The organism is uncultured Algimonas sp. (genome assembly GCF_947498175.1).
Lineage (GTDB): Bacteria > Pseudomonadota > Alphaproteobacteria > Caulobacterales > Maricaulaceae > Litorimonas.
Genome location: NZ_CANMJB010000013.1, coordinates 1 through 46,746, shown reverse-complemented (window position 1 = coordinate 46,746; position 46,746 = coordinate 1). Strand labels below are relative to the sequence as shown.

The following is a 46,746-nucleotide window of genomic DNA, read 5'->3' as shown; positions in this document are numbered from 1 at the left end:
ACCCTGGCGTCGGCTCTCCCGGAAAGGACCCGCGGACTGCTCTTCACAGTCCTTGTGCGGCGGAAGGATCCCCGCTCACACCACCGAGCCCTCGCTCCTGTTCCCTGCACCGAGGGTTACGCCCCTCCTCGTGTCTTGCAGCGAACGAGAGCAACATACACCAGGTTTGGAAAGCGAGGATCTAATTGTCGATTCTTTCGGATGGGCGGGAGAGGACACCACGCAGAACAAGGGGTTGGCGCGGGCGAAGACGCGGAAGGGTTGCGCGATAAACGAGGATGGGCGTCGGGAACGCGGCTTATTCCCTTTCGTTATCGGCATTCATTGCCAAGGACGGCGTCTCCCATACACCTCACCCCGGACTTGATCCGGGGTCCATCACGGGACGGCTAGGCCAGCCGGAACGGTGGGGAGATGGATCCCGGGTCGAGCCCGGGATGAGGGGGTAGGGAAATGGCTGGGCAAGACGCCGTCCGGGCTTGCGGGGCGGCGTTCCCTTCGCGTCCTTTGGGACGCGTGTTCCTGCGGAACGAGGTTTGCGACGATTGCCGTTGGCAATCTTAGACCCGCACGCGGGACGCAAACCTGAGGGGGCCAGGGTCGAGGTGGCACGCAAACCTGCGTTGAACCTCAGTCCAGTCCCGCGTCCTCTTTCGCTCCTTCATATGCCCCCAGCGCGTCCAGCCAGCGTTCCTCCAGGCGTTCGATGCGTTCGGCGCAGCGGGCGCGGTCCTGGCCCAGGGCGACGGCGTGGTCGGGGTCGTCTTCGAACAGGCCGGGCTCCGAGAGCTCGGCGTCGATGTCGGCCAGCATGCGGGTGGCGCGGTCCAGATCCTTTTCCAGCCGTTCGGCGGCGCGCTTGAGCGGGGCGACGGCCTTGCGGGCCTCGGCGCGGGCCTTGCGCTCGTCGGCCTTGGACGGGCCGGTGTCGATCTTGGCCTTCTTGTCCGGACGCGCGCGTTCGGCCTGTTCCTCGCGGTAATCGTCCAGCGTGCCGGGATAGACCGTGACCGCACCTCCATCGACCAGCCAGAGCCGTTCCGTCGTGGCTTCCAGCAAGGCGCGGTCGTGGCTGATGAGCAGCACGGCACCGGAGTAGCTGTTGAGCGAGCGGACCAGCTCTTCACGGCTGTCGATGTCGAGATGGTTGGTCGGCTCGTCCAGGACCAGCAGATGCGGCTTGTGGAAACCGATCAGGGAAAACAGCAGCCGCGCCTTCTCGCCGCCCGAAAGATCGCCTGCGGGCGTCTCGGCGTTCTTCGCGCCCAGCCCGAATTGCGCGAGGCGCGCGCGCCGCTCGGCCTCGGTCGCGTCGGGCATGAGGTCGACCACATGGTCGTAGGCGGAATGAGCCGTGTTGAGCGCGTCCACCTCGTGCTGGGCGAAATAGCCGACGCGCATCTTCTTGTGGGCGCGGATATGGCCGGTCTGCGCGGACAGGATGCCGAGCAAGCCCTTGGCAAACGTCGTCTTGCCTTCGCCGTTGCGGCCCAGAAGCCCGATCCGGTCGTCCGGATCGACGCTCAGATTGATGTTTCGCAGGATGGTCGTGTCGCCATATCCGAGCGCGGCATCGTCGAACCGCACCATGGGCGGGCTGAGCAGCCGTTCTGGACCATGCAGCTCGATCGGCGCGATGGGATCGCTGACCATGGTCGCGATCGGCTCCATCTTCTCCAGCCGCTTGACGCGGGACTGCGCCTGCTTGGCCTTGGACGCCTTGGCCTTGAAGCGGTCGACGAAGGCCTGCAGCTTGCGGCGTTCGTCCTCCTGTTTGGCGACGAGCGCCATGTCGAGCCGGTTGCGCTCGGCCAGGCGGCGCTGGAACTGGTCGTAATTGCCCGAATACATCGTCATCTTGCCCGCCTGCAGATGGGCGATGTGGGTGACGGCGTTGGTGAGGAAGTCGCGGTCGTGAGAGATCACGAAAATCGTCCCGCGATATTTGCGGATGTGGTTTTCCAGCCACAGCGCGCCTTCGATGTCGAGATAGTTGGTCGGTTCGTCCAGCAGCAGGATGTCCGGCTGGGCGAACAGCATGGCGGCCAGGGCGACGCGCATCCGCCAGCCGCCGGAGAAGTCGGCGCAGGCGCGCTGCTGGTCGTCGCCGTCGAACCCCAGGCCCGACAGGATCGACCCGGCGCGGGCTTCGGCCGTGTAGGCGTCGATGTCGCCCAGACGCGTGTGGATCTGCGCGATGCGCATCGGGTCCGTTGCGGTCTCGGCTTCTCGCAGCAGGGCCAGCCGTTCCGTGTCGGCGGCCAGCACGGTGTCCATCAGGCTTTCCGGGCCGGAGGGCACTTCCTGGTCGACCGCCCCCATGCGCATGCCCTTGCGCAAGGTGATCTCGCCGTCATCGGGAGCTGTTTCCCCCTTGATCAGCCGGAAGAGCGTGGACTTGCCGGTGCCGTTGCGGCCGACTAGCCCGACCTTCTGCCCCGCATCGATGGCGAGCGTGGCTTTCTCGAACAGGGGTCGCCCTTCGATGCGGTATGTCAGATCGTTGATGTGGAGCATGGCGCGTTCTTAATTCGCGCGCCCGCTAACACGGCTTGCGAAACGCGTCATCCCGGATTAGGGGCCGCGCAAATTCTTAATACAGCCTCGAAGGATCAGTCCATGGCCGTGCAACGCACCTTTTCCATCATCAAGCCCGATGCCACCAAGCGCAATCTCACCGGCAAAGTGAACGCCATGATCGAGGATGCGGGCCTGCGCATCGTCGGCCAGCGCCGCGTGCATCTGTCCGAGGATCAGGCGAAGCGCTTCTACGAGGTTCACGCCGAACGTCCGTTCTACGGCGATCTGGTCAAGTTCATGACGTCCGGTCCGGTCGTGGTCCAGGTGCTGGAAGGCGAAGACGCCATCGCGAAATATCGCGACGTGATGGGCGCGACCAACCCGTCCGAAGCCAAGCCCGGCACGATCCGCGCGGCGTTCGCCGAATCCATCGACGCCAACACGGTCCATGGCTCCGACGCACCGGAAACGGCCGCCGAAGAGATCGCGCAGTTCTTCACCGACGAAGACATCGTCGGCTAGGCGCACCGATCTTGACGGATGAGGAAGAGGAAGCGGAAGAGGCCGGGGCGACCCGGCCTTTTTCGGGCCCGCTCAGCGCTTGATGCGGATCGTGTCGGACAGGATGTCCTCGCCGATCGTGTTGAACGCCGCGGTCAGCTCGTCGGCATTGGCGGCCTTGATGAACGTGTCCGCATTGCTCGCACAGGCGGCGAGGAAGTTGAAGGCCTGAGACTTGATGGAGGCGTCGAGGGTTCTCGTATTCTCGACATAGCGGCCCGCATTGTAGTCCCAGTAGAAATCGTTCATGCCGTAGGTTCCGGGCTCGAGCGCGAAACCGATCGTATAGACGGTCACGCCGTCATCCTTCATGCGCTTGCAGGAGGCGAGGGCGGTTTCGTTCTGGGGGTAGCTGTCCCGGCCTTCGGACCAGTTGCCCCGCCTCTGCCTGCCGCCATTCCATTGTCTGGCATTGCCGGACGGTCTGGCCGACGAGGTTCTGTACGAGTACCAGCAACTCCAACGCGACCAGCGGTCGGGGCGGCTGCACCGTTGACGCCGCCATTTCCCGGTTCCGGTCTGGTCGATCCAGACGGGGTCGTTGCCGTCATTGACGCCGTCCGTCATGAAAACGGCGTAGCGCAGGGGCGTCTTGCCGCTGGCCGCCTTGTGGACGGCCGGTTCGGAGACCAGCCAGTCCGCCGCCGTGGCCAGGGCGTTGGCGGGCCGGGTCGATCCCTGCGCCGTCATGGCGTCGATCGTGCCGTCCGACAGCAGGCGCCAGCCCATGGGCTTCGTGCGGCTGTTGATCGTGTTGCCGTTATAGGCCAGCATGCCGGAGCGGAAGACCTTGGGGTCGGTCCCGGTCTGCGTGCCGACCAGCGGTTCGAGATAGGTCATGAAACCCTTGACGCTGTCCTCCAGCGCCGTGATCCGTGCGACCGCCCCGGTCGGCGGGACGAGCCAGCCGAAGCCGTTGGCTTTGTAGGGCCTGTCGTCCCAGGCCATCGACCCGGAATTGTCCAGGATCAGGGCCAGCGAGGCGACGTCGTTGAGCTCCAGATCCTCCATGCCGACCACGCTGCGGCTCGAATAGCCGACCGTGTCGATCCCCATGACGGCTGAAAAGGACGCGTTGGTCTCGCCGCTGACCGTCACGATGGCTTCCTTGGCGGTCATGTCGTAGGCGACGTTGACGATGACATCCTCGGCGCCGCCCGCGACCCAGCCCTTGACGTCGTAGCCGAGTTCGGCCGCCGTATAGTCTCCGGTTGGCAAGCCGTTCTTGCGGTCCGTCGGCATCTTGCCCTTGTTGGCCCGCACGAAGGCGGCCGCGTTCAGCGCGACCGCGTCGGCGATGTTCTGCGACCGGGATTTGGACGAGGACGCGGTGGTATAGTCGATCGCGGCGCCGACCATGGCGAGCAGGCCGACCATGGCGACCGCGGTCATCATGGCGACGTTGCCGTCCTCATCCTCCCGGTAATTTCTGAAACTCCGCCAGCCCACGATTTGCCCACCCGATACTCGAAATTCGGGGCCATGTTAGGGCGGCAAGGCTTGCCGCCGACTTAGGAGACAGGGTTAACGCGGCGTTGACGGACCGCCGCCGCCAGGGCGCGCGGATAGAGGACCAATTCGCGCTCCAGCACGCGTGCGGCCAGGGCTTCCGGCGTATCGCCGGGACGGATCGCTACGGTTTCGCGGTCGATCACGTCGCCGCCATCCACTTCGGTCACGACCCAATGGACCGACGCACCGGCATGGGTGTCTCCGGCCTCGATGGCGCGGCGATGGGTGTGAAGGCCTTTATAATTCGGCAACAGGGACGGGTGGATGTTGACCAGCCGTCCTTCCCAGCGCGACCCGAACCATTCGGTCAGCACGCGCATGAACCCGGCGCAGGCGACGAATTCGATATGGTGGTCGCGCAAGGCGGCGTCCAGAGCGCGCTCGAAGGCTTCGCGGCTGCCATAGCCGGTATGGTCGATGGCAAGGGCCGTCACGCCCGCCGCCTTCGCCTTGTCCAGCCCCCCGGCGCCGGGACGGTTGGACACGACCAGGACGATATCGGCCGGATAGTCCGGGGCATTTGCGGCGTCCAGAAGCGCGGCCATGTTCGACCCGCGTCCCGAAATCAGGACCGCTGTGCGCACGCGCTTCATGCCGCGCGCAACTCTCCGATGACGTGCGCCGGGATGCCGGCCCCGGACCGGGAAGCCTCCAGCTTGGCCAGCACGTCCATGACGGCTTCCGGCTTGACGCACAGGACCAGCCCGATCCCGCAATTGAAGGCGCGCCGCATCTCGGCTTCCTCCACGCCGCCCGTTTCCTGCAGCCAACGGAACACGGCCGGACGCTCCCAGGCGTCGAAGTCGAAAGCGGCCTGGAGCCCACTTGGAAGCATGCGCGGTACATTGTCGGTCAACCCGCCGCCGGTGATGTGGGCGAGGCCCAGAATGTCGCCGAGCACGGGTTTGACGGCCTCGACATAGATCGTCGTCGGTGCGAGCAGGGTTTCGCCGAGCGTGCCGTCGCCGAAGGGAGAGGGCGCCTCGAAGCCGAGACCGGAGCGGTCCACGATCTTGCGGATCAGCGAATAGCCGTTGGAATGCGGACCGGAGCTTTCCAGCCCGATCAGCACGTCGCCCGCGCTCATCGCGTCGCGCTGCGGCAGGATCGCGTCGCGTTCCACCGCGCCGACGACGAAACCGGCCAGATCGAACTCGCCGTCCGCATACATGCCGGGCATTTCCGCCGTCTCGCCGCCGATCAGCGCGCATCCGGCCTGGCGGCACCCCTCGGCGATGCCGGACACGACGGCGGCCGCGCCGTCCACGTCCAGACGCCCGGTCGCGAAATAGTCAAGGAAGAAGAGCGGTTCGGCACCCTGAGCCAACACGTCGTTGACGCACATGGCGACCAGGTCGATCCCGACCGTGTCGAGTTTTCCCGTTTCGATCGCGACCTTCAGCTTGGTTCCGACCCCGTCCGTGCCGGACACCAGCACCGGATCGTCGAACCCGGCCGCTTTCAGGTCGAACGCACCGCCGAAGCCGCCGATCGTGCCGTCCGCCCCGGGGCGCCGGGTCGAGCGCACCATCGGCTTGATCCGGTCCACCAAGGCGTCGCCCGCATCGATGTCCACGCCGGCATCCTTGTAGGAGAGGGGTTTTTCATGATCTGTCATGGGGGCGGCCTGTGTGCCAAATCCGCCGCAATCGCAAGTCAGTGTGGCCGGATGTCGGGATCGGCGATCGACACAGGTGAGAGACCCGGCCTTTTCCATACGCCAAACCCTGCTATAGCCCGACCCATGAAACAGCTCCTCCTCGCCCTCGCCGCCACCCTGCTGGCCCTGCCAGCCCTTGCGGCCGATCCGTTCACCGTGGCGAAAGTCCCCGTGGACGCCACGGCCGATACGGCCATCCAGGCGCAGACCAATGCGGTCCAGTCCGGTTACATCAAGGCGGCGCGCGAATTGCTGAACCGGCTGACGCTGGAGTCCGAACGCGAGGCGCGCGGCCTGCCGCCATTGACGCTGGCCACGGTCGGCCCATTGATCCGCGGCCAGACCATCGACAATGAACGGCGCTCGGCGACGCGCTATCTCGGCGACGTGTCCATCGCCTTCAACCCGGCCGCCGTGCAGCGCCTGCTGCGCGACCAGGGTCTGACCATGGTCAGGAGCCAGGCACGCGAGCGCCTGTTCGTGCCGGTCGGTTTCGATCCCGACAGCGACACGGCGCGCGACCTGGTGTCGGGCCGCTACGCCCATGCGCTGACGCCGGTCAAATCGATCGACGCCGACGAGCTGCGGCGGCTGACGGACGAGCCCAGCGAAATCCAGCTGCAATCGTTGGCCGATCGTTACGGCGTGGAACGGCTGTTGATCGTGCGGCCCTCGTCGGGCGGCATCGATGTGACGGAGTTGGTCATGGAAACGGGCGAACGTCGCAGCCTGAGCGCGCGGAGCCCGGCCGCGCTCGTCGCGCGGCTGGAAGCGGACTGGAAGGCCAATTCCGCCGTGCCCAGCGGTAGCGCTCAGTCCGCGCCGGTCTCCGTTCTGTACGATTCCATTTCGGAATGGCAGCGGTTGCAGCGCGCCATCAACAATAGCGTGCAGATCAGCGATGCCCGGCTCGACGCCGTGTCCAAGGACGGCGCACTGATGACCCTCCGGTTCGGCAGCGTCGAACGGCTGGCCGACGAAATGGCGCAGAAGGGTTTGCGCGTCTATGAAGATCCGCAAATGGGTCTCGTCATCCGGCGCTAGGCGCAGGAGAGCCCGTGACAGCCCCCGTCCGTAGAAAGGGCCAGATCCCGCTCGACCTGACTCCGGCACCGGATTTCACCTATGAGAGCTTCATCGAAGCGCCCAGCAATGCGGGTGCGTTGAACGTCGTGCGCGCCTGGCCCGCCTGGCCCGCCCCGGCGATGCTGTTGCTGGGACCGGAAGGCACGGGCAAGACCCATTTGGGCGAAGCCTGGCTGAAGACCGCCCACGGCGTCTTCCTGGACGACGCGCATACGCGCGACGACGATGCGCTGTTCGGTTTCATCAACCGGGCCCTGCGGGGCGAGATCCCGGGTCTGCTGCTGGCGTCGCGCGTCGTCCCGGACGATTGGGGTGTCGCTCTGCCCGATCTGCGCTCGCGCCTGTCCGCCATGCCCAAGATCGAACTGCACGAGCCCGACGATGACAGCCTGCACCCGATCACGCGCGAATTGTTCCGCCGCCGGGGCAGGGACGTATCGCGCGACGTGGTGGACTATCTGCTCAAATACACAGACCGCAGCGTCCCGGCCTTGCGCGACACGATCCGGATGATCGACGAGGCGGCATCGAGCGCGAAGGCGGATGTGACGAAAGCGTTCGCAGGAAAGGTTGTGCGGGAGGATCTGTTCGAGTGAAGCCGGCTACAGCTCGCCCGTTAAGACGATATCCGCGCCCCGTCCCAGGCGAATAATCCGCCCGTATCCTCAGGGCCTACCCGGTCCACCACCTCCAGCAATTTTCTGGCCGAGAACGCGGGCGTGAACAGCTTGCCCTCCGGCACGTTGCCCTGGAACGGTTCCGACAGCTCCGTATCGACCGTGCCGGGATGCAGGCCGATCACCACTTGCTGTTTGCGGCGGCGCGCCGTCTCGATCGACAGGGTCTGGATCATCATGTTCAGCGCCGCTTTCGAGGCGCGGTAGCTGTACCAGCCACCGAGCCGGTTGTCGGAAATCGAGCCGACCCGGGCCGACAGGGCCGCGAACACGGCTTTGCGGTCGCGCGCGAGCAGCGGCAGGAAATGCTTGGCCGTCAGGGCCGGACCGAACGTGTTGATCTCGAAATTGCGTCGCATGGCGTCCAGATCCAGCGACCGCATCGTCTTTTCCGGCTGGACGTCCGAGCCGTGCAGAAAGCCGGTCGCCACCAGGATCAGGTCGAACGGACCGACTTCGCCCAGCGCCTGCGCAGCGGCGATGAGGCTGGGCTCGTCGAGGAAGTCGAACGTCAGATTGCGAACCTTGGGGAAGGGGTGCGACGCGCCGGTTCGCGACAAGGCGTGGACCGCCTCGACCCGGTCGCTGCCCGCCAGCGCCTCGACGAAAGCCGCGCCGATGCCGCCCGTGCTGCCGACGACGACGGCGCGGATCGGCGTCTCGAAACTATCCAGCATGCTTCTCTCTCCGGCAGCGCTCCGAACAATAGCGGACCTCGTCCCAGCAGCGGGCCCATTTCTTGCGCCAGCTGAAAGGCCGCCCGCAAGTCGCGCAGTCCTTGGACGGCAGATAGCTTTTGTTCGCCTTGCTCACGGACTCAATACGGACGCGGCTGCGAAACGGTTGGCAGCGACAGCGCGTATCACAATCATGACGACGCTCATCCCCCTCTTTGCCGACCAGCTCTCCCACGGTCTGTCCGCGCTTCAGTTCGCCGATCGCGATCATGCGCGCGTCTTGATGGTCGAGGTGAAGGAGGAGGCTCGATCCGTGCCGCACCACCGCACCAAGCTGATTTTCCTTTTCTCCGCCATGCGCCATTTCGCCGAAGAGCTGCGGGAAGATGGCTGGGCGGTGGACTATGTCGAACTGACGGACCCGGACAACACGCACAGCTTCACGACAGAGGTCGAGCGCGCCTTGGATCGCCATGACGTGGCGGAGATCGCCGTGACCTGGCCCGGCAATCACCGCGTGCTTGAGGCGGTTCGTCGCTGGGAAGACCGGTTCGGCAAGCGCGTGACGATCTCGCCCGACGACCGCTTCGTCTGCGGCATCGAGGAATTCGCCGACTGGGCCGAAGACCGCAAGCAGCTGCGCATGGAATATTTCTACCGCGAAATGCGGCGCAAGACCGGGCTGCTGATGACGGCGGACGAAAAGCCCGAAGGGGGCGAATGGAATTACGACAAGGAAAACCGCAAGCCTGCCAAGGAGGGCATGGTCTTCCCGGAGACGCAGCGCTTCCAGCCCGACGGCATCACGCGCGGCGTCATCGCCATGGTCAAGGCCGAGTTTCCGACGCGCTTCGGCCATGCGGACGGGTTTTTCTGGGGCGTGAGCCGGGCGGACGCGCTGGTCAGCCTGGACAACTTCCTGACCCACGGCCTGCCGCAATTCGGCGACTATCAGGACGCGATGGTCACGGGGCAGGACTTCCTGTTCCACTCGCTGATCTCGCCCTACCTCAATGCGGGGCTGCTCACCGCTCTGGAGGTCTGCCAGGCGGTCGAGGCGCGGTACAAGGACGACGACGTGCCGATCAATGCCGCCGAAGGCTACATCCGCCAGATCATTGGCTGGCGCGAATATGTGCGCGGCATCTACTGGATGGAAATGCCGGGTTACGAGGAGAAGAATTTCTTCGGCAACACGTTGGATCTGCCGGAATTCTACTGGACCGGCGAGACCGACATGGAATGCCTGCGCAGCACGATCGGCCAGACGATCGAGCACGCCTACGCCCATCACATACAGCGGCTGATGATTACGGGAAACTTCGCCTTGCTGATCGGCGCGGACCCGCATGCGGTTCACGAATGGTACCTGTCGGTCTATCTGGACGCCTTCGAATGGGTGGAACTGCCCAACACGCTCGGCATGAGCCAGTATGGCGATGGCGGTCTGCTGGGATCCAAGCCCTATGCGGCGTCCGGCGCCTACATCAACCGGATGAGCGATTATTGCGGCAATTGCCGGTACAAGGTGACCCAGCGCGTGGGCGAGGATGCCTGCCCGTTCAATTCGCTCTACTGGCACTTCGTCGCGCGCAACGAGGACAAGCTGCGCGGCAATCGCCGCATGAGCATGGTCTACCGCAACCTCGACCGGATGGACGGCGATAAGCGCGATGCGTTGCTGGAGCAGGCAGACGGGTTCATTGCGGGGCTGAAGACGGTCAAGGCGGAGGCGTATCTGTAGGGTTTGCCAGGTCGGGGCGGTGGTCAGGCTCACCGCGAAGACTTGCCCTGCCAGAAATTGCGGGTCACAACCGGAACATGACGAAACATATTAGATCCGCTCTGCTCGCCTGCGCCGCATTGGCGTCAACGGCTTGCGTCTCGACCTATTCCGTCGATGAGCCGAACGCGTCGGAGCTGGAGCGTATCACCGAACTCGCCATCGATACCTGCGGATCGGCTGACAACGTGCAGGAAGTGTCGCTCGACGGATTCGTGTGCGAGGATCGCCACTCACCGATCCCCTGATCGCGCCTCACGGCAGGCAATCTTCATGGGCGCCGTTTCCGCCGGTGTCGCCGGGAGCGGAGTGGGGGCGGGCGGGACGCCGACGCTCGAGCATCCGGAGGGGCGAAGGAAACCGCCATCGCCGCCGGTCGCACAGCTCCGGTGCGGGGCTTGGCTAGAACGGCACGACGCTCTCCACCGTGATCCGCTCGCCGCCGGTCGGCTTGAACAGGCTCAACCGGTGCGCATGGAGCATCAGACGCTCGCTCGCGGCCAACGCGGCGCCGTCAGCATAGAATTCGTCGCCCAGAATGACATGGCCGATGGCTTTCAGATGGACGCGAAGCTGGTGGCTGCGGCCCGTCAGCGGGGTCAGTTCGAGCCGTGTGCGGTCCGCGCCGCGTTCGATCACACGCCAATCGGTCGTGCTCGGTCGGCCCTGATCGTGGCAGACCATTTGCAGCGGCCGGTTCGGCCAGTCGGCGCGCAGGGGCAGGTCGATGCGGCCTTTGTCTGCGGCGACGATCCCGTCGACGACGGCGATGTAGGTCTTGGCCAGATGGCGGCGTTCGAACTGCAGGCCGAGGTGACGCTGCGCCGCCTTGCTGCGCGCGAACACCATGATGCCCGATGTCGCCATGTCGAGCCGGTGAACGGTGAGGGCTTCGGGATGCTGCGCGCGCAGACGCGCCTCGACGCAATCGGGTTCGGTCTTGCCGGGCACGGACAGAAGACCGGCGGGTTTGTCGATGAAAAGAAGGTCGGAGTCGGCGTAGAGAATGGAAACGTCCATCATCCGCTCAACCCGACGGAAATCGGGGCCCAGCCATGGGCAAGACCGGATCCAGTCCGCAAAGACGAGTTCGCTGTGCCCTCGCAGATGTGCTGGGTCCCGTGTCGGGGCACGGGATGAGCGGGGGACGGTTTCACCCCTGAAACCGCTCCGCCACCACATCGTCGCCATCCAGCCGCAGCCCGATCTCGCCCCGCAACAATGCCAGCGCGTCGTCGCCGAACAGCTCCCGCCGCCAGCCCTTCAGCGCCGACACGCCGGCCTCCTCGCCGAACGCGGCGATCTTCTCGATCTCGCGCGCCCCGGCGACCAGGCGCGGGGCGATGCCGACGACCTCGGTGCGCAGGCGCAGCAAGGTCTTGAGCATTTCCACGCGCGGACCGAGATTGGGCGGCATGGCCGTCGGCTTGGGCACGTCCGGGGCGTAATCCTCCGCATTGTCGAGCGCGTCGTTCATCCGCGCCATCAGGCTCTTGGCCGCGCCGGAGCGCTCGAACCCGCGCGGAATGCCGCGCAAGCGACCGAGTGCGTCCAGGTCGCGGGGCTTCTGCGTGGCCAGGTCGTAAAGCGCGTCGTCCTTCAGCACGCGGCGGCGCGGCACGTCGCGCTCGATCGCCTGCTCCTCGCGCCAGGCGGCGGCGGCACGCAATGCGGCCAGATAGGGCTTGCGCGGATTGCGCACTTTCAGGCGCTGCCAGGCATCTTCGGGGTCGAATGCGTAGAGGTCTTCTTCCATCTGCGGAGCCATCTCTTCCATGACCCAAGGCAGGCGGCCCGCATCTTCGAGCTCGTCCACAAGATCCGGAAACAGATCACGCAGATGCGTCACGTCGGCGAGGGCGTAGGAGAGCTGCTTGTCCGAGAGCGGGCGGCGCGACCAGTCGGTGAACCGCGCGCCCTTGTCCAGATTGATGCCGAGCCGGCCCTTGACCAGCCCGCCATACCCGACGCTGTCGCCGAACCCGGCCGCCATGGCCGCGACCTGCGTGTCGAAGATCGGGCCCGGCACGGTTTTGCCGCACAGCTCGTAGAAGATCTCCATATCCTGACGCGCGGCATGCATGACCTTCACCAGCTGGTCGTCCATCAGCAGATCGACGAAGGGCGCGAGGTCGAGACCCTCGGCCAGCGGGTCGACGATCACTTCGTCGTCGGGCGTCGCCATCTGGATCAGGCAGAGGATGGAGTAGAAGGTCGTCTCGCGCATGAACTCCGTGTCGAGACAGACGAAATCGTGCTCGCGCGCCGCGTCGCAGAATTCCGCCAGCGCCTCCGTGTCGCGGATGACGGTGATGCCGCTCGCGTCGCCGCTGACGCTGCCTGCGGGTTTACGCCGCATCGGTGCCGTGCATCCCGAAGTGCTTGCGCAGCAGGTCGAACGTCGCCGCCCAGCTCTGATCGGCGGCGGACTTGTTGTATTTCAGGCCCAGCTCCGCATCGTCGGCTTCGGGCACCATGAAAGCGTGCTTGGTGTTGCCGAAACTCATCACCGTCCAGTCGCAGCCCGATGTCGAAAGCTCGTCCTGCACGGCGCGCAGGCTGTCCGGATCGGCCATCGGGTCGTCATAGCCGTGACAGACCAGTACATCGGCCCGGATGTCGCTTCTGGGCAGATCGGGCGCATCGAGCAGGCCGTGATAGGAGATCGCCGCCTTGAGGTCCAAACCGGCCCGCGCCATGTCCAGCGTGCAGAGCCCGCCGAAGCAGAAGCCCATCGCCGCCATGGCGCCGGAGTCCACTTCGTCCAGGGCGGCGGCCGCGTCGTACCCGGCCTTGAGGCGCTGGCGCAGCGCGGCCCGGTCTTCCTTCAGCGGGCCCATCAAGGACATCTTGTCGTCCACGGTTTCAGGACGCGCCGCGCCGCCATAATTGTCCAGCGCCACGCCGACATAGCCGTTCGCGGCCATCTGCACCGCGACGCCTTCGGCAAAATCGTCCCGCCCGCCCCAGGCGTGATTGATCAGGATGCCGGGCCGGGCCCGCGCCACGCTTTCGTCATAGGCCAGGTAGCCGGTGCAGCGCGTGTCGCCGTCCCGATAGTCGAATGTGCGGGTGGAAATGGTCATCGATATCCTCGCGGCGGCGTTTCGGCCCGAAAAACGCGTCCGGCCCGGACGCGCTCGGCTTTCGCAACGCGGATAGCGCGTCGGAGCCGCGACCGGAACCCCCGGGTGCGCGGAAACACGCCTTTACCCAAAATTGACCTTTTCAACGCAGCCTGAGCGCCAAACCGCTTGGAGACCGCCATGTCCATCCGCCTCTTGTTCGTGGGTTCCGCACTCGCCCTTGCCGCCTGCTCGACGGTGCAAGAAAACCCGAACTACCAGTATTCCTCCAAATATGTTGAGCCCGATCTCGACACGGCGCCCGTTCTGGCAGCGGAGGCCCGGACGGTTGCAGGCGTGCAGTACAGCGCGATCCCGGCCGCCCATCCGGAATTGGCCGGTTCGGAAAGGGGTCCGGAAACGGCCGTGTCGCCGACTGAACACGCCTATGATACGGACCGCATGACCGGAACGCCCGGCTATGAAATGATGGTGGCGCAACAAAGCCCGCATCAGCCCGCCCCATTCAAGATCCAACCCACGCCGCAAGCGGTTGCGCCCCGAACGGCGCCCGTCCAGGCTCCGCGCCCGCTCGTCCCCGGCCAGCCGCGCGAGGTGAATTACGATTTCGCTCAGAACACGATCGGCGGCAATGTCATTGCCGCACCGGCTCCGGCCCCGCAGGGACCGGTCAGCGGTACGGCCGCCAGCATGCCGGCGGTCGGCCTGTCCTACACGGTGCAGCAAGGCGACACGGTCTATTCGCTGTCGCGCCGCCTCTGCGTGCCGGTCGGCGAGATCACGGCTGCCAACGCGATCGGTGGCGACTATGCCATCGCCATCGGTCAGACGCTGGCCCTGCCCGGATCACGCTGCGGCTGAGGCCGTCAGCGCCGAACGGCCCTTCCGATCGCGGCCGGATCGGCCAGCGCCTCGATGGCCGAGACATGGCCTTCCAGCGCGGACCGTCGCAGGCAGAAGCGCGCCAGTATGACCCCGTAGACCAGCTTGGTCGTGATATCGGCCGTGGTGAACAGGAATTGCTGCGCCACGACGATGGTTTCCGTCTGGCCCAGCTGCGGCATTGCGTAGGCCAAGGGATACAGGCCCCAGGTCGGCAACATGTACCACCAGATATTCTTGCGCCAGCCGTCGATCTCCGCCGGGGTGGTCGCCGCGCCCGCCCGGATCGTGCCCCAGACTTCCCAGAGCAGCCACGCGAAGAACAGCGTCGAAACGATGCCCCACAGGTTCAGCAGGCCCCAATCCGACACCTCGCCGAACTGACCGACCAAGCCGGTCCAGATCATCGCGATCCCGGCTATGCCCATGCGCAGGGCGCGTTTGTGCAGTTCGGGCCGTGGCAGTCCCATGGCGATGGGCAGCTGGCACAACAGCAAGGGCACGGTGATGGTCCAGTTGCCGTAGCGGTAGGCGTTGGAGAACGTATCGCCGTCCAGCATCGGCACGTGAAGCATGCGCGCGGCGTCCCAGACATAGGCGCGGTCCCACATCATGGCTTCGCGGAACAGCGACAGCCCAGCCGACACCATGACGACCGCGGATAGGACCGCGACCAAGCGGTAGCGCTGGGACAGTTGGAAACTGCTGAGCACGAAATAGATCGCGAAGGCGAAACATGCGCCGTAGGCGACGACGAGCGATAGCGATCCCAGCGTCCAGGCCGGATCCGACAGCTCCACGAAATTAGGCAGATTGAGATAGTTGTCCATAGCCGTGCCTCCCGCACGCGAAGAGCGTTTCAGCAGGCAGGGGTCGTGCCCGCATTCCATAAGGCCGCCCTTTCGGGCGACCTTATGTCTATACGCGCCATCACCCCCTAGCGATGGCTATGGACTGATTTGCCAGGTCTTAGAGCTTCGCGCTAACCGTGAAGCGGAGATTGCGTCCGGGCAGGGGCAGGTCGTCCTTCAGGAACGAGGTGTGCTGGCGGGCCTCCTCGTCGAAGACATTGTCCAGGCCGAGCGAGAAGGTCATCGCCTCGCCGAAATCATAGGCCGCGAACAGGTTGACCAACGTGTAGCCGTCGGTCGCGCGTTCGAAGGCCGCCGTGTCGTCCTGATCGGCCGCCCAGTCCAGCTCGGCGCGCAGGCGCAAGGCTTCGGCTTGCGCTTCGATGCCGGTCAGGATGGCGAGGGGCGGGATGCGGGGCAGATTGCCAGTGTCGGTCTCGGCCTCGACATATTCGGCCAGCGCATCGACGCTGACGTCCCAGCGGCCGGTACTGAACAGGTCGACCTCGCCGTAAGCCTCGACGCCGTAGAATTCGGCATCGTCGCCGACAAACTGGAACACGGGCAGATCGTCCTCTTCCGCCCCGGTCTGACGCTCGTAGATGTAATCGTCATAGGAGGTGTAGAACAGGTTGACCGTCACGGCGTGACCGAGCGCGCGGTGGCGCAGGGCGATTTCGCCGCCCGTCGCCACTTCCTTGCCCAAGCTCGGATCGCCGATTTCGAAGGCGTTCGTGGCGATGTGCGGTCCGTTGCTGAACAGCTCTTCGGATGTCGGCGCGCGCTCCGTGCGGAACAATGTGCCGCCCAGTTTGAGGGTCTCGGTGATGTGCCGGTCGGCCCCCGCACTGACGCTCAGCGCGGTGAAGTCGCGGGTCTGGTTCGTGACGCTGTTGTCGTGATCCGTGAATTCGATCCGGCCGGATCCTTCCAGATGCCAGTTCTCCGTGTCGTAGCGGTGGAAGGTGTAGCCCGCATATTGCATCGTCTTCGTCGGCGGCACGAAGGCTTCCTCGCCAATGGCGGAGAAGTCGCGGCTGCGGATCTGCACGCCGTGCGCGGCCGACCAAGCGCCGTCCTGGCGCTGGACCAGCTCCAGCCGGCCTTCATAGCCTTCATTGGCGAAAACCGTGCCGGTCTCGGTGCCTTCGAACTCGGTATGCTCGTAGTCCGCATAGCCGCCGAAGAATTGCAGCCGTTCGAAGAAACCGTCCAGATCCAGCCCTGCATTCACGTCGAAGCGGGTCTGTTCCAGATCGATGGTGACGTCCTCCTCGCCATGTTCCTCTTCGTCATGCTCTTCGCCTTCTTCCTCCTCGTGGCCGTGTTCATGGCCACCGGGGATGCCGTAGTCGGATTCGAACCGGTGCAGGGCCGCGCCGAAGAAGCCGCGGTCGCCGATCCAGCTCAAGCCCACCGTGCCGGAGCGGCTTTCGACGAAACTGTTGGGCAGGCGGTCGCGGACCTCCTCTTCCTCTTCCTCTTCATGGTCTTCGCCTTCCGCCGCATGTTCGGCTTCCTCTTCGGCGCGAAGGGCGGCGCTTTCGGCAAAGCCCGGAATGCGGAAGTCGCCCGAATCGCGGAACGTGCCGTCCAGATGCAGGACCAGATTGCTCCCGATCGCTTGGTCGATGGATCCGGCGGCCTCGATGCCGCTATCGACGCTGGTCGCGCTCATGCGCAGGTTCACCTCGCGCCCGTCTTCGGGCAGGGCGGTCGGAATGCGGCCGTCGATCACATTGACGACGCCGCCCGCGCCGGAACTGCCGTAGCGCAGGATGGACGCTCCGCGCAGCACTTCGATGCGCTCCGCCTGGGCGGGCTCGGCGGCGACGGCGTGGTCGGGCGACGACGCGGAGGCATCGATCGACCCGACGCCGTTGGTCAGCACGCGGACGCGGTCGCCGCCCTGGCCGCGGATGATGGGCCGGGACGCGCCCGCTCCGAAGAAGGTGGACGATACGCCCGGTTCGTATTTCAGCGTTTCGCCGATGGTCTTGGCGATGCGGCGTTCCAATTCGTCATCCGTCAGGACGGAGACGCCGACGAGCACTTCGTCGGCCGGCACCGCAATCGGCGAACCGGTAACGATGATCTCGTCTACATAAGGGGAGGGAATGTCGGCGGTTTGCGCTTGCGCGCTGGCCGCGATCAGGGACAGGCTCGCAACGGAGCCGAAAAGGGTTTTGGTCATGGTTTGAAACTTCAAAGAGCGATCGAGGGGTGCTTCGCTCCGGTCGCGTGTCGCGCCGGTCGCAAAGCAGGGCATTTTCGGAAGGGCCGGATCGGTCGAGCCGGTCAGCAAGGCTGGTGTCGGGATGCCGGGTTCGGCGGCGCGCGGGGCGGCGGAGCGCGGCAGGTCCGTGCATCGTGGAACGTCGCAAGTGGCGTCGGGCGCGGCGTGATGTCCGGGCCGTGATCGACGACCGGGGCGTCCAAGGACGGCGGAACCGTCAACTCCGCCTTGTCTTCACCCAGCACGGATACGGCGCAGGGCACGCCGTCATGACTGTGTCCGAGCCCGTGTTCGGCATCATGCGCCTGCGCCAGTCCCTGGCCTAGCAGGAACAGAGCGGCGAAAAGGATGGCGAGTCCCCGTATGAGCGGCAGGCGCGTCATGGCGACGTGACCTAATCACATTACCGGCATGTATCAACAGCGCCATGCCGCAATAACGCAAACGTTTACAGCATCACGCGCGGGTTCATCAGCCCGTCCGGGTCCATCGCCGTCTTGATGCGGTGCAGCAAGTCCATCTTCACCGGATCGGCGCGCGCTGCCAGCGTCTCGCGCTTCATGATGCCGATGCCGTGTTCGGCGCTGATCGACCCGCCAAGGCCGTCCACGACATCGAAGACGGCCTCGCTGATATCGTCCCAGCGATCGAGGAACGGCGCGCGGCCCGCCGCCATGTCGGCGCTTTCGGGCTGGGCGATATTGTAGTGGATGTTGCCATCGCCGAAATGGCCGAAGCCGACCGGGCGGCAGCCGGGCACGATTTGCTCGACCGCCGCATCGGCGCGGGTGAAAAACTCCGGAATGCGGTCGATCGGCACGGTGATGTCCTGCTTGATCGACCCCCCGAGATGTTTCTGGCCCGCGCTCATATGTTCGCGGATGGATCCCAGCGCGCGGAATTGCGTCTCGCTCTGGGCCAGAACCGCGTCTCGGATCAGGCCGTTCTCCATCGCGCCTTCCAACAAGGCCATGACCATCGCTTCGCCCGCGTCCTGGGTCTCCACCTCGAAATCGGCCAGGACGTACCAGGGATGGGTGTCAGGGAAGGGGTCGCGTTCATTCTCGAAATTGTCGGTTACCGCGGCAAACCCGATGCGGGGCATGACCTCGAACATGGCCAGGGCGGGGCCGCGCAAGCGCGTCAGCAGGCCGACCGCGTCCTCCACGGATGCGACGCCCATCAGGACACGGGCGACGTGACCGGGCTGCGGGAACAGTTTCAGCGTCGCCGCCGTGATGATGCCCAGCGTGCCTTCCGCGCCCAGGAACAGCCGCGAGATGTCGTAGCCCGTATTGTCCTTGCGCAAGGACGTCAGGCCGTTGAAGACCTGCCCGTCCGCCAGCACGGCTTCGACGCCGAAGACCAGGTCCTTGGTCGTCCCATATTTCAACACGTGGTTGCCCCCTGCATTGGTGGACAGCACCCCGCCGACCGTGCAGCTGCCTTCGGAAGACAGGGTGAGCGGGAATTTCCGATCGGCGGCGATGGCGGCCTCCTGCACGGCGTGCAATGTCGCGCCCGCTTCCACCGTGATCGCGTCGGACACCGGATTGACGTCGCGGATCCGCGTCATGCGTTTCAAGCTCATCAGCACTTCGCCCTGCGGCGTCTGGCCTCCGACCAGTCCCGTATTGCCGCCCTGAGGCACGATGGGCAGGCCGTGTTCGGCGCAGATTTGCACGGCGGCCGAGACCTCATCCGTCGACCCCGGCGTCAACAGGATCGGCGTCTTGCCGAAATATTTGTCGCGCCACTCGCTCAGATGCGGGGCGATGATGTCGGGATCGTCCGTCCATGCCTTCTCGGACAAGGCGGTCTTCAAAGCGTTTATGCCGGGGCTTTCCATGCCGGCATCCTAGCGACCGCGCGCGGCGCGTTGCAAGCGGTCGTTGATGGCCGCCCCGAGTCCGCCTCCGGGGATCGGTGCGACCGCGAGTTTCACGCCCGGTCCGTCCAATTCGCGCAACAGCCGGTAGAGATTGCGCGCGGCCTCGGCCAGATCGCCGGTTCCGGAGAGGCTGGGTCCGGCAAAGCCGGGCCCGAACCCGATCAGCGTCTCGCCATCCCGCGCAGCCTTGGCGTTGAGGCGCAAGCTCGCCTGCGGTGCATAATGGCGGTGCATCATGCCAGGCGATGCGAGAGGCGCGCCGGGCGCGGGCTCTCTCAACGGGCTCGTCACGGCTTCGATATCGGCTCGCGCGACGGCGCCGCTGCGCAAGAGTGCGGCCCCGTCATCGTCCACGCGGATCACAGTCGATTCCACGCCGCGCGCGCACGGTCCGCCGTCCACGATCAGGTCGATCCGGTCGCCGAGATCATGGAACACATGCGCGGCCGTCGTCGGGCTGACATGACCTGACAGGTTGGCACTGGGCATGACGAGCGGGGCGTCCCAGCCCGCCGCGACCAGCCCCGCGCGCCAGGGCGCATCGGGACAGCGCAGGGCGATCGTGCCCAACCCGGCGGACGCCCGCGCCGCCAGGTCGCTGTCGCGGCGCGGCAGCACCAGCGTCAGCGGCCCGGGCCAGAACCGGATCGTCAGCTTCGCCGCCAGATCGGGAATGCGGGCATAGCGGGCGGCCTCTTCGGCGCGAAGCAAGTGGGTGATGAGCGGATTGTCAGACGGCCGCCCCTTGGCAGTGTAGATGTCCCGAATGGCGGCGTCGGACCGGGCGTCCGCGGCCAAGCCGTAAACGGTTTCCGTCGGCAGGGCGACCAGCCCGCCGTCGCTCAGCAAGGCGGCGGCCCGCGCATAGGCGTCCGGTCCGGCTTTCAAGGTCAGGGCAGGCATGGCCGGGCCCCTAGCACGGCCCGGCCGCGGTTGGCAGCGCATATGAGCATTGACGGTTGAAAGGCTGCGCCTGCCTTGCCATTGCGGGCGGGATGACCTTGCACGGTTCCAATATCGCGCCAACGACGGCCATGCCTGCACAGAAGCCGGGCCTGCTGGCGCGCATCGGCGAGGAGCTGCGTTTCTTCGCCAAGCTGTCGGCCATCATGCTGGCGGTGCTGACGCTGGTCTGGGGTCATTACAAGATCCCGTCTGAATCGATGCAACCGACGCTGGAAGTGGGCGACCATATCTATGTGTCGAAGTTCGCCTATGGCTATTCGCGCCATTCCCTGCCGCTGGGCCTGCACAATCTGCCCTTGCCGGACGGGCGCATCCTCTCGCGCCTGCCGGAACGCGGCGACATCGTCGTCTTCCGCAATCCGAACAACGGCACGGTCATGATCAAGCGGACGGTCGGGCTGCCGGGCGACGAAGTGCGCGTGACGGGCGGCCGACTCTATCTGAACGACCGGCCCGTGCCGCGCGAAACGGTCGGCGAGCTGCTCTATCGCACGCGCGATCCATTCCGCACCGTGTCCGGCGCGACCGAATATGCGGAAAGCCTGCCTGGCGACGAGGGCGCCCATCCGATCTTCGAGCATCGCGACGACGGCCCGCTCGACGACACGTACATATTCGTCGTGCCGCAAGGGCACGTTTTCTTCATGGGCGACAATCGCGACCGTTCGACGGATTCGCGTGTGGACCGGACGGACCAGTTCGGTCGCGTCATGCCGGACAGCGAGATGGGGCCGGGCTTCGTGCCGGTCGACCATCTCATCGGCCGGGCGGACGCGCTCATGTTCACTTTCAACCGGTGCGACCGATCGGAGGGGCTTCGTTGTCCGCCCGAAGGCCGCGCCCCGTCATTCCTCTAGAATCATGGCAGACCGGAACGGCCTCGAAGCGCCCTCCATGGACACCATCATTCTGGTACGCCACGGCAAACCGGCCCTGTCGCGCAAGGTCCGCCTGACCTGGACCGGGTTCCGCGACTGGTGGCACCGCTACGACGAAGGCGGCATCGCGCCCGGCCAGACCCCGCCGGACAAGGTCGCGCATTGGGCGCACCGGGCGGATCTGGTCCTCTCTTCGCCCTTGCCGCGCGCCGTTCAGAGCGCCGAACTCGCCGCCGGGCGCATGCCGGACGACACGCTGCCGGGACTGGTCGAAGCCGCCTTGCCGTCGCCGCCCCTCGGCCCGTGGAAAATGCGGCCCAAAAGCTGGGGCACGGTCGCGCGCATCCTGTGGTGCGCCGGTTACAGCGACGGGATGGAGACGCTGGCCGAGGCCCGCGCCCGCGCCGAAATCGTCAGCGAGACATTGGGTCGCCGGGCGGCGGGCGGGAAAATCGTCTATGTCTCCGGCCATGGATGGTTTAACCGGATGCTCAAGGGCAGCCTGATCCGGCGTGGCTGGCGCTGCGTCAGCCAGAACGGCGACCTTCATTGGAGCCGCCGTCGGCTGGTCCGGCCCACGACAGGGCCGGCGAAAGAGCCGAGCAGAGAGAAGGACGCCGCGTGAGCGACACACCGATAAAGGATTTGAGTTTCGAGGACGCACTGTCCGAACTGGAAGGCATCGTGCGCCAGCTGGAAGGCGGCGACGCGCCATTAGAGGAAAGCATCGCGCTTTACCAGCGCGGCGCCAAGCTGAAGGCGCATTGCGAAGGCAAGCTCAAGAGCGCGCAGCTGAAGGTCGAGAAGATCGTGTTGGCGCCTGACGGCAGCGCCAGCACCGTACCCTTCGACGCGGACTGATCCGTTGGACGAGACCTTGGACAAACCTGTGGCCGCGTCAGGATTCCGGTCCGGCCTTGCTTCCGTCGCAGCCGACGTCGAAACCGCGCTGGACCGCCTCTTGCCGCGCCCGACCGGCCATCACGCGGTGCTGGCCGAAGCCATGCGCTATGCGGCGCTGGGCGGTGGCAAGCGCTTGCGGCCGTTCCTCGTCATCGAGACGGCGCGGATGCTGGGCGGGGATGCGGACAACGCCTTGACGGTCGGGTGCGCGCTGGAATGCCTGCATGTCTATTCGCTCGTACATGACGACCTTCCGTGCATGGACGATGACGATCTGCGCCGGGGCAAGCCGACCGTTCACAAGGTTTACGGCGACGCCATGGCCGTGCTGGCCGGCGACGGGTTGCTGACCCACGCTTTCGAATTGCTGGCGACTGATGCGGCCCATCCGGATCCGGCCGTGCGGGCGCGGTTGGTGCTGGAACTGGCTCGCGCGGGCGGGGCGAGCGGCATGATCGGCGGCCAAGTGGTCGATATCACGGTGGCCGAGGCCGCGCGCGACACCGCCTTGATCACGCAGCTCCAAGCCATGAAGACCGGGGCGTTGATCCGGTTTGCGATGAAAGCCGGCGCCCTGATCGCGGACGCGCAGCCGCAGGATATCGCCGCGCTGGACCGCTATGCCGACGCGCTCGGCTTGGCGTTCCAGATCCAGGACGACGTGCTGGATGTGGAAGGCGACATGGAAACGGTCGGCAAGGCCGTGGGCAAGGATGCGGACCTTGGAAAGGCCACATTCGTGTCGCTGCTCGGCCTCGATGGGGCGAAAGACAAGGCGCGGTCCCTGGGCGAGACGGCGCGGGCCGCCCTTGCGCCCTATGGCGAAAAGGCGCAAACGCTGCTGGGAACCGTGGACTTCGTTCTGGAGCGCCGCCACTAAGGGCGCCTTGGCAGATAGAACAGCCCGAACGGGCGCAAGTGGATAGAATTTCGATGGTCGATACACCGCTGCTGGATACGGTCGAGTACCCGGCCGACATCCGCGACTTCACCCGCGAGCAGATCAAGCAGCTGGCCGACGAGGTCCGCACGGAGGTGATCGATGCCGTCTCCGTCACGGGCGGGCATCTGGGCGCGGGGTTGGGCGTGGTCGAACTGACCGTTGCCATCCACCATGTCTTCGACACACCCGACGACAAGCTGATCTGGGATGTCGGCCATCAGTGCTACCCGCACAAGGTGCTGACCGGGCGGCGCGACCGCATGCGGACCATCCGCAAGGGCGGCGGCCTGTCGGGCTTCACCAAGCGCGCGGAAAGCGAATACGACCCGTTCGGGGCGGCGCATTCGTCCACATCGATCAGCGCGGGCATGGGCTTCGCGGTCGCGCGCGACCTGGCCGGACGGAACAATAATGTCGTGTCCGTCATCGGCGACGGCTCGATCACGGCGGGCATGGCCTATGAGGCGATGAACAATGCAGGCGCGAGCGATTCGCGCCAGATCGTGATCCTCAACGACAACGACATGTCGATCGCCCCCCCGGTCGGCGCGATGAGCCATCTATTGTCCCGCACCGTGTCGTCTGGCGGCTATCAGGCCTTGCGCGGCGCCGCCAAAGCCCTCGTCAAGGACGCCCCGCGCCCGATCCGCAGCACGGCCAAGAAGGCCGAGGAGTATGCGCGCGGCATGGTCATGGGCGGCACTTGGTTCGAAGAGTTGGGCTTCCAGTATGTCGGTCCCGTGGACGGTCACGATCTCGACGCGCTCATTCCGGTGCTGGAAAACGTCCGCGACATGAAGGAAGGCCCCGTTCTGGTCCATGTCGTGACGCAAAAGGGCAAGGGCTACGCCCCGGCGGAAAATTCGGCCGACAAATATCACGGCGTGTCCAAATTCAACGTGGTCACGGGCGAGCAGTCCAAATCCATTCCCAACGCGCCGTCCTACACCAAGGTCTTCGCCAACAGCCTCATCAAGGAAGCCGAAAAGGACGACCGTATCGTCGGCATCACGGCGGCCATGCCGGGTGGGACGGGCATGAAGGAATTCGGCCAGGCCTTCCCCGACCGCATGTTCGATGTCGGCATCGCCGAACAGCATGCGGTGACGTTTGCGGGCGGTCTCGCGGCGGATGGGTTCAAACCGTTCTGCGCCATCTATTCGACCTTCCTGCAGCGCGGGTACGACCAAGTCGTCCACGATATCTGCATCCAGAACCTCCCGGTGCGGTTCGCGATGGACCGGGCCGGTCTCGTCGGCGCCGATGGCCCCACCCATGCGGGCGCGTTCGACATCGCCTATCTCGGCTGCCTGCCCAACATGGTGCTGATGGCGGCGGCCGACGAAGCCGAGCTGGCACGCATGGTCGCGACGGCCGTGGCGCGCGACGACGGCCCGACCGGCTTCCGCTACGCGCGCGGTGAAGCGACCGGCATCGAGATTCCCGACGATCCGCAACCCCTGGAGATCGGCAAGGGCCGCGTCTTGCGCGAAGGCAGCCAGGTCGCGATCTTCTCTTACGGCACGCGATTGGGCGAATCCCTGCTGGCCGCTGAACGGTTGGAAAGCCACGGCCTGTCCACCACGGTCGCCGACGCCCGCTTCGCCAAGCCGCTCGACAGCGACCTGCTCCACCGACTTGCGCGAGACCACGAAGTGCTCGTCACGATCGAGGAAGGCTCCGTCGGCGGTTTCGGCGCCTTCTGTCTTCACGACCTGTCGGCCAGCGGCGCCCTCGACCGCGGCGTGAAGATCAGGACGATGACATTGCCCGACACCTTCATCGACCAGGACACGCCGGAAAAGATGTACGAACAGGCAGGTCTCGACGCGGATGCGATCGTGGCAAAGGTCTTTGCCGCGCTGGGGCGTCAGGGTGTTGAGAAGCGGGCCTAGACGGGAATCAGCATTGCATCGACACACTTCCGAAAATGTGCCCCAATTCCCGTAGGATCCGGGCGTCATTGAAAGCGACGCAAAAATCAGGCCCATGAACACGGCATATCCCCAGCCGACATAGGCGTTGAAGATCAACGTCGCGATCCAGTCCTGTCCGAACACGTACCAGCCCAGCATCACGGCCACGGATAAGAAAGCCAAAGCCCCCAGCTTGACAAGGGCCGGCATGAAACGCGGCCGCGTCAGCATCAGGACAATGATGAACAGGAATACGACCAGATTGCTGAGCGACACGATCGTCAGATCGCGGTGCAAGCTCCTGATCGTGGCGTCGTAGCGGTTCCGGGCGAAATCTTGCAATGTCGTCGCGCCTTGTCCGTAGCGGGCGAAACCTCTTTCCAGCACGCCTCTGGCAATGTCCTCGACCGCATTCCGATGTCCGCAATCCATGGTGCAGTGGCCAGCGAGAACATCCGCCACCCATTCATCGACTTTCGACTCCAAAGCGCGGGCATAGAGCTCGCTGCGCGCGCCGAGGCGCTCGGTCAGGGCGTCCTGCAAAGCCGATCCTTCGACCCCGTCGGGCAATCGCAATCCACGCTCTTGCGCGAAATCCGCAGCCTTGGCCTGCACCGTGGCTACGGCGAAGCCTTTCGCACGGGCTTCGAACCTGGCTGGGTCCGCTGAAAGCATGAAAAGGAAGGCTGCGAAAAAGAGCGCGCCGGCAGCGGAAGCAACAAGCAGGATCTTACGTGCGGCATTCATGGTTGCAGACTGCATGCCCACCGGGCGAAAGCAAGGTGCAACCGGATTGGAAATCAAGAATGCGCGCCGACCTCTATCTCGTCCAACACGGCCATTTCGACAGCCGCGCTCGCGCTCAGGCGGCGATCAAGGCCGGGCTGGTTCGGGTCGATGGTCGGGTGTTGAAGAAGCCATCCGCGATGATCGTCGACGGCGCCGCGGTCGAGGCAGGCGACTTGCACCCTTACGTGTCACGAGGCGGATTGAAGCTGGCCCATGCGCTGGACGTGTTCGGTGTCGATCCGAAAGGCTGCGTCTGCCTGGATGTGGGCAGCTCCACGGGCGGCTTCACGGATGTGCTGCTCCGGGCCGGGGCGGCGCATGTCCATGCGGTGGATGTCGGGCGCGACCAGATGCATGCCTCGCTGCGCGACCATTCCGATGTCACGCTGATGGAGGGGCAGGACGCGCGGGAGATCACGGCGGACCTGTTCGATCCTGCTCCGGATCTGCTCGTTTGCGACGCCTCCTTCATCTCCATCACGAAGCTGCTCGGTCCGGCTCTGTCGTTCAACCGGGAAGCGGTCTTGCTGTTCAAGCCGCAGTTCGAGGTCGGGCGCGAGAATGTGGGCCGCGGCGGGATCGTACGGGCGGGCGTGGAGGAGGCGATGGATGCCGTGCGGGACTGGCTGCGCGAACAGGGGTGGCGGATCGTCGCCATAGCGGACAGCCCGGTTCGCGGGGGCTCGGGGAACCGGGAATATCTGATCTACGCGCGGGCTAGAGCGAACCGTTCTGACGGAACTGCAGGATAAGCAGTGCGAGTGCGGCCCCGGCGAGGACGAGGCTGAACCAGTCCACGCCGCCGCCATTGATCCAGCGAAAGACGCTCACGGCGATCAGGGTCGCTGCAAGGGCGCCGAGAAGCAGAGGGCCGTAACGTTTCATCATGAGCACAGGCATGCCGCCTTTGCGCGCGAAGGTAAACCGCGCCTATGGCTTGAAGCGAACACAGACGGTGTTAAAGGGCGCGCGACCTTCTTTCCGGATGATTTTTCATGCACGAATTCCGCAGCCATACCTGCAACGAACTCCGCTCCGATGACGTGGGCGAGACGGCCCGCCTTTCGGGCTGGGTCCACCGCAAGCGCGAACATGCCAACGCGCTGTTCATCGATCTGCGCGATCATTACGGAATCACTCAGATCGTCGTCTATCCGAATGTCGAATTCTACGACGCGGCGAAACGCGTTCCGGCCGAGAGCGTCATCACCGTCACGGGCGAGGTTCTGGCCCGCGATGCAGACGCGAAGAACCCCGAAATCGCGACCGGCGACATCGAGGTCCGCGCGGCCGAGTTCGTCTTGGAAAGCCAGGCCGACCCGCTGCCGCTGCCGGTCTTCGGCGAGCCGGACTATCCGGAAGACATCCGCCTGAAGCACCGCTATCTCGATCTGCGCCGGGAAACCTTGCACAAGAATATCCTGTTGCGCGGCCAGGTCATCAACAGTCTGCGCCGCCGCATGATCGAGCAGGGATTCACCGAATTCCAGACGCCGATCCTGACGGCCAGCAGCCCCGAAGGCGCGCGCGACTTCCTGGTGCCGTCTCGCCTGAACCCCGGCAAGTTCTACGCGCTGCCTCAGGCGCCGCAGCAGTTCAAGCAGCTGATCATGGTGGCAGGCTTCGACCGCTATTTCCAGATCGCGCCGTGTTTTCGCGACGAAGACGCCCGCGCCGACCGCAGCCCCGGAGAGTTCTACCAGCTCGACGTGGAAATGAGCTTCGTCACCCAAGAAGACGTCTTCAACGCCATCGAGCCCGTCATGGCGGGGGTTTTCGAGGAGTTCGCGGATGGACGCACGGTCGAAACGCCGTTCCCGCGGATCCCCTACAAGGAGTCGATGGCCAAATACGGGACCGACAAACCGGATTTGCGCATTCCGTTCGAACTTTCCGATGTGTCCGACTTCTTCACCGACGAGAGCAAGACCGGCTTCGGCATCTTTGCGAAGATCACCAAGGGGGGCGGCAGGGTCATCGCCATTCCAGCGCCCGGCGCGACGGACAGCCAGTCGCGCAAATTCTTCGACAGCCTCGACAAATGGGCGAAGAAGGAAATGCAGGCGCCCGGCCTCGGCTATGCCCGTTTGAAGGAAGAAGACGGCCAGGTCCTGTCGCAAGACCCGGCGCTCAAGAATTTCGATCCGGACCACCTTGCCAAGCTGCTCGACCATATGGGTCTGAAGGCGGGCGACGGCGTGTTCTTCTCCGCCGGCAAGCCGATCGACGCGGCGAAGCTGGCCGGGCATGCGCGCAACAAGATCGCCGCCGATCTGGACCTGATCGAAGAGGGCGTGTTCAAGTTCTGCTGGATCGTCGATTTCCCCATGTATGAGTGGGACGAGGACGCCAAGAAGGTCGAGTTCTCCCACAACCCGTTCTCCATGCCGCAAGGCGGAATGGCGGCGCTGGATGCGGCCGATACGGTGGATAAACAGCTCGACCTGCTGGCCTATCAATACGATATCGTCTGCAACGGGGTGGAGCTGTCGTCCGGTGCGATCCGGAATCACAAGCCGGAGATCATGTACAAGGCGTTCGAGCTGGCGGGTTACAGCAAGGATGTGGTGGACGAGGAATTCGCCGGCATGATCAATGCGTTCAAGTACGGCGCCCCGCCGCACGGCGGCATCGCGCCGGGCGTGGACCGCATCGTGATGCTGCTGGCCGGAACGGACACGATCCGCGACGTCATCCTGTTCCCGATGAACGGCCAGGCGCAGGATCTGATGATGAACGCGCCTGCCGAAGTGTCGAAGGAACAGCTCAAGGAATTGCACCTGAAACTGGTTCCGGTGGAGAAGGACGCTTAGCGCCCGCAGGCGTCAACGCCGCATCGCTTCGCGCGATTGCGTCAGTTCGCGGTGGACGCGTTGCAGACGAGTGCGGGTCTGGCGGTCGCGCTCGACGGCTAGCAGCGATTCGATGTCCATGATGGCCCGGTCGAGACCGGACAGGGCGGCCTTCAGTTCGCGCGGATGGTCGGCGTGCGTGTGCAGGCTGGCATCCATCGCCCCGTCGCAATAGCCGAGGTTCAGCCCGTCGGGCAGGCGCGTGTTCATATTCCCGCAGGCACTATCGAGCTGGGTCTGGGTCAATCCGACGACATGGGCCAGATCGGCGTCCGAGAAGTCGGATCCGTCCAGCGTGGCCTCTTCCAAATTGGCGAAGCCGAAACGCACGCCCGTGAATTGCCCGCCATCCAGCGTTGCCCCAGCGAGGTTGGCGTTGTCGAGCCGCGCCCCCTTGAAATCCGACCGGCTGAAATCGACCGACGGCGCACTGGCCCCGATCAGGTTCGCGGATTGGAAATCATTGTCGCGAAACACGCCGCGCGTCAGATCCGCCCGGTGCAGATTGGCTTGCCGCATGGTGGAATGGGACAGTTCGGCTTCCGTCAGCGTGGCATCTTCCAGCATAGCGTCCTGCATGATGACCCCTTCGCCGGTGACGCCGTACAGCATCGCCTTGCGAAAATGCGCGCCGGTCAGATCCGAGCCATGCAGCTTGCCGCCCGACAGGTTGGAATTGTTGAAGACGGATCCCGCGAAGTTGGCGTTCTTCAGCGTCATGCCGTTCATGCGCTGCCCGGACAGGTCGCATCCCGCGCAGGAGCTGGACGAAGCGACGATGCGCGTATCCACGCGCAGCTGGGCGTTCGCCGCAGTTGGCAGAGCGAACAGGGCTGCCGCGGTTGGCAAGGCGAACAGGACCGCCGCAATGGCAGGGCGGGAGAGTCGGGATTGGGTGTCGTGGCGCACAATTCAGGTTATAGAGGGCAGTCCGCGCCGACCTCCAATTACGGAGTCGTAAGGAACCGGGCTTTTGGCAGTGCCAGTGTCAATGCTGGTGCCAGTGCCAGTGCCAGTGCCAGGGTGGTTGCCCGCCCGCCACAATGCGGTCACTTGCGCGCTTTACGGACGACGGACACAGGCATATGACGCACAGGCATATGTCACTTGGGCATGAGCCGCCCCCAACCGAAACGGATCCCGACCCGCATGCAATTCCTGTCCCGCATCTTCACCTGGTGGAACGGCGCCACGCCCGGCACTTTCCTGTCCGTGAAGCGCAACTTCACGCGGGTCGGCATGGACGGGTTCGGCAATGTCTATCACGAAGAAAAGAAACCCAGCCCCGAATTCGAGGGCCGAAAGCGCCGCTGGGTGATCTATAAGGGCTATGCCGATCCGTCTTCGGTCCCGGCGGAATGGCATGGCTGGTTGCATCATATCTATGACGAGACGCCGGACCAGCTGGATGTCCGTCGCCATGACTGGCAGTTGCCGCACAAGCCCAACATGACCGGCACCCCAGCGGCCTACCGGCCCAAGGGCTCGCTCGCCCGCGACGGCCGCCGTGATGAGGTTGCTGCGGATTACGAAGCTTGGACGCCCGGTGATTGATCTAGCCGCCATGATGGGCCGACTGGCCTTCGCAGCCGCGTTTCTGATGCCGATGGCCTCCGGAGCGCTCTCGCCTGAGTCCAATCTGGTCGGCGAAGCGGTGGAGCTGCGCGCGTTGGACAAGGTCACGGCGCGGACTTTCGATTACACGGTGCCGATCGGCGACACCCTCGATTTCGGCAGCCTGACCATCCATGCACGCCATTGCGAAAAGACTCCACCGACCGAATTGCCCGAAACCTATGCTTTCCTGCAGATCGACGACCGCCGCCTGATGGAGGACGGGTCCGAGGCGAAGGACGATGCGCGGCTGTTCTCCGGCTGGATGTTCGCGTCCCGTCCCGCCATCAGCGCGCTCGACCATGCGGTCTACGACGTCTGGGTGATCGGCTGCGTCGCACCGGAACGCCCCGACAGCATGGACGGGTTGCGGCGCTAGAAAGCTCCGGTCTCCCGAGACCGCGCCACCGCGGCGGCGCTTGCATATATGGCCGGACTATCGGTTCTCTATGCGGCCTTCGGTTCTCCGATGGCGGCGGCATCCCGCGGCGTGATCTCGCCCTCGCCTTCGAAATACTTCCAGCTGCGCAGGCATTTCCTGGCCTTCGTGTCCTTGAGGTCCGACACGCTCACCACCTGGCCGATCTCCGCTTTCGAGACGATGAGATAGTCGGCCAATGTGTCTGACGGATCCGCCGGGTCGGCGTAACGATCCGCCACATCGATGCCGAGCGCCGAAAGCGATCGGGACAGGTCAGGTCCTGCGGCTATGACGGCGGCTTCGAGGCTCGACTTGATGACCTTGTCGCGACGCAAAGGCTCGATCGCCTCATTGACCGCATCGCGCGCCATGCGCACCGTGGCCATGTGCGCATCGAGGGCGTCGTCGCGCCAAGCGTCCGGACAGTCGCGGAAGGTCTCCAAGTGTACGGACGCGCCCGGGCGCAACTGCTGCCAGACCTCTTCCATGGTGAAGCAGAGGATCGGCGCGAGCCAAGTAGTCAGCCGCTCGAAGATGGCGTTCATCACGGTGCGGCATGCCCGACGGCGGGTGCTGTCCAGCGGATCACAATAGAGCGCGTCCTTGCGGATGTCGAAATAGAATGCGCTCAGATCGTTGGTGCAGAAGTTGAACAGCTTGGAGAAGATGGTGCGGTGATCGTGATTGCGGACCATTGCTTCATGCTCGCTGCCTAGCTCCCACAAACGGTGCAGCACCCAGCGTTCCAGCGCGGGCATGTCTTCGGGTGCAATGGCTTCGCTGTCGTCATAGCCGTCCAGCGCGCCGATCATGTAGCGCAGCGTGTTGCGCAGCTTGCGGTAGCTGTCCGTATTGGTCTTGATGACCTCGTCGGAGATGCGGATCTCCTCGGTCACGTCAGAGGACGCGACCCAGAGGCGGACGATGTCCGCGCCGTATTTCTGGGTCAGCTCCAGCGGGCTCATCACGTTGCCGAGGCTCTTGGACATTTTCAGCCCCTTGGCATCGACCACGAAACCATGCGTCAGGATACCGTCATAGGGCGCTTCGCCGTAGACGGCGCAGCTCTCCAGCAGGCTCGATTGGAACCAGCCGCGATGCTGGTCGGAGCCTTCCATATACAGGTCGGCCCGGTCGGGCAGATCGTCGCGTTCCTTCAGGCAGAAGGCGTGGGTGCAGCCTGAATCGAACCACACGTCGAGAATGTCCGTGACTTTCGCCCAGTCGTCATTGTCGTCGGGCATGAGGTCTTGCAGCGGCGTGTCGAACCAGCCGTCCACGCCGTGTTCGCGGACGGCTTCGAGGATGCGCGCATTGATGGCGTCCGCATCGTCGCGGTCCGTATGCAGCTCACCCTTCGGGCCGACGATCAGCGTGATCGGCACGCCCCAGGACCGTTGGCGACTGATCAGCCAGTCCGGGCGATCCTTGACCATCGTGCCAATCCGGTTGCGCCCCCGGTCGGGCCAGAATGTCGTCTTGTCGATCTCGGCCAGGGCCGTGTCGCGCAGGCCTGTCTTGGACATGGAGATGAACCATTGCGGCGTGGCGCGACGGATGACGGGCGCCTTGGAACGCCAGCTATGGGCGTCGCGCAGCGTCATCGGCGCGCGGGCCAGCAGGTTGCCCGTCTCCACAAGGGCTTTGATGACTTCGCCGTTCGCCTTGCCGTCCTGCCCGCGCTTCTTGCCCGACGTGCGGATCACGTCGAGACCTTGGAAACGCTTCGGCATGACGTCGGTGTAGCAGCCCTTGTCGTCCATCGTCATCGGCACGGCCGGGTCGATGCCGAGGCTCGCCAACTTGTCGCCATTGGACATCCACACATTGAAGTCGTCCTCGCCGTGCGACGGCGCGGTGTGGACGAAGCCCGTACCGGCCTCGGCGGTGACGTGGTCGCCTGCGAGGAGAGGGACTGGGAAGTGATACGTGCCGTTCGCGCCAGGCATGTCGCGGAGGGGGTGGGAAAGGACCATCTGTTCAAGGTCTTCGGCCGTCACGTCCTGGATCCGCTTGGATGCCCTGATGAAGCTAGCCTTGGACACGATCTCCCAGAGATCGTCCGCGACGATCAGGCGATCGCCGACCGACTGGCCGAGATCGAACTCGACCGCTTCCAAGTCGGTGATTTCGTAAAGGCCGTAGCGAATATCGGTGGAATAGGAGACGGCACGGTTGGCGGGTATGGTCCAGGGCGTGGTGGTCCAGATGACGACGGAAGCATTGACGTATTTCTTGTCACGCTCACGACTGGCTACGAAATCCTGGAGATTTTCCGAATTCGGGTGATTTGTTTTGGCGTAGCTAATTGCATAATCGAAATCGTTCTCGTTGAGACCTGACAGGTTAACCGGAAACCGGACATAGATCTGGCTGACCTTCCGGTCCTTATACTCCACCTCAGCTTCCGCCAGCGCGGTCTGTTCGACCGGGCTCCACATGATCGGCTTGCTGCCGCGATAAAGCTGGCCGGACTCAGCGATCTTGAGCAGTTCGTGGCAGATGCGGGCCTCGCTCTCGAACCGCATGGTCAGATAGGGATTGTCCCAATCGCCGACGACGCCGAGGCGCTGGAACTCCTCGCTCTGCACATCGACCCATTGTTTCGCATAGTCGCGGCAGCGGGCGCGGAATTCGGCAGGCGCGACATCGTCCTTGGACTTGCCCTTGGCGCGGAATTCCTCCTCGACCTTCCACTCGATCGGCAAGCCGTGGCAATCCCAGCCAGGGACATAGTTGGCGTCGTGGCCCAGCATCTGGTGGGAGCGGTTGATCAGGTCCTTGAGGATCTTGTTCAGCGCCGTGCCCATATGGATATGGCCGTTGGCATAGGGCGGGCCGTCGTGGAGCGTGTAGGTCGGACGGCCTTCGGATTGCTCTCGCAGGGTCGTGTATAGTTTCTGCTCTTCCCAGAACGCGATCCATTTCGGCTCGGCTTTAGGCAGGCCCGCGCGCATGGGGAAGTCCGTCTTCGGCAGGAAGAGCGTGTCGCGGTAGTCTCGCGGTTCAGATGTCATTGTCGGTGTCTTTGGAAAAGAAGGGTCGGGGAATCGAAACAGCCGATACGGCCCGCCGCATCAGCGGGCGCGTATCGGGGTGATAATTCGAATTCTCGACATGGGTCCGGGGGTTAGCGGGGCCGGAGCCGCGTTTCAAGCCGACAGTCGCAGGGAGGAGGTGACGACGCGGGGGGACGAAACCTATTGGAACTTTGCCCTTCTACCGGTCCGATCCAGACTGCGCCTTTTACGACGGCATGTCGTCTTCGTCCTCCAAACCGAAATAGATGCCGCGTTCCGCGGCGTGCAGCTCGATCAGATGGCGCAGATCGCGGGCTTCGCCCAGCCGCGCCGCGCCGGAGCCGAGCAGGATGGAAGTGGCGAGCAGGAGACCACTCAGCAGCGCCACGGGCACGACCCACCCCAGCGGCGTCGCGCTGTAGACGGACATTATATCCGCCCAGAATGCGCCGTCCGACATCTGCGTCGCCAGGGTCAGGACGATCACCGGAATTGATACATTGACGATAGCCGTGATGCGCAGGGCGGCAGCGGCCTGTTCGTGGTTCACGGCCGCATAGGTCCGCAAAGCCTTGATGCAGGCGGCGTCCCGGCGGGCGAGGAGGGTGGATACGGCCACCGCCCCGCCCGTGTCCTGCAGGTGGGCGATACGGCGGCGCGACAGGCGCGGGCTGAACCCGAAGCTCCATTTCATGGCGCGGCGAAGACGCCCGGCCCCGAACAGATCCAGCAGTCCGTTCCAGTCGTCGCGCGGCGACGTGGTTTCGCTCTGCGATGTGCCGGTCTCCGACGTTCCGGAGTCTGTCATGCGGGTTTCGGACATGGACGGCTTGTTGCCATGCGGACCGATGCAGGTCAAAGCGGCCGTCCTGGTTTCAGGACTATATGCGGTCCCATGAAACAGCTTCTCCTCGCCTCCGCCATCATCCTGTCAGCCTGTGCCACCGCACCGTCCGAGGTCCGGCCGCCCGTCACCGAAAAACAGACCGAATTCGTCTATCCGCATGTCAAGCGACCCAATCTGCTGGTCGCCGATCTGGACCGCTCGCTTGCCATCTACCGCGACATTCTCGGCTTCGACGATGCGCCCATCGGGGAAAGCGCGCTGGACAGCTTCTCCTATCCGGTCTTCAAGATCCCGCGCGAGGCGCGGATGCGCTACGTCTATCTGGGCGAACCGGGCGAGGACCGCGTTTTCGGCCTGATGAAAATCAGCGGCGTCGACCTACCGCGCCCGAGCGCGGCGCCGCATATGAGCACGGTCGTCATCGGGGTGACCGGACTGGCGGAGATCAAAGACAAGCTCCGCGCTGCCGGCCTCGAAATCAGCACGACCCGCACATCGGGCAGGGTGGAGTTCACTTTCAAGGAAATGTCATTCGTCGATCCTGACGGCCATATGATCGTCCTCTACGAAGTGCTGGACTGACGGCCTGAACGGGAAGACTTGAGGCTAGTCGGGAAAAAGATCGCGCGCGCGGCGGTCCTTGGCCGAACGGGCCTCCACCAATATGTCGCGCTTGAGCCGTGCCAGAATGAAGCCGAGATTGCCGCGCCTGAGCCGGCCCTCGCTGAAACCCGCAAGCTTGCTGCGATAGGCATCGGCGTGCTTTTTCATAAGCTCGGCATGCAGGCTGCGCAGCATCAGCATGTGGCCGCCGCGAACCAGGATGAAGTAGAGCGCCGCGAAACCGACCATGACCGACGTGTGGTCAAGCGTCACGCGGTTGGGGCCGATCCATCGCAGCAAGGCAAGCGTGGCAAGCAGCATGCCCGCACTCGGCAATACCGTGCGCAGCAGCCAACAGCGCAATGACAGCCAGCGGTCGGAAACGGCTTCGGGGCTCATGGTCTGTCTACGTATGGCCTGCAGGGCGGCGATACAAAAATGCGGATGTCTTTGGTGTTGCCAATCATTCGCAATAGGCGTAGCCGGAGTTTGATAATCATTCTCAATCAAGTCCGCTCTCATGTCTCCACACCAGTTTATCGCCCGATCGGCACTCCTGGGCGCCGCCTGCGCCGCCGCGACCCTGTCTAGCGCGGCCGCCCAGCCCGTGCCGGACATCGGCATCGACGCAGAGGACGAAATCATCGTCACCGCGACCCGCCGGGCCGTGCCAGCGGAAGCCTTGCCGGGTCTCGAAACCGTTTTCGACATTCAGGACATCCGCGACCAGCAGCTGTTCTCGTCCAGCCTGGTAGATATCGTGTCGCAGCGCGTGCCGAGCTTTTCGCCGACGCGGCAGAAACTGTCCGGGGCCGGGGAGAGCTTTCGCGGCCGAGATCCGCTTTTCCTGATCGACGGCGTGCCGCAGAGCAATCCGCTGCGCAATGGATCGCGCGACGGCTTCACCATCGACCCGGCCGTCGTGGAGCGGGTCGAGGTGCTCTACGGCGCCAATGCGATCCAGGGCGTCGGCGCGACGGGCGGTGTGATTAACTATGTCACGGCGGATGCGCGCGGCGCAGACGGCTGGGAATTCCGGCCCGAACTGGCCGTGTCCGCCGGCGACGGGTTCGACGGCGACGGCATCGGCACACGCGCGGCCCTGACGGCGCTGCGCGACATCGGCCCGGCCGACTTCGTGTTCGGCGTCGCGCAGGAAAGCCGCGGCCAGTATTTCGACGGCGCGGGGCGGTCCATCGGCGTGGACGGCGCGCAGGGCGACGTGCAGAATTCCGACACGCTCAACCTGTTCTTCAAGTCCGGCATCGATTTCGATCCCGACACGCGCCTGCAGGTGACTGTCAACTGGTTCGAGCTGGAAGGCGACGGCGATCTGATCAAGGTGAACGGCGACCGTGCGACCGGTCTGCCGGCAACATCCATCGAAGGCGACATCGACGGTCTTGCCCCGACCAACGACGTGCTGACCCTGTCGATCGATTTCACGCGCTCGGACCTGTGGGGCGGCGACTTCCAGGCGCAAGGCTTCCACCGCGAATTCGAAGCCATCTATGGCGGGGGGACCTTCAACGGCTTTTTCAACACGGGGTTCGAGGCGCCGGGCCGGTTCACATTCGATCAATCCGCCAACAATTCCGACAAGACCGGGCTGAAGCTGACCTATTCCCATGCCGACTTGCCCGTCGACGGACTGACCCTGACGGGCGGTCTCGACCTTTTGCGCGACCTGACATTTCAGGAGTTGGTTCAGACCGGGCGGCTCTGGGTACCGGAAGTGGATTTCACGTCCGTCGCGCCGTTCATCCAGGCCGACTACCGCTTCTGGAACGACCGCGTGATGGTGTCCGCCGGATTGCGGCACGAGGATGCGACACTGGATGTCGGCGACTTCACGACCATATTCTCGTCGGGTTCGACGTTTGTGACCGGCGGCTCGCCGACATTTTCCGAAACCCTGCCCAATATCGGCGCGACGGTCGAAATCGTGGACGGCCTGACGTTGTTCGGCGCCTATTCCGAAGGGTTCAACATGCCCGATGTCGGCCGCGTGCTGCGCGCCGTTCGCACACCGGGGCAATCGGTTGACACGCTGCTTTCCGTCGAACCCATTGTGGCCGACAATCTGGAATTCGGGGCGGAGTTCTCGCGCGGGCCTTTGCAAATTGAGGGCAGCTGGTTTGAGTCCACCAGCGACTTCGGCCAACGCCTCGTCGCCAACGCCGCCGGAATTTTCGAAGTTCGTCGCGAACCGACCGAGATTTCGGGCATCGAACTATCCGCGACCTATGCAGCGCGCGATGACCTGAAATTCGGCGCGGCCTTCGCCGCATTGGAAGGTCAATCCGACCAGGACGGGGACGGCATCGTTGACGAAGACCTGACGGCGGAAAACATCAGCCCGGACCGGCTCAATCTCTGGGTCTCGTTCGAACCGACGGACCGCTGGCAGCTGCGGGCGCAGACGCAGACCCTGTTCGACCGCAGCTTCAACGACGCGGCGACGAACACGGATTTCGACGGCTTCACGCTTGTCGATCTGGCTGTCGGATACCGCACCGACGCAGCGGGCCGGTTCGAATTCGGTGTGCAAAACGCGCTGGATAAAGCCTACATCACCTATTTCAGCCAGTCCGTCCCCGGTGCCGTGAACCGCGACGACCGCATCTATGCCGGACGCGGCCGCGTCATAACCTTGCGCTGGTCCGGAAACTTCTGATGCCCGGAGGTCTCTGAGTTGAAGACCCGCTACGCGATCGCACGGGATATTCATGGCTGGACCGGGGCGGTCCTGGCCGCCTTGCTGCTGCTGATCGCGGTCACGGGCACATTGCTGGTCTTCAAGGACGACTATCTGCGTGCGACCCTGCCGCAAGCGGCCGCATCTGCGGATCTCTCGCCGGACGCGCTCATCTCGGCGACGCAAGCGGCCGAAGACGCGTTCGGCACGGACTCGCTGCGCGTCCTGGTCTTCGCGACAGACGATCTTGGGGTCCATAAAGCCTATCTGAAGACTGGCCGCTCGGCCTATCTGGATGCGTCGGGTGCCGTCATCGCGCGCTGGGACGAGAATGGCCGGTTCGAGGATTGGCTGTTCGACTTGCACCATCGCCTGCTATTGGGCGATCTGGGGCTGCTCGTTGCGGGTCTTTCCGGTCTGGCGGGCAGCGTGCTCGTGCTGACCGGCCTCTATGCCGTCTGGCCGATGCGGCTGGGTCTGCGGCGCGGTCTGAAGATCACGCAGGCGACGCGGCTCCAGCTCCGCTCGCTGCACCGCAATCTCGGCGTCATCGCATGCCTGCCGGTTCTGATTCTGCTGCTGACGGGCGCGGCGCTCAGCTTTCCAGCGGAAAGCCGCGCCCTGTTCGACCGATTCGGCGGGCCGGAAGCGGTCGCGCCGCCGACGCACCCGTCGGGTGCGGTGAACTGGGATGCCGGGTTTGCGGGCGCGCAGCGCGCTTTCCCCGACGCCGCACCGCGTATGGCCATCTGGCCGCGCGACGGCGGTGCGCCCAGCCTGCGCTTGAAACAGCCCGGCGAATGGCATCCGAACGGGCGCAGCTATGTCCATTTCGCGCCGGACCGTATCGTCGTGCAAGACGCGCTGTCGCTGGGCGCCGGGCGAGAGGCATTCAATGCGCTCTATCCGCTTCATGCCGGAAAGGCAGGCAGCGGGCTTTACAAAGGGCTGACCGCCCTGTTCGGGCTGGCCGTGTCGGCCTTATCGCTGATCGGGCTGGTCAGTTTCGCAAAACGGTTCCGCCCGCCTAGCCTGAAACGCGCCGCACGGCTAAGACGGGTCCATGACCCAGACTTTTGACATGATCATCCGCGGCGGCACCGTCGTGAACCAGTCGGGGCGCGTGCGCGCCGATGTTGGGATCCGCGACGGCAAAATCGCCGCTATCGGGGAGTTGGGACAGGCCAGCGCGGGCGAAACCGTCGACGCGACCGGGCTGCACGTCCTGCCCGGCGTGATCGACAGCCAGGTCCATTTCCGCGAACCCGGCCCGACCCACAAGGAAGACCTGTGCACCGGCTCCATGGGCGCGGTGTTGGGCGGGGTGACGGGCGTTTTCGAAATGCCCAACACCAATCCGACCACCTCCACGGCGGCCATGCTCCAGGACAAGCTCGACCGGGCGGCGGGGAAGGTCGATCACGGCGGGATGTTCTGCAATCACGCCTTTTACGTCGGTGGCACCCACGCCAATGCCGACCATCTGGGCGAACTCGAACGGTTGCCCGGTTGCTGCGGCGTGAAAGTGTTCATGGGCGCGTCGACGGGCGATCTGCTGATCGCCGACGATGACGGCTTGCGCCGCGTGCTGAAGAGCATCAATCGCCGTGCCAGCTTCCACTCCGAGGATGAAGCGCGCATGGCCGAGCGCCGCCATCTGGCGCGCGAGGGCGACTGGACCTCCCACACCGATGTCCGCGACAAGGAGTCCGCGATCATCTCGACCGAGCGCCTGATCCGCATGGCGCGCGAGGCGAACAAGCGCATCCATGTGCTGCATATTTCCACGGCCGAAGAGGTGCACCTGCTAGCGGCCAACAAGGACCTCGTCACCTGCGAGATCCTGCCCAACCATCTGACGCTCCACGGGCCGGAGGCTTACGAGCGGTTGGAAGGCAAGGCGCAGCAGAACCCGCCCATCCGCGACCGCGAGAATGCGAAGGGCCTCTGGGAAGGCGTGCGCAACGGCACCTTCGACGTGATGGGAACGGACCACGCCCCCCATACGCTCGAAGAGAAGTCCATGCCCTATCCGGCCAGCCCGTCGGGCATGCCGGGAGTGCAGACGTTCGTGCCTCTGATGCTCGACTGGGTCAGCAAGGGCGCGCTCACGCTCGAACGCTTCGTCGACCTGACCAGCCACGGCGTCAACCGCGTCTGGGGTGTGGTCGGCAAGGGGCGCCTCGCTGTGGGCTACGACGCGGACATCACCATCGTCGATCTGAAACAGACGCGGACTCTGAGCGATGCGGATCAGGCCAACCGGTCCGGCTGGACGCCCTATGACGGGCGCGAGGTCACGGGCTGGCCGACCCACACCTTGATCGACGGCCGCATCGTGATGCAGGAAGACGACATCCTCGGCGAAGCCCAAGGCAAGCCTTACCGGTTCCTGGAGACGCTTTGACGCTTTCCGGCTTGACACGACACTTGTCGTTACTTATCGTTTAGCGATAAGGAGACGAACATGAAACATTTATGGGCTGCGGCCGCGACCACGACACTTCTCATTGCGGGCACCGCTTACGCGGATGACGACCGACGCGACGTCAAGGCGAGCCACCAGCTGTCCGGCTTCGACGAAATTGTCGTACTCGGCGTTTACGATCTGGAGATCCGCGTCGGGGAACGGTTCTCTGTCCGGACGGAAGCCAGCCGCGAGAATGCGCAACATTTGCGGGTTGGCGTCGAAGCGAACCGACTGGTTCTGGACATGACGGAGAAGAACCGAGAACGCTATGTCAAGAACGACCAGGACGGCGCCGTCCTGGCGATCGTGACGTTGCCGCGCCTGTCATCCCTTGACATCACCGGCGTGGCGACCGGCGACGTGTCGGGGATCGATGGCGGCGATCTGGACGTGTCGGTCGCGGGTGTCGTGGGCGATCTGGAGCTGGAAGGCCGCTGCGACAGATTGAGCATCGAACTGGCCGGGGTCGGCGAAATCGACGCCGAAGATCTGGTGTGTGCCGATGTCGATGCCACGCTGGGCGGCGTGGGCGAGATGGACGTTCATGCCACCCGCAGCATCGAGGCCGATGCGGGCGGCATCGGACAGGTGACCGTCCATGGCAACCCGTCCGGTCGTGACGTGGATGACGGCTTCATGTCGAAGGTCCGCTTCAAGTCCTAACGGGTCCGTTCAAGGGACAAGGCCCGGCAATGCCGGGCCTTCTTCTCATGCCCTTGGGCCGGGCTAGTGCCTGACGCAGATTGTGCGGCCGGAATATGGGTCGCGGCGTGCAGCCGTGCCGTACGGACAATTCGTACGGTGCGTTCCCACATGGGTGCGACCGAAACTGTTGCCATAATGGCCGCTGCCGATCCTGTAGGTCGTACCGACATGGGTGCGTGGCACGGTATAGTGACGACCGCTATGGGTGCCGTATGAGCCGAAGCTGTAACGCGGTTGCGTGTGATGATAACGGGGCTGCGTGTGATATACCGGCTGCGTGTAGCTGTGATAGCTGCGCGGTCGGCTGCGACGGTCGCCGATGATCGATCCGGCCACGCCCCCGACCAAGCCGCCAATGACCGTGCCTTCGGTGCGGTTGCCGCTGCCGGCGATTTCGCGTCCGATCACGGCGCCTAGCGTCCCGCCTGCCAGGCCGCCGACCACGCGGCCTTGCGTGGTGCCGCGCGGTTGGCCGTAATAGGAATGAGTGCGCCGAGGCTGCGCGTAGCTGTAGCGCGGCTGGGTGTAGTAGCTGGGTTGGGAGTAGTAGCGCGGTTGGGAGTAGTAGCGCGGTTGCGAGTAGTAGCTCGGCTGGGCGTGACGTAGACGAGGCGCCGGTGCGAATCCGGCTCCGTAATAGGCTGGCTGCGCATAGCCGCCATGATAGCCGTACGATTGACCGCGATTGCCCGCAATGGCCGCGCCAGCCACGCCGCCCACGACCGCGCCGATGACGGAGCCTTCGGTGCGCGCGCCGCTGCCGGCCAGCTGGCTGCCCGCGACGGCGCCCAATCCAGCCCCGATCAGACCGCCGAGCGTGCTGTTGCCCTGCGGCTGCGGCTGCGGCTGATAGTATTGCGCCTGGGCGAGTCCGGGCGCGAAAGTGATGGCCCCGAGCGCGGCGACGGTGGTGAGATATTTGATCATGGGTCGGTCTCCTTGTGCGATGGCAAAGGTATCCGGCCCCCCGGCACCCGCTCTATCTGTCTTAACAACTGATTAATACGCGCCACGTTCCCATAAGCAGGGCCGAGATGAACCATGACTGAACCCCGGCTTAATTCGACCGGGCATTGAAAAGCCCCGGCCGATGGCCGGGGCTCCCCCGATGCGCAGCGGGCGGCAAATGGGATGGACCGCCGCCGCGCAGGTTCCCGATGCGCGATCAATCGTCGTAATCGTAGTGGCGCACATTGCGGCGCTGGCGATAAGGATCGCGCCGGTTGTCCCAGGCCCGCTTGACCCGGCGGCGTTCGTCTTTCAGCCGGTCCAGCTCCCAGGCGATGTCGGCTAGGCGGCGGTCGATCCAGCGACCGCGCTCCCAGCGGCGGCGGTCCTTCAGCTCGCGCCGCTCCGCACGCAACCGGTTCATGCGGCGGTCGATGCGTTGTAGGTCGCGGCCGTGCTCGCGGTTCGTGTAGCGATAGTCGCGCCGGTCGTAATGGCGGCCCCGGTAGCGATTGTCGCGATAGCGGTCGCGATGACGGTATTGCGCATCGCGGAAGCCGGCATCCTGCGGATAGGATCCGATGATCCGGCCGTCGCGGTAGATATGGCCGTCCTTCTCGCAGTCGCTGACGCTGTCGCCGACGGCCGCGCCGAGGATGCCCCCGACGATGGCGCCCGCAATGGCGCCTTCGGTGTTGCTGCCCCGTCCCGCGATCTCCTCGCCGATCACGGCTCCCAGCGTGCCGCCGACCAGCCCCCCGGCGACCGACGTGCCTGTGTCTTCGCATTTCTTGTAGTGCCCATTGGCCGACGCGGCGGCCGGCAGGGTGAAAGCGGCGGCGGCCACGGATGCGACGGCCAGGGATTTGAATGTCTGTTTCAGGGTCATCGAAACATCTCCTGGTTAGCTCGACCGCGCGGGCTGATTCCCGGGCCGATGAGATGTCTCTAGGTCCCGCCCTTTGAAGCGGCCCTGAGCCAGGCGTTCATCCCGGGTTCAAGACGCGGACCGGACCCGTGCCACCACGCCGTGCGTCCGAAGGAAGTCCGCGGCCGCGTCCAGCGCGTCATGCGCCTCGGGCAAAACGTCGTCGAAGATCTGGAAGACGTGCGGCATGTGCGACCAGCTCTGCAGCTCGGCCAGAGACCCGGCGGCGCGCGCCTTGTTCACCCAGCGCACCGCGTCGCCATGGAGCATCTCGTCCCGGCTGGCCTGGACGAGCGTGGGCGGCAGGTCGGACAGGTTGGCGAAGACGGGGCTGACATCCGGATGGGACGGGTTCATGTCGATCGACCGGCGCATTCCCATCAGCAAGAGCGGACGCGGCACCTTGACCAACGGGCGCAGCAGCGGCTGCAGCATCAGGTCGGTCTCCAGATTGGCCTTGAAGGTCGGCGACGCGGCGGTGCTGTCCACGGACGGGGAGAGGGCATAGGCCGCGTCGGGCGGGCGCAGCCCGGCGTCGCGCGCCCAGTTGATCAGCATCAGGGCGAGGTTGCCGCCCGCGCTGTCTCCCGCCACGCCCAGCGCCTCGGCCGGGCCGGGACCGTCCGGCCCATGCTCCAGGATCCAGCGATAGGCGGCCCGCGCGTCCGCGATCGCGTCCCGCCGCGTGTTCTCCGGCATCAGCCGGTAGTTGGGCGCGAACACGGCGCAGCCCGTGCGCGTCGCCAGGTTCCAGGTGATTGGCCGGTGGGACACGTCGGACCCGACCGTGAAGGCTCCGCCATGCAGATAGAGGATGCGCCGGTCCGGGTCGTGCCCGGGCAACAGCGTCCAGCGCCCGGGCACGCGCAGCCCGTCCATCTCGACCGCGTCGTCGCGATAGTCTGCCACCAGATCGGTCCGCGCCAGCCCGGCCCGGTCGAACCGCTCGCGCTTGTGCTCCCAACCGGTCTTGGCCCCGAATTTATTGGCGCCGGCCTGTGCGGGCTTGACGAAATTCTCGACCAGATAATCGTTCACCTTGGCGAGGCCTTCGCTTTGCGGATCGGTGTCGCGGTAGAGCGGCGGCGCGGCATCGAACGCCCGCAGATCCGTGCCTGACAGGCGGCGGCTGACGACGAAGGCCACGAGCGCCAGCAGGCCCACGATGGCGAGCAGGATGAGGAGGAGATTGAGCATGACTAGATGTTTTCAATTTCAGCTTCAGAACGCCCGGCTGCGATAAAACCGGGCGACTGCGTAATCGGTTTTATGCGTGGCTGAAAAGCAGCAATCAGTGCATTCATGCTTGTGTCAAGCCACGCCAATGCACCCGGCCAATTTTCATGGTTTGTCATGTCCGCAATCTTCTCAAGCTGGATTTTGCTGGCTTTTCCTTGATCTAGTCGTTTCCACAACACAGGATAAGTCAAATACCGGTCAATCTCGTTCCGGTCATTCTCCAACTGGTCATAGACATATTTACTTTCCTCTCTGGTGCGTTCGCAAGCAAACTCGACGCGGACACGATCCGTGAGGAGGTGAAAGTAAAAATGAAAGCCAGACGTGCCGCTAGATCCTCCAACCCAATATTCGCTGCCAGGTGTGCGGTTGGCGTACATTTCGGCAGCGGCTTCGGACAAATTCGATAATAGTTTCGTAAAAAACTCTTTTCGTTCAAGCATCCATTCCGTCGCCTGTCTCGATTGAGAAGCTTCGGCTTTTTCCTTTACACCGACTCCGACCATAAACTCCTCAGTCTTTGGGGGAGGAATGACCTGACCAGCTGAAAGATACAGCGCCTCACCATCCTGAAATGGACGCAGCTCAATGCATTTTATGTTAATATCGTTACCGATCAACCAAAGGCATGTGGCCGTTACCTCGGTACGGAAACTCCGCGCTGTTAGGATCATCCTCTGCTGATTGCTCGGATTTAGCGTAATCTCGTCGATTGATCCGGCTTCCAAAAACTCCACTATGTTGGCTGCGGCCGTTTCTACCGGCGACTCGCCCCGAAGGTATCGCGCATAGATGCCTACGATCTGCTTTTTGGTCAGGGTTGAGCAATATGCAGCATACTTCATGGCTTGCCAGACCGTGTCCCGTCCGGAGTCGTCCAACTTGTTCTCGATGACGACGATATGTCCGCTCTTGTCGAGCGCAAGAAGATCGAGCCGTTCGGAAGCCTCGCTCCAACCGTCGAACTCTTTCTGAATTACGAGAAGTTCTTCTCCAAGTATTTCCGGATGTTTCTCGATCCAGATTTGCACATGATCGCGTTCGCGGAAATCAAGCTCGCCGAAGCGCCGAGCATCAAGCGGAGTGACGGAATTTGTCTCGCGGTCGATTCTATACACCTTAGCCTCCCACTTGCGCGCGGTGCATCAGGAAGGCATCCGCCAACGCGCAGGCGAGCATGGCTTCGGCGACGGGCACGGCGCGCAATCCGACGCAAGGGTCGTGGCGGCCCTTGGTGACGACCTCGACCTCTTGCCCGCGCGCAGTCACCGAACGGGTCGGGGTGAGCATGGAGGAGGTCGGCTTGATCGCCAGACGTGCCGTGACCGTGTTGCCATTGCTGATCCCGCCCTGGATGCCCCCGGAATGGTTGGCGAGGAAGTCGATCCTGCCGTCGTCGTCGATGCGCATCTCGTCTGCATTGTCGGTGCCGCGCGCGCGTCCGGCCGTGAACCCGTCGCCGATCTCGACCCCCTTGGCGGCGTTGATGCTCATCAGCCCGGCGGCGATCTCCGCATCGAGCTTGGCATAGACCGGCGCGCCCCATCCGGCCGGCACGCCGTCCGCCTGGACCTCGACGATCGCGCCCACGGAATCGCCGCTCTTGCGGATGCCGTCCAGATAGGTTTCCCAGTCCTTCGCCGCAACCGGATCGGGACACCAGAAAGGGTTGGCCGTCGTCGAGCCCCAGTCCCAGCGGTCCCGGTCGATGTCCCGGTCGCCGATGGACACGACCGCGCCGCGGATCGTCACGCGTCCTTGTTCGGCTTGGGCGACAATCTTGCGCGCGACCGCTCCGGCCGCCACGCGCATCGCGGTTTCCCGCGCGCTGGACCGCCCGCCGCCGCGATAGTCCCGGTGGCCGTATTTGGCGTCGTAGGTGTAGTCCGCATGACCGGGACGGTAGCGGTCCTTGATGTCGGAATAGTCGCGCGATCGCTGATCCGTGTTCTCGATCATCAGGCTGATCGGCGTGCCGGTCGTCAGGCCCTCGAACACGCCCGACAGGATCGTCACCCGGTCGGGTTCCTTGCGCTGTGTGACGAAGCGCGACGTGCCGGGCCGTCGCGCGTCGAGGAAGGGTTGGATGTCGCCTTCGGACAGGGCGATGCGCGGCGGGCAGCCGTCGATGACGCAGCCGATCGCCGGCCCGTGCGATTCGCCCCAGGTCGTGACACGGAAAAGACGGCCGAATGTGTTGAAGGACATTCGCGCATGTCTAGCGGGGCGGGCCGGGGAAGGGAAGGCGGCTCTCGTTCGCGTCGGATCGCTGTTCATCCTCTCCCTCGTCTCGTAAGCGGTGTCGAGAGCGGACCCCGGCGGTAGGGCCGGGGACGACGGTTTGGTTTTCGTCCGTGTCCGCCTCGCGTGCTCCCGCCTCTCTCCCTCATCCCGGGCTCGACCCGGGATCCATCGCAAGACCGCCAGGCTGGCCGCGCGGGCTGGGTGATGGACCCCGGATCAAGTCCGGGGTGAGGGCTAGTGGGGATGGGTGAGATCGGGGCGGGTGTCGTGCAAGGTGCGTCATGCGTGGTCCATGGCCTCTGGCCTCCGATCATCGCGCACGCCTCCACGTGCGACCGGG

The 46,746-nt window shown here is 64.7% G+C and carries 45 protein-coding genes; 21 read left to right on the top strand and 24 right to left on the bottom strand.

Annotated elements, in window-relative coordinates:
• Nucleotides 1–630 precede the first annotated feature (630 nt).
• Nucleotides 631–2,517 carry an ABC-F family ATP-binding cassette domain-containing protein gene (locus Q0718_RS12860; RefSeq protein ID WP_298918705.1) on the bottom strand — a complete coding sequence of 629 codons (1,887 nt, stop codon included), beginning with the start codon at nucleotides 2,515–2,517 and terminating at the stop codon, nucleotides 631–633.
• A gap of 102 nt (nucleotides 2,518–2,619) precedes the next feature.
• Between Q0718_RS12860 and ndk the strand changes: the two genes are divergently transcribed.
• Entirely contained in the window at nucleotides 2,620–3,042 is a 423-nt protein-coding gene (gene ndk, locus Q0718_RS12855) for a nucleoside-diphosphate kinase (RefSeq protein WP_298918702.1), read from the top strand.
• A gap of 72 nt (nucleotides 3,043–3,114) precedes the next feature.
• On the opposite strand, the gene Q0718_RS12850 is transcribed toward ndk, so the two are convergent.
• From Q0718_RS12850 to purM, 3 genes are all read right to left on the bottom strand, one after another.
• Nucleotides 3,115–4,476, bottom strand: coding sequence for a pilus assembly protein TadG-related protein (locus Q0718_RS12850; RefSeq protein WP_298918698.1), 1,362 nt, complete (start codon nucleotides 4,474–4,476; stop codon nucleotides 3,115–3,117).
• A 116-nt stretch (nucleotides 4,477–4,592) separates the two neighbouring features.
• Entirely contained in the window at nucleotides 4,593–5,186 is a 594-nt protein-coding gene (purN, locus tag Q0718_RS12845; RefSeq protein WP_298918694.1) for a phosphoribosylglycinamide formyltransferase, read from the bottom strand.
• Nucleotides 5,183–6,211, bottom strand: coding sequence for a phosphoribosylformylglycinamidine cyclo-ligase (gene purM, locus Q0718_RS12840; protein WP_298918691.1), 1,029 nt, complete (start codon nucleotides 6,209–6,211; stop codon nucleotides 5,183–5,185). The genes purN and purM overlap by 4 nt, the downstream gene beginning before the upstream one ends.
• 126 nt (nucleotides 6,212–6,337) lie before the next feature.
• Here purM and Q0718_RS12835 point away from each other — a divergent pair, with 126 nt between their 5' ends.
• Both Q0718_RS12835 and Q0718_RS12830 read left to right on the top strand, forming a co-directional pair.
• On the top strand, nucleotides 6,338–7,297 hold the full coding sequence (locus tag Q0718_RS12835) for a hypothetical protein (protein ID WP_298918688.1): 960 nt from the start codon (nucleotides 6,338–6,340) through the stop codon (nucleotides 7,295–7,297).
• Nucleotides 7,298–7,311: 14 nt separating this feature from the next.
• Nucleotides 7,312–7,935, top strand: a complete 624-nt coding sequence (locus tag Q0718_RS12830) for a hypothetical protein (protein WP_298918685.1) — start codon at nucleotides 7,312–7,314, stop codon at nucleotides 7,933–7,935.
• A gap of 20 nt (nucleotides 7,936–7,955) precedes the next feature.
• Here the strand turns inward: Q0718_RS12830 and Q0718_RS12825 are convergent, their stop codons facing one another.
• Entirely contained in the window at nucleotides 7,956–8,693 is a 738-nt protein-coding gene (locus Q0718_RS12825; protein ID WP_298918682.1) for an SDR family NAD(P)-dependent oxidoreductase, read from the bottom strand.
• Nucleotides 8,683–8,829 (bottom strand): DUF2256 domain-containing protein, encoded by a 147-nt coding sequence (locus Q0718_RS13750; RefSeq protein ID WP_366523889.1) that lies wholly within the window; start codon nucleotides 8,827–8,829, stop codon nucleotides 8,683–8,685. Before Q0718_RS13750 ends, Q0718_RS12825 begins: the two co-directional genes overlap by 11 nt.
• Before the next feature lie 57 nt (nucleotides 8,830–8,886).
• On the opposite strand from Q0718_RS13750, the gene Q0718_RS12815 reads away from it, so the two are divergent.
• Together Q0718_RS12815 and Q0718_RS12810 are read left to right on the top strand one after the other, a co-directional pair.
• Nucleotides 8,887–10,437 (top strand): cryptochrome/photolyase family protein, encoded by a 1,551-nt coding sequence (locus Q0718_RS12815; RefSeq protein WP_298918674.1) that lies wholly within the window; start codon nucleotides 8,887–8,889, stop codon nucleotides 10,435–10,437.
• Between the two features lie 77 nt (nucleotides 10,438–10,514).
• Nucleotides 10,515–10,724, top strand: a complete 210-nt coding sequence (locus tag Q0718_RS12810) for a hypothetical protein (RefSeq protein ID WP_298918670.1) — start codon at nucleotides 10,515–10,517, stop codon at nucleotides 10,722–10,724.
• A 154-nt stretch (nucleotides 10,725–10,878) separates the two neighbouring features.
• Here the strand turns inward: Q0718_RS12810 and Q0718_RS12805 are convergent, their stop codons facing one another.
• From Q0718_RS12805 to Q0718_RS12795, 3 genes are all read right to left on the bottom strand, one after another.
• The gene (locus Q0718_RS12805) at nucleotides 10,879–11,499 is read right to left on the bottom strand and encodes a pseudouridine synthase (protein ID WP_298918667.1); all 621 of its coding nucleotides are present in this window, start codon (nucleotides 11,497–11,499) and stop codon (nucleotides 10,879–10,881) included.
• 130 nt (nucleotides 11,500–11,629) lie between these two features.
• Entirely contained in the window at nucleotides 11,630–12,835 is a 1,206-nt protein-coding gene (rnd, locus tag Q0718_RS12800) for a ribonuclease D (protein WP_298918663.1), read from the bottom strand.
• A complete protein-coding gene (locus tag Q0718_RS12795; RefSeq protein ID WP_298918660.1) occupies nucleotides 12,825–13,562 on the bottom strand; it encodes a dienelactone hydrolase family protein in 738 nt (245 codons plus the stop codon). The genes rnd and Q0718_RS12795 overlap by 11 nt, the downstream gene beginning before the upstream one ends.
• A 180-nt stretch (nucleotides 13,563–13,742) precedes the next feature.
• On the opposite strand from Q0718_RS12795, the gene Q0718_RS12790 reads away from it, so the two are divergent.
• On the top strand, nucleotides 13,743–14,423 hold the full coding sequence (locus tag Q0718_RS12790) for a LysM peptidoglycan-binding domain-containing protein (protein ID WP_298918657.1): 681 nt from the start codon (nucleotides 13,743–13,745) through the stop codon (nucleotides 14,421–14,423).
• A 5-nt stretch (nucleotides 14,424–14,428) separates the two neighbouring features.
• On the opposite strand, the gene Q0718_RS12785 is transcribed toward Q0718_RS12790, so the two are convergent.
• The 5 genes from Q0718_RS12785 to Q0718_RS12765 form a co-directional block, all read right to left on the bottom strand.
• Nucleotides 14,429–15,274, bottom strand: coding sequence for a bacteriorhodopsin (locus Q0718_RS12785; RefSeq protein WP_298918654.1), 846 nt, complete (start codon nucleotides 15,272–15,274; stop codon nucleotides 14,429–14,431).
• Nucleotides 15,275–15,413: 139 nt separating this feature from the next.
• Nucleotides 15,414–17,489 (bottom strand): TonB-dependent receptor, encoded by a 2,076-nt coding sequence (locus Q0718_RS12780; RefSeq protein ID WP_298918652.1) that lies wholly within the window; start codon nucleotides 17,487–17,489, stop codon nucleotides 15,414–15,416.
• 104 nt (nucleotides 17,490–17,593) lie between these two features.
• Nucleotides 17,594–17,914, bottom strand: a complete 321-nt coding sequence (locus Q0718_RS12775) for a hypothetical protein (protein ID WP_298918649.1) — start codon at nucleotides 17,912–17,914, stop codon at nucleotides 17,594–17,596.
• 65 nt (nucleotides 17,915–17,979) lie between these two features.
• Nucleotides 17,980–19,380 (bottom strand): FAD-binding oxidoreductase, encoded by a 1,401-nt coding sequence (locus Q0718_RS12770; RefSeq protein ID WP_298918647.1) that lies wholly within the window; start codon nucleotides 19,378–19,380, stop codon nucleotides 17,980–17,982.
• Between the two features lie 9 nt (nucleotides 19,381–19,389).
• Nucleotides 19,390–20,325 carry an L-threonylcarbamoyladenylate synthase gene (locus tag Q0718_RS12765; RefSeq protein ID WP_298918644.1) on the bottom strand — a complete coding sequence of 312 codons (936 nt, stop codon included), beginning with the start codon at nucleotides 20,323–20,325 and terminating at the stop codon, nucleotides 19,390–19,392.
• Between the two features lie 131 nt (nucleotides 20,326–20,456).
• Between Q0718_RS12765 and lepB the strand changes: the two genes are divergently transcribed.
• The 7 genes from lepB (at nucleotide 20,457) to Q0718_RS12730 (ending at nucleotide 26,569) form a co-directional block, all read left to right on the top strand.
• Nucleotides 20,457–21,245: a signal peptidase I gene (gene lepB, locus Q0718_RS12760; RefSeq protein WP_298918641.1), complete on the top strand. Its 789-nt coding sequence runs from the start codon at nucleotides 20,457–20,459 to the stop codon at nucleotides 21,243–21,245.
• A gap of 37 nt (nucleotides 21,246–21,282) precedes the next feature.
• A complete protein-coding gene (locus Q0718_RS12755) occupies nucleotides 21,283–21,891 on the top strand; it encodes a histidine phosphatase family protein (RefSeq protein WP_298918638.1) in 609 nt (202 codons plus the stop codon).
• Complete coding sequence (locus Q0718_RS12750; protein WP_298918635.1) at nucleotides 21,888–22,127, top strand: exodeoxyribonuclease VII small subunit; 240 nt, start codon at nucleotides 21,888–21,890, stop codon at nucleotides 22,125–22,127. The genes Q0718_RS12755 and Q0718_RS12750 overlap by 4 nt, the downstream gene beginning before the upstream one ends.
• Before the next feature lie 16 nt (nucleotides 22,128–22,143).
• On the top strand, nucleotides 22,144–23,049 hold the full coding sequence (locus Q0718_RS12745) for a polyprenyl synthetase family protein (protein WP_298918633.1): 906 nt from the start codon (nucleotides 22,144–22,146) through the stop codon (nucleotides 23,047–23,049).
• A 53-nt stretch (nucleotides 23,050–23,102) separates the two neighbouring features.
• Entirely contained in the window at nucleotides 23,103–25,007 is a 1,905-nt protein-coding gene (gene dxs, locus Q0718_RS12740) for a 1-deoxy-D-xylulose-5-phosphate synthase (RefSeq protein WP_298918630.1), read from the top strand.
• Nucleotides 25,008–25,445: 438 nt separating this feature from the next.
• Complete coding sequence (locus tag Q0718_RS12735) at nucleotides 25,446–25,697, top strand: hypothetical protein (RefSeq protein ID WP_298918627.1); 252 nt, start codon at nucleotides 25,446–25,448, stop codon at nucleotides 25,695–25,697.
• A 137-nt stretch (nucleotides 25,698–25,834) separates the two neighbouring features.
• Nucleotides 25,835–26,569 carry a TlyA family RNA methyltransferase gene (locus Q0718_RS12730; RefSeq protein WP_298918624.1) on the top strand — a complete coding sequence of 245 codons (735 nt, stop codon included), beginning with the start codon at nucleotides 25,835–25,837 and terminating at the stop codon, nucleotides 26,567–26,569.
• On the opposite strand, the gene Q0718_RS12725 is transcribed toward Q0718_RS12730, so the two are convergent.
• Nucleotides 26,535–26,717 (bottom strand): hypothetical protein, encoded by a 183-nt coding sequence (locus Q0718_RS12725; protein WP_298918621.1) that lies wholly within the window; start codon nucleotides 26,715–26,717, stop codon nucleotides 26,535–26,537. The genes Q0718_RS12730 and Q0718_RS12725 overlap by 35 nt on opposite strands.
• A 95-nt stretch (nucleotides 26,718–26,812) precedes the next feature.
• Between Q0718_RS12725 and aspS the strand changes: the two genes are divergently transcribed.
• A complete protein-coding gene (gene aspS, locus Q0718_RS12720) occupies nucleotides 26,813–28,630 on the top strand; it encodes an aspartate--tRNA ligase (RefSeq protein WP_298918618.1) in 1,818 nt (605 codons plus the stop codon).
• A 12-nt stretch (nucleotides 28,631–28,642) separates the two neighbouring features.
• On the opposite strand, the gene Q0718_RS12715 is transcribed toward aspS, so the two are convergent.
• Nucleotides 28,643–29,578 (bottom strand): pentapeptide repeat-containing protein, encoded by a 936-nt coding sequence (locus Q0718_RS12715; RefSeq protein WP_298918615.1) that lies wholly within the window; start codon nucleotides 29,576–29,578, stop codon nucleotides 28,643–28,645.
• A gap of 240 nt (nucleotides 29,579–29,818) precedes the next feature.
• Between Q0718_RS12715 and Q0718_RS12710 the strand changes: the two genes are divergently transcribed.
• Nucleotides 29,819–30,223, top strand: a complete 405-nt coding sequence (locus Q0718_RS12710; protein ID WP_366523890.1) for an NADH:ubiquinone oxidoreductase subunit NDUFA12 — start codon at nucleotides 29,819–29,821, stop codon at nucleotides 30,221–30,223.
• Nucleotides 30,216–30,662: a DUF2155 domain-containing protein gene (locus Q0718_RS12705; protein WP_298918609.1), complete on the top strand. Its 447-nt coding sequence runs from the start codon at nucleotides 30,216–30,218 to the stop codon at nucleotides 30,660–30,662. Before Q0718_RS12710 ends, Q0718_RS12705 begins: the two co-directional genes overlap by 8 nt.
• A gap of 68 nt (nucleotides 30,663–30,730) precedes the next feature.
• On the opposite strand, the gene ileS is transcribed toward Q0718_RS12705, so the two are convergent.
• Together ileS and Q0718_RS12695 are read right to left on the bottom strand one after the other, a co-directional pair.
• Entirely contained in the window at nucleotides 30,731–33,721 is a 2,991-nt protein-coding gene (gene ileS / locus Q0718_RS12700) for an isoleucine--tRNA ligase (protein WP_298918606.1), read from the bottom strand.
• A gap of 229 nt (nucleotides 33,722–33,950) precedes the next feature.
• On the bottom strand, nucleotides 33,951–34,547 hold the full coding sequence (locus tag Q0718_RS12695; protein ID WP_298918603.1) for a hypothetical protein: 597 nt from the start codon (nucleotides 34,545–34,547) through the stop codon (nucleotides 33,951–33,953).
• A gap of 72 nt (nucleotides 34,548–34,619) precedes the next feature.
• Between Q0718_RS12695 and Q0718_RS12690 the strand changes: the two genes are divergently transcribed.
• Entirely contained in the window at nucleotides 34,620–35,153 is a 534-nt protein-coding gene (locus Q0718_RS12690) for a VOC family protein (RefSeq protein WP_298918600.1), read from the top strand.
• A 24-nt stretch (nucleotides 35,154–35,177) separates the two neighbouring features.
• Here the strand turns inward: Q0718_RS12690 and Q0718_RS12685 are convergent, their stop codons facing one another.
• On the bottom strand, nucleotides 35,178–35,573 hold the full coding sequence (locus Q0718_RS12685; protein WP_298918597.1) for a hypothetical protein: 396 nt from the start codon (nucleotides 35,571–35,573) through the stop codon (nucleotides 35,178–35,180).
• 121 nt (nucleotides 35,574–35,694) lie between these two features.
• On the opposite strand from Q0718_RS12685, the gene Q0718_RS12680 reads away from it, so the two are divergent.
• From Q0718_RS12680 to Q0718_RS12665, 4 genes are read left to right on the top strand one after another with little or no spacing between them, the layout of a single operon-like run.
• On the top strand, nucleotides 35,695–37,851 hold the full coding sequence (locus tag Q0718_RS12680; RefSeq protein ID WP_298918594.1) for a TonB-dependent receptor: 2,157 nt from the start codon (nucleotides 35,695–35,697) through the stop codon (nucleotides 37,849–37,851).
• An 18-nt stretch (nucleotides 37,852–37,869) separates the two neighbouring features.
• Nucleotides 37,870–38,952 (top strand): PepSY-associated TM helix domain-containing protein, encoded by a 1,083-nt coding sequence (locus Q0718_RS12675; protein WP_298918591.1) that lies wholly within the window; start codon nucleotides 37,870–37,872, stop codon nucleotides 38,950–38,952.
• Nucleotides 38,936–40,279 (top strand): dihydroorotase, encoded by a 1,344-nt coding sequence (locus Q0718_RS12670; RefSeq protein WP_298918589.1) that lies wholly within the window; start codon nucleotides 38,936–38,938, stop codon nucleotides 40,277–40,279. The genes Q0718_RS12675 and Q0718_RS12670 overlap by 17 nt, the downstream gene beginning before the upstream one ends.
• 60 nt (nucleotides 40,280–40,339) lie before the next feature.
• Nucleotides 40,340–41,005, top strand: coding sequence for a DUF2807 domain-containing protein (locus tag Q0718_RS12665; protein ID WP_298918586.1), 666 nt, complete (start codon nucleotides 40,340–40,342; stop codon nucleotides 41,003–41,005).
• Nucleotides 41,006–41,068: 63 nt separating this feature from the next.
• Here Q0718_RS12665 and Q0718_RS12660 read toward each other — a convergent pair whose 3' ends face one another.
• The 5 genes from Q0718_RS12660 to aroC all read right to left on the bottom strand — a co-directional run bounded on the left by Q0718_RS12660 (nucleotide 41,069) and on the right by aroC (nucleotide 46,370).
• On the bottom strand, nucleotides 41,069–41,974 hold the full coding sequence (locus tag Q0718_RS12660) for a glycine zipper 2TM domain-containing protein (RefSeq protein ID WP_298918583.1): 906 nt from the start codon (nucleotides 41,972–41,974) through the stop codon (nucleotides 41,069–41,071).
• A gap of 238 nt (nucleotides 41,975–42,212) precedes the next feature.
• The gene (locus Q0718_RS12655; protein ID WP_298918580.1) at nucleotides 42,213–42,884 is read right to left on the bottom strand and encodes a glycine zipper 2TM domain-containing protein; all 672 of its coding nucleotides are present in this window, start codon (nucleotides 42,882–42,884) and stop codon (nucleotides 42,213–42,215) included.
• A 108-nt stretch (nucleotides 42,885–42,992) separates the two neighbouring features.
• Nucleotides 42,993–44,120 (bottom strand): alpha/beta hydrolase fold domain-containing protein, encoded by a 1,128-nt coding sequence (locus Q0718_RS12650; protein ID WP_298918578.1) that lies wholly within the window; start codon nucleotides 44,118–44,120, stop codon nucleotides 42,993–42,995.
• Between the two features lie 2 nt (nucleotides 44,121–44,122).
• Nucleotides 44,123–45,280 carry a DUF4268 domain-containing protein gene (locus tag Q0718_RS12645; RefSeq protein ID WP_298918575.1) on the bottom strand — a complete coding sequence of 386 codons (1,158 nt, stop codon included), beginning with the start codon at nucleotides 45,278–45,280 and terminating at the stop codon, nucleotides 44,123–44,125.
• Between the two features lies 1 nt (nucleotide 45,281).
• Nucleotides 45,282–46,370 carry a chorismate synthase gene (gene aroC, locus Q0718_RS12640; protein ID WP_298918572.1) on the bottom strand — a complete coding sequence of 363 codons (1,089 nt, stop codon included), beginning with the start codon at nucleotides 46,368–46,370 and terminating at the stop codon, nucleotides 45,282–45,284.
• Between the last annotated feature and the right edge of the window lie 376 nt (nucleotides 46,371–46,746).

Excerpts from the sequence above, each read along its gene's own strand:
- aspS (WP_298918618.1), top strand. The coding sequence starts at position 26,813 with ATGCACGAATTCCGCAGCCATACCTGCAACGAACTCCGCTCCGATGAC.
- Q0718_RS12680 (WP_298918594.1), top strand. The coding sequence starts at position 35,695 with ATGTCTCCACACCAGTTTATCGCCCGATCGGCACTCCTGGGCGCCGCC.
- aroC (WP_298918572.1), bottom strand. The coding sequence starts at position 46,370 with ATGTCCTTCAACACATTCGGCCGTCTTTTCCGTGTCACGACCTGGGGC.
- Q0718_RS12755 (WP_298918638.1), top strand. The coding sequence starts at position 21,283 with ATGGACACCATCATTCTGGTACGCCACGGCAAACCGGCCCTGTCGCGC.
- Q0718_RS12785 (WP_298918654.1), bottom strand. The coding sequence starts at position 15,274 with ATGGACAACTATCTCAATCTGCCTAATTTCGTGGAGCTGTCGGATCCG.
- Q0718_RS12650 (WP_298918578.1), bottom strand. The coding sequence starts at position 44,120 with ATGCTCAATCTCCTCCTCATCCTGCTCGCCATCGTGGGCCTGCTGGCG.
- Q0718_RS12860 (WP_298918705.1), bottom strand. The coding sequence starts at position 2,517 with ATGCTCCACATCAACGATCTGACATACCGCATCGAAGGGCGACCCCTG.
- Q0718_RS12710 (WP_366523890.1), top strand. The coding sequence starts at position 29,819 with ATGCAATTCCTGTCCCGCATCTTCACCTGGTGGAACGGCGCCACGCCC.
- Q0718_RS12835 (WP_298918688.1), top strand. The coding sequence starts at position 6,338 with ATGAAACAGCTCCTCCTCGCCCTCGCCGCCACCCTGCTGGCCCTGCCA.
- Q0718_RS12670 (WP_298918589.1), top strand. The coding sequence starts at position 38,936 with ATGACCCAGACTTTTGACATGATCATCCGCGGCGGCACCGTCGTGAAC.
- dxs (WP_298918630.1), top strand. The coding sequence starts at position 23,103 with ATGGTCGATACACCGCTGCTGGATACGGTCGAGTACCCGGCCGACATC.
- Q0718_RS12825 (WP_298918682.1), bottom strand. The coding sequence starts at position 8,693 with ATGCTGGATAGTTTCGAGACGCCGATCCGCGCCGTCGTCGTCGGCAGC.
- Q0718_RS12815 (WP_298918674.1), top strand. The coding sequence starts at position 8,887 with ATGACGACGCTCATCCCCCTCTTTGCCGACCAGCTCTCCCACGGTCTG.
- purM (WP_298918691.1), bottom strand. The coding sequence starts at position 6,211 with ATGACAGATCATGAAAAACCCCTCTCCTACAAGGATGCCGGCGTGGAC.
- Q0718_RS12665 (WP_298918586.1), top strand. The coding sequence starts at position 40,340 with ATGAAACATTTATGGGCTGCGGCCGCGACCACGACACTTCTCATTGCG.
- Q0718_RS12790 (WP_298918657.1), top strand. The coding sequence starts at position 13,743 with ATGTCCATCCGCCTCTTGTTCGTGGGTTCCGCACTCGCCCTTGCCGCC.
- Q0718_RS12775 (WP_298918649.1), bottom strand. The coding sequence starts at position 17,914 with ATGACGCGCCTGCCGCTCATACGGGGACTCGCCATCCTTTTCGCCGCT.
- Q0718_RS12685 (WP_298918597.1), bottom strand. The coding sequence starts at position 35,573 with ATGAGCCCCGAAGCCGTTTCCGACCGCTGGCTGTCATTGCGCTGTTGG.
- Q0718_RS12735 (WP_298918627.1), top strand. The coding sequence starts at position 25,446 with ATGTCCGCAATCCATGGTGCAGTGGCCAGCGAGAACATCCGCCACCCA.
- Q0718_RS12730 (WP_298918624.1), top strand. The coding sequence starts at position 25,835 with ATGCGCGCCGACCTCTATCTCGTCCAACACGGCCATTTCGACAGCCGC.
- Q0718_RS12770 (WP_298918647.1), bottom strand. The coding sequence starts at position 19,380 with ATGGAAAGCCCCGGCATAAACGCTTTGAAGACCGCCTTGTCCGAGAAG.
- Q0718_RS12695 (WP_298918603.1), bottom strand. The coding sequence starts at position 34,547 with ATGTCCGAAACCCGCATGACAGACTCCGGAACGTCGGAGACCGGCACA.
- ileS (WP_298918606.1), bottom strand. The coding sequence starts at position 33,721 with ATGACATCTGAACCGCGAGACTACCGCGACACGCTCTTCCTGCCGAAG.
- Q0718_RS12660 (WP_298918583.1), bottom strand. The coding sequence starts at position 41,974 with ATGATCAAATATCTCACCACCGTCGCCGCGCTCGGGGCCATCACTTTC.
- Q0718_RS12805 (WP_298918667.1), bottom strand. The coding sequence starts at position 11,499 with ATGATGGACGTTTCCATTCTCTACGCCGACTCCGACCTTCTTTTCATC.
- lepB (WP_298918641.1), top strand. The coding sequence starts at position 20,457 with ATGCCTGCACAGAAGCCGGGCCTGCTGGCGCGCATCGGCGAGGAGCTG.
- Q0718_RS12655 (WP_298918580.1), bottom strand. The coding sequence starts at position 42,884 with ATGACCCTGAAACAGACATTCAAATCCCTGGCCGTCGCATCCGTGGCC.
- Q0718_RS12850 (WP_298918698.1), bottom strand. The coding sequence starts at position 4,476 with ATGATGACCGCGGTCGCCATGGTCGGCCTGCTCGCCATGGTCGGCGCC.
- Q0718_RS12725 (WP_298918621.1), bottom strand. The coding sequence starts at position 26,717 with ATGCCTGTGCTCATGATGAAACGTTACGGCCCTCTGCTTCTCGGCGCC.
- Q0718_RS12690 (WP_298918600.1), top strand. The coding sequence starts at position 34,620 with ATGAAACAGCTTCTCCTCGCCTCCGCCATCATCCTGTCAGCCTGTGCC.
- Q0718_RS12795 (WP_298918660.1), bottom strand. The coding sequence starts at position 13,562 with ATGACCATTTCCACCCGCACATTCGACTATCGGGACGGCGACACGCGC.
- purN (WP_298918694.1), bottom strand. The coding sequence starts at position 5,186 with ATGAAGCGCGTGCGCACAGCGGTCCTGATTTCGGGACGCGGGTCGAAC.
- rnd (WP_298918663.1), bottom strand. The coding sequence starts at position 12,835 with ATGCGGCGTAAACCCGCAGGCAGCGTCAGCGGCGACGCGAGCGGCATC.
- Q0718_RS12765 (WP_298918644.1), bottom strand. The coding sequence starts at position 20,325 with ATGCCTGCCCTGACCTTGAAAGCCGGACCGGACGCCTATGCGCGGGCC.
- ndk (WP_298918702.1), top strand. The coding sequence starts at position 2,620 with ATGGCCGTGCAACGCACCTTTTCCATCATCAAGCCCGATGCCACCAAG.
- Q0718_RS12780 (WP_298918652.1), bottom strand. The coding sequence starts at position 17,489 with ATGACCAAAACCCTTTTCGGCTCCGTTGCGAGCCTGTCCCTGATCGCG.
- Q0718_RS12810 (WP_298918670.1), top strand. The coding sequence starts at position 10,515 with ATGACGAAACATATTAGATCCGCTCTGCTCGCCTGCGCCGCATTGGCG.